The following is a 57671-nucleotide window of genomic DNA, read 5'->3' as shown; positions in this document are numbered from 1 at the left end:
TGAACGCCGTGTGCTAAACAAGCTTCTTTTAGCACTTCTAGTTCAGCTGTTGTGTCTTGAGGAAAGGTATTGATAGCGACAACGGCATTCAATCCGAATACACCTTGGATATTTTCAACATGTTTCAGTAAATTTGGTAAGCCATTTTTTAACGCTTCTATATTCTCTCCGTCTAGCTGACTTTTTTGAACGCCACCATGCATTTTAAGTGCTCTAATGGTTGCAACAATAACGACTGCATCTGGCTCAAGTCCACCCATACGACATTTAATATCCAAAAATTTTTCTGCACCTAAGTCCGCTCCAAATCCAGCTTCTGTGACGACATAGTCTGCGTGTGCTAAAGCCATTTTTGTTGCCAGTAAGCTATTGCACCCGTGTGCGATATTCGCAAAAGGTCCACCGTGAACAAACACGGGTGTCTGCTCTAGCGTTTGCACAAGATTCGGTTTCAATGCATCTTTCAGTAACGCAGCAGCCGCTCCTTCTACACCCAGTTGACCGACTGTAACAGGGCGGTTGTCATAAGTATATCCAACTAAGCAGTTCTTTAACTTTGCTTTCAGTTCGTCAATAGAAGAAGATAAGCAGAGTACTGCCATAATCTCCGAAGCAACGGTAATATCAAATCCATCTTCTCTTGGCATACCATTAGAGCGTGCGCCAATACCACTGATGATTGACCGAAGTTGTCTGTCATTCATATCGATCGCTCTTCTCCAGGTTACACGCCTTGGGTCTATTTCCAGTTCATTCCCTTGGTAAATGTGATTGTCGACCATAGCTGCAACCAGGTTGTTGGCTGCTCCAATCGCATGAATATCTCCAGTGAAGTGAAGATTCAAATCTTCCATCGGAATCACTAGGGCGTATCCGCCACCAGCGGCACCTCCTTTTAATCCAAATACTGGACCTAAGGAAGGTTCACGCAGTGCAATAGCTGCTTTTTTGCCAATCTTTTGTAAGGCATCTCCAAGTCCGACAGAAGTGGTCGTTTTTCCTTCTCCTGCTGGCGTTGGGTTAATTGCCGTAACTAGAATGAGCTTGCCTTTTTGTCTAGATTCAATACTTTCTCCAGACAAAGTAATTTTAGCTTTGTAAGGTCCATACTGTTCAAGATCTTTTTGTTCAATTCCTAATTTTTCGGCGATAAATTCAATAGGTTTCATTTTTGAGGCTTGTGCAATTTCAATGTCAGTATTCAAAAGTTATCCTCCGTTTTTACGAACGAATAAAACCCGCAATCATCATTTTATTCGCTTTAATATTTTTTAATCGCTGTTTCCTTATGTAATTCGATTATAACACAACAATAGACGAACTTTAATCACAAATCCAAGAGGTCTCTCTATTTACTTTTTTTATATTTACACGGTATAATCGCAAAGTAACTTCAATTTATTTATCGACATTATTCAGTATATTTCGTAGAATATAGTTAGTTCGTATAAAAGGAGGCTATACCTTGAAAATATTAGATAGAATTGCATTAGGCATCCTGATACTCGGAGGCATTCATTTACTACTGATCGGATTAATTGGTTTCAATGCTATAGATCTTGTCTTCGGTAGCCCAGAAGAATGGGGAACGCGTATTGTCTATATCGTCATTGGCTTGAGTGCATTATGGTGTTTCAAATACTTTTCATTCACACCAAGAGGCGGCAGCAGACTCAGAGATCGATAGCATCCTTTCCCTACTGAATCTGGCGTCATTAACGATTATTATAAACGCCGATTGTAAAATTAAGCTAGACAACTAAAAAAGTCATTCGTGGTACACTCAAAATGTATTTCCGACCAAAGAAAACATAGGAGTGATCACGAATGACCTACACCCATCTTACCACGGAAGAACTTGTAATGATAGAAGCCTATTTCCACCAGAATATATCTGTCTTGAAGATCTCGACCTACCTCCATCGGTCGCGTCAAACGATTCACAAAGTCATTACTTTCCTAAGGAAAGGATGTACTGCGCTTGATTATTTCAAACAGTACAAAGAAAATAAACAACGGTGCGGGAGACGCTCTATTTGTTTACCGCAAGATCAAAAATCTTACATTCAAAAGATGGTTGCTCAAGGATGGACACCCGATGTCATTATAGGGCGTGCAGAGAAGCCCATCGCTTGCTCTGTACGTACCTTGTATCGACAGTTCAAACAGGGACTTTTTGATCAAGCAACGCTTCCGATGAAAGGAAAGCGCAAACCAAATGGTCATAAGGAAAGACGCGGTAAGCAAGCATTCAAAAGAAACATTTCCGAACGGCTAGATGATTATCCTCATTTTACAAAAGAATTTGGTCACCTAGAAGGTGACACAATCGTTGGGGTTCATCATAAAAGTGCTGTGATCACATTAGTCGAACGATTATCAAAAGTCATTATTACTTTGAAGCCCGACGGGCGCAAGGCACGTGATATCGAAGCTGCGGTAAATAATTGGTTCAAGACTATTCCAAGAAATCTCTTCAAATCTATCACGTTTGATTGTGGAAAAGAATTTTCTAACTGGAAATCCATTAGTAATCAACAGGATATAGCGATTTACTTTGCGGATCCAGGGACACCCTCCCAACGAGCTTTAAATGAACATTCTAACGGTCTACTCCGAAAAGATGGTCTCCCTAAAGAAATGGACTTCAATCAAGTAGATCAATCATTTGTTTCAAATATCGCTTCAAATAGGAACCATATTCCAAGAAAATCTTTGAACTACCATACACCATTAGAAGTATTTTTGAGACACATTGATGGACAAGAACTGTCTAACTTAATTTGACAAATGGAAAAATTAAAAAGTCGAGTTATTATAGTTGAATATAATAACTCGCTTTTTTATGTTCTCTCTATTATTTAATTGAGTCATTTATCTGTAAAAAACGATTCCCGCGAGTACCAGTAGCACTCCAACAATCAAAGATACAACACTTCCGATTACATAGATACTGTTGTACCATAACCAGTATTTCTCTTGTTTCTTATTGGCTGTCTGCTGGTTTCTCTTAAGTTGCTTTGGATATTTCAGAGAAATGCCTCCGTACACGATTAATGCAAGACCTATTATAATTAGTAAACCCATTTTATACCCTTTCTTTCATGCGGTCTTCTCAGACTATTCCTACTAGATCGGCAAGTCTTCTCTGCCTTTACCTCTGAAAAAATCTCTCCACTGATAAAAGTCAGCATCCAACCCTCTTAGTAAAATTTCTGCTGAACCTACGTTAGTTGCTAGTGGAATTTCGTAAACGTCACTTAACCTCAGTAATGCAGAAATATCCGGTTCGTGTGCTTGCGCGGTTAGTGGGTCTCTTATGAAGATCACAAGATCCATTTTATTGTCTGATATGTATGCACCAATTTGTTGGTCCCCACCTAACGGACCTGATTTAAACCGATGAACATCTAACCCTGTTTCTTCTATAATTCGTGTACCAGTTGTTCCTGTCGCAAATAAAGTATGTTTTTCTAATATCGCCTTGTAGGCAGTAGCCAGTTTAATGATGTCTTCTTTCTTTTTATCGTGAGCAATTAGCGCAATATTCATTTCTGTTCACTCCATCCTGTTGGTTTCAGAATCGTCATACTTTTTATCTTCATTCATCATAACATATCTTATCTGCTAGATAATACTATGAGAAACAGCATTTAGTATAAGCATTAGATTTGCACCCTTTCTACATGCGCGATACACTAGGTATAGATAAACTAATAGGAGGAATTTAGACATGGGTAAAAAAGTAGCAACAGTTATAACGAAGTTATTTGAAGATGTAGAATTCACTTCACCAAAAGAAGAATTGGAAAAAGCAGGCCACGAAATCGTAACAATTGGCTTTGAAGCAGGCGAAACTGTTGAAGGTAAAAAAGGGAAAGCTTCTGTCACGATTGACAAAAGTATTGACGATGTTTCACCAGAAGATTTCGACGCTTTACTCATACCTGGTGGATTTTCACCCGACCAATTACGTAAAGACGAGCGATTCTTGAATTTCACACGTGCATTTTCTGAAAATAAAAAACCAATTTTCTCAATTTGCCATGGTCCACAACTATTAATCAATGCTGAAGTTGTAAAAGGAAAAGATATTACTTCAGTCTCTCAAGTAGCAATCGATCTTAAAAATGCTGGCGCAAACTTCCATGACGAAGAAGTCGTTATTGACGATTCCGGTTTAATTTCAAGCCGTACGCCTGAAGATTTACCTGCTTTTAACAAAGCTATGGTGAATGCATTACAATAATTACGGTTAGCTGAGGAAATTATTATTTTTTACAGCTAAAACCTTAACTGATTTTAAGGATAAGTAAAAAAAATATTGTTAAACTATCTATAGTGTCAAATTATAAAACACTTTTCTTTTCTCCCCCTAATATTGAACGTTTTGAAGTGGCCCCCCACTTTATCTTGTTCTTTTGAAAAGAAACTTATTCTATATGAAGCTGAACTTTCTTTCTCCCCTGATTGAATTGTATACACTGCTGAATATAGAAACATAAGAGACTAGATATGTCTCAATTTTAATTGAGGTTGGAATGCTTTCCTCCCTTAAAAAAATCCCATTAGGATTCAGCGAACTTTCGCTTTTTCCTAATGGGATTTTTTTGTCTACTTTTATATTGGCTTCTGGAAGCTTTGTTAGCTGCGTTTTCGGTAAGCCCAGTGATTTGTCGGTCCATGACCGTGACCAACCTGTTCCAGTGGATCAGATATTGCAGCCTGGATGTAAGCTTTAGCTGTCTTGATAGCTTCTATAACTGGATAGCCTTTTGCGATTTCAGCCGCAATACAAGCTGAATACGTACACCCTGTACCATGGGTGTTTTTCGTATCGATTCTAGGTGTAGATAGCCAGACTTCTTCTCCATTTTCAAGCAAAATCAAGTCAGAGGCCTGCGGATCATCTAAAGCATGACCACCTTTAATGATGACAACTTTACTCCCAGCTTCTTTTAACTGATAGGCGGCTTTGAGCATGTCTTTTTTATTTATAATCTCAATCCCTGTCAACGCTTTGGCTTCTGGGATATTGGGTGTGATGACATCTGCAAGAGGAACCAGTCGATTTTTCATGACTTCGATCGCAGTGGATGCCATCAAAGGATGGCCACCTTTTGCAACCATTACCGGATCAATAATCAGTGGGGCTACTTTATTGTCTAAAAGTTTGTTTGCAATGAGCTTCATATACTCCCCATTAACAAGCATACCTGTTTTAATCGCTGACAAGTTGAAGTCACTGAAAATCGCATCCAATTGTGCTTCGACCATTTTAAGCGGCACAGGGTGTACTCCGTGAACCCCAAGCGTATTCTGAGCCGTGACCGCCGTTAATACGGATACCCCAAATACGTTTCTTTCCTGAAAGGTTTTCAAGTCTGCTTGAATCCCTGCTCCACCACCACTGTCACTGCCTGCAATCGTCAATACTTGTTTGGTCGTCATTTTCTCACCTCTCCTTGGGCACCGAAGACTTTTTCAATTGTTATGACCGATAAAAAGGTGTTTTTTTTCATTATTTGTTGCGCTATTGTTTGAAAATTGTTCTGTTTTATCATTTTATTCATCCTACTCTCTAGACATTTTAAGGCACAAAAAAACTCTTCCAAAATTGATAGAAGAGAGTCGGTTCACACTAAATAGGAATACAGATAACTTAATCTGCTATTCATCATGATCACTTCCCTCCGCTAGCATTACCTAGTTCAGGTTAAGGGTCAGGTCTTACCTTTCTCAGCTTTCGCAATCAGTTTGGTTGGAGGTTTTTTGGAAATCCTCGATCTTTACTGAAAGCTCTATGCTCCCCTAGTTCTTTTAATTTAACGGTTTCATTATATCAGTTCTATGCCGGAAATACCATATGCATGAGCGTCGATTATTTGTCGCAATCCTTTCTATTTTTTACGCTTTTTTTCATCGGTTCATCATACCTTCTTCAAATTTATTTTCTATACTATGTTCATACCCACAACAACCAACTTATTTTTCAGGGCGGTTACTCCTCCAAGTAATTGTCCGTCTCCTTTTTAACCACTTGCAACTGCGGGTGGTTTTTTTTGTTGTAGAATCGTACCTTATTAAAAATAATACTGACCATTTGTTTTTCTACCCGCAGTAAAATGGGTCTTGAGTATATTTCGAATCCTTTCCCTTTTCACTTCTCGCCCACACCATTCGTAAATGATTTTGGTTGTTAGTTTATTTTTTGGAAACAAAAAGCGATATTCTTCTATACTACAAAGGATCAATTGTGTTATCGTTTTTTTTTCATGACAATTTTTGCAGTAACTAGTTCTTTGACTAATTTTGAGATTAGATGCCCCGCACGTCTCACATCGAACACCTTTTTCAAGTTGCTTCCACTCATACTCTGGTAGTTGTTTTTGATAAGGTACTGCTTCTTGATGTGCTTCTACCAATCTTTTCGCTAAACGATGATCTTCTTGCAATAGAAATTCGCTTTGATTGTTCATCTTTTTGAGGTTCTTTTTGACTTGCGTAGGTAAGATATATGGGTTGTTTACCTCTGCGTGATATAGAGTAAACTCTGGATGAATAAATACAACTTTAGCTTCTATTGCTTTTTCTACTTTCCATTTCTGAAATAGTGCTGAAAGACTATTCTTCATTTTATTCACTTGAACTTTAGGATCGCTTAGCTCTATCCCATTTATTGTAGTAAAGCCATCTGGTTGATTTATGTAATCTCCTTGATAATTTTTAATTTCATATACGTAAATCATCTCTCTCGTAATTGCCATCGCGTCGATTTGAAATGAATTGCCTCTATTATGTAGTAGCAAATCATTCAAAACAATCACTTCCTTATTGATATATTGAGTAATTTTTTGATCGAATATCGTCTCCCCTTCATATCCTTTGCTCAAATTACTTAACATTTCTTTATCAGAAGGTGCGAGCGACGTTCGTCGATCAAGAAAAGTGAGTGCTTTTAGCAATTTAGGCTGTGTTCTTGGTTTTGCTATAATCATGATATTTACCACCTCAATAATAAAACTGATCTTTTCGGAAAAATATCATTTTTCATTTAAATTTTTGGTGATGATGCCTGAAAAACGATCGAATTTTTTCTTATTCTATGGACTCAACGTCTTTTTCCTTTCGAGATTAATGAATAGAGAGCTTATTCTTGCAGCTCGATTTGTTATTTTTCTGAGTCTCAGTAATATAGTGCTTATTGCTTTAACTCAAGTTTATCTTTTCTACCAGACGCAACAATATCCCGCTTATTCCTAAGACTCAGTTCTTTCTTTGCCTCCAGTTAAAAAAATATATGCTATATTGTTGTAACTGTTTCTATAATCCTTTTGAGTTCATGTAATACAGCAACTTGTCTAAAAATCATCACTTCAAAATGAAAAAACAGCCGCGAGCGGCTGTTTTCCTTTTTTAGGCTATTTGGTTTTTGACGATTTTGCCGTCTTTGATGACGAGTTGGATTATTTCTGCGTTAGATAGGCTGGCAATATCGTCTAGGGGATTCCCTTTGATGACGACTAGATCTGCCAGTTTACCTTTTTCAAGGGTGCCGAGTTCGTTTTCCCAGCCGAGGCATTCTGCGGCTGTCTTAGTGGTCGCAACGATGGCTTCCATCGGTGTCATACCACCTTCTGTCATCAGAACAAGTTCTCGCAGATTGGTTCCGTGAGGCATGACACCTGCGTCGGTTCCCATTGCGATTTTAACGCCTGCTTTATAGGCCTTAGTGAAACTCTTTTTGTGTGCTTCTATGGCATCTCGAGCTTTTTGAACTGCAGAATCCGGCATTCCAGTTTCTTTAGCCAATTCCAAAACCGCTACTGGAGCGAGTAAGGTTGGGACCAAGTAAGTCCCGTGTTCTTTCATCATTTCAATCGCTTCGTCGTCTAGGAAAATTCCGTGCTCAATTGAATGAATCCCAGCTTTGACAGCCTGCTTGATGCCTTCAGCACCTTGAGCGTGTGCCATGACTTTAACCCCTTTTCTAAAAGCGGCTTCTTCCACGATGACTTGAAGTTCTTCTAATGAAAACTGGGTAAATTCTGGATGATCCGTCGCACTAAGCACGCCACCGGTCGCGTGGACCTTGATCACTTCTGCTCCGGCGCGCAACATTTCTCGGGTCTTCTTGCGTACTTCTTCTACGCCGTCTGCTTTTCCGTCTGGCATTCCAGGGTAATTAGCCTGGAGAAGTTCCACGGTTTGCCCTGAGGTTGTGTAGCCATCGCCGTGTCCGCCAGTAATTGTCAACGCATTGATACTGAGCTGCATTCGAGGGCCTTCTAGAATACCTTCTTCTACGGCTTTTTTAACACCGAGGTCTGTTCCTAAAGCGTCGCGAACAGACGTAATTCCTGCATTGAGTGTATTACGCATATAATTGATCGCCTGATAAAACATGTAGGAGAAAGGAGTTTCCAGTCTATTTTGCACGGAAGAATATTCCATCATCAAATGGACATGGGTATCGATAAATCCTGGAGCGATCGTTGCACCATCGACATCAATTGTTTCGTCAACAGTCCCATCAAAATCAGCAGCGTCCCCCACAAACACGATACGGTTCCCGTCAATGACGACCGCGCCTTGTTCCATCGGTTCGCCACCATTACCATCGATCAATAATCCATTCTTAATCATCGTTTTCGTCATGTCATTCTCCCCTTAGCTATTGAATATAGTCTATTCTAACCTAAGGATTTACCGATTACTACATTGTGATGAAAAAAAGATGAAAGTTTTATCATTTAGAATCTTGCATTGCCTTCAATAAATCCTGAACTTGTTCTACATCTTTGTCTCCGCGACCTGAAATCGTCAGGATAATAGAATCTTCCTTATCAAATTCTGGCGCCAGTTTCTTCGCTAGCGCCACTGCATGCGCACTCTCCAAAGCCGGTACAATGCCTTCTTTTGAAGCTAGCAATTGGAAAGCTTCTAGTACTTCTTCTTTAGACACAGTATAGTATTCTGCGCGTCCGCTTTCTTTTAAATAGCTATGTTCCGGCCCAATTCCTGGATAATCTAACCCAGCCGCAATCGAGTACGTTAGTGCTGGGTGGCCATTCTCGTCTTGTAGCACCAGCGTTTTAAAGCCGTGAATTTCCGCTGGCGTTCCATGTGCCATCGTAGCTGCTTCTTCCGGTTCCGCTCCAATCAAACGCACGTCTTCTTCATCGATATAATGAGCGAAAGAGCCAATTGCATTACTGCCGCCACCAACGACCGCGATAACCGCTGCCGGAAGCTTGCCATCTTGCTGGATAATTTGACGCTTCGACTCCTCACTAATCACAGACTGAAAATGTCTGACGATCGATGGGAATGGATGCGGTCCAACAGCCGAGCCCAATAGGTAAAATGTATTCTCATAATTTTCTACAAGATCCGCTAAAGCGACATCTACTGCGTCTTTTAGTCTTCCCTGCCCCTTTTCGACTGGTATGACTTTTGCACCCAACAGTTCCATGCGAAAGACATTTAACGCTTGCCTTTCAGTATCCAGTTTGCCCATGTAGATGGTGCAGTCCATGCCAAACATTGCGCAAGCTGTAGCGGTCGCAACGCCATGTTGGCCGGCGCCGGTTTCTGCGATGATTCGGTGCGCACCCATGCGTTTTGCGAGTAAGATCTGGCCGATCACATTATTGATTTTGTGCGCCCCAGTGTGGTTCAAGTCTTCTCGTTTCAAGTAAATTTTTGGTCCGTCAAAGGCTTCTGTCAGTCTTGAAGCAAAAGTGAGTGGATTCTCTCTTCCGACGTACTCTTTTAAAATCTCTTTGAATTCTCTATTAAAGTCTGCATCGTCTTTGTAGTGCTCAAATTCTTCTGCTAAGTGATTAAGCACTTCACTGAGTGCTGGCGGTACAAAACTTCCACCGTAGTTTCCAAAATATCCTGCTTGATTTGTCGCCATTTGATCCACTCTCCTTTTTATGTTTAAAGTACTGCCGTCAGATTTTCTTCTTCAAATAATCTCAGTAAGTCTTTTAAAGTCATTTTTTCTTTTTCTTTCTCGTTTAAGTCCAATGTGATTTTTCCATCTTTCATAACGATCAGACGATTGCCGTACGCTAACGCATCTTCCATTTGGTGCGTAATCATCATACACGTCAATTGCTTTTCTTTAATGATCTGGTCTGTTAGTTCCATCAGTTTTTTAGAGGTTTTCGGGTCAAGCGCTGCGGTATGCTCATCCAGCAGTAACAAATCTGGTCGCGTCATTGTTGCCATCAGTAAACTCAACGATTGCCGCTGTCCACCCGATAAATTACCAGCAGGTGCGTCGATTTGTTTTTCTAGTCCATTTCCAATGGATGCACACATCTCTACGAAAGACGCTTTATTCTTTTTCAAGCTTCTAGATTTCAGTGTTTTTCTTTCACCACGTAGTTTAGCCAACAATAAATTCTCTGCTACGGTCATTCGCGGTGCCGTCCCCATTTTAGGATCCTGGAACACTCTTGAAATCAATCCTGCTCGTTTTTCTTCTTTCCACTTTGTCAGGTTTTTACCTTTTAATTCGACAGTTCCACCAGTTGTTTCTGTTGAACCGGTAATACTATTGAACAAAGTTGACTTACCGGCGCCATTTCCGCCTAGTACAGTGACAAATTCGCCTTCGTTCAAGGTGAAATCCACACCGTCCAATATTCGGTTATCTTCATCTGCCTGGTTCGTAATGACTTTTGTCAAACCTTTTAGTTTCAATAATGTACTCATGCTTTTTCCCCTTTCCCGATTAATGTACCTAGTCCAAGTGTCCGTCTGATTTGTGGAATCATTAAACAAATTGCTAGGATCGCTGAGCTGAAGATACGGATGTAGGTTGTATCAAAACCAAGCTGGATAACGCCTAGTAATAATAATTGGTACAAGACTGATCCGATTACGATGGTACACAACCGCTCACCTAGTTTCAGATCCTTGAACATCACTTCTCCGATGATTAGTGAAGCCAGACCGATAACGATGACGCCAGCTCCTCCATTAACGTCTGCATATCCGTTGTTTTGCGCGACAAGCGCACCGGCTAAAGCAATGACCCCATTTGAGATGACGAGGCCAAGAATTTTCATATTGTCTGTACGAATGCCAAGGGAACGTGCCATATCTTCGTTATCTCCGGTTGCGATAAAGGCTTGTCCGAGATTAGTATAGAAGAATGCCAGAATCACGCTAATTAGTACAACCAGTACGATGATTCCGATAAAGACGACGTCATAATAATTCGGTAAACCTTGAAAATAATCAAATAGTCGGCTTTGGTTCAGCAAATTTAGGTTTGGTCGCTTCATAATGAAGAGGTTAACCGAATGTAACCCTGACATCACGAGGATCCCTGCTAGAATCACAGGAACTTTTCCTTTTGTATAAAGGAGTCCCGTTGCTAGTCCGGCACACATGCCTGCTAAAATCGCTAAGATGATCGATAAAATAGGTGGAACACCAGATACGATTGCAGTCACGGCAACTGCAGCGCCTAATGGGAATGAGCCTTCTGTTGTCAAATCTGGAAATTTCAAAATACGGTACGTTAAATATAGGCCTATTCCGAGTACTGCCCATAAAAATCCTGATGCGATAGCTGATATAATCATCTTATTGACCTCCCTCTTCTGGTTCGATAATTCTACTGTTTTCTAAAACATCTTCTGGAATCGTTACGCCGATCTTCTCTGCTTTTTCTACGTTGATCAGCTGCTCTCCGCCTTCTACGATGTAAACCGGGAACGTTGCTGTATCTTGACCACCTAACACTTCTGCGGCCATTCTTCCTGAATCAACACCTAGTTGAACTTGACTAATCCCAATCGTTGCCAGTCCACCTTGTGCGATCATCAAATCAACCGTCGGAATGAGTGGCATATTATAACGATCCGCTTCGCTAACAACTGTGTTGAATGCACTAGCGATCGTATTATCTGTCGGCAAGTAAATCACGTCAACTTCTCTGGACATCGTTGCGATCATTTGCTGAATCTCATTTGTGTTTGAAACAGTATACGTTTCTAAGTCTAGTCCAGCATCTTCAATTGCGACTTGCGCGCGCTCTGCTTCTGCTCGGGCATTATCCTCACCAGAACTGTAAAGCATACCAACCGTTTGCACGTCTGGTAAAATGTCTGTCATTAATTTGATCTGCTCTTCAACAGGTGCCTGGTTCTTTACGCCTGTAACGTTTCCACCTGGTTCCTCCTCAGAAGTCACTAGGCCTGAACCGATCGGGTCTGAGACAGCAGCCATTATGACAGGAATTTCACTTGTTGCATTTGTCAGCGCCTGACTAGCGGGTGTTCCGATACCAATCACAATATCTGCGCCATCACTCACAATGGAACTTGCCATGGTATTCATCAAGTTCTGATCCCCTTGTGCATTCTGGAAGTTGATTGTTAGGTTTTCGCCTTCAACGTAGCCATTATCCGCTAACCCTTGAATCGTTCCTTCACGAATTTCATCTAGCGACGGGTGACTTGTCGTTTGTAGTAAGCCGACCGTGAATTGCTCTTCAGGTGTTTCTGTTGCTGTTTCACTATTATTTGAAGCTGTTCGGTTAGTGCTTTGTCCACTCGGGAAAAAGAATCCTATAATTAATACTGCAAATATTAGTGCAAACGTTACGAGCATGCCTCTTCTTTTCATTTTTACGTTTCCTCTCTCGTTCATCATTTTTAGGTTCGTTTACTGTTCAGCCCGTTCTTTTCCATTCCCAGTCAGATATCATCTGCATCAGCTCCTTATATACTTATGTATGCTTTTAATTAGACAGTGCTTTCACAGATAAGCCACAAAAAAAGGCAATCTCCACACTTTGGTTCAGTAGTGGAAATTGCCTTTTAAAAAAACAAAACCACATAGATATCGTGATATCTATGTGGTTACTTATCTAGAATTTCTCGAGAAATAAGTCGCATAGATACAAAATTTAGAATGAGTTCTAAACGTTGTATCTATGAGACTACTCATATCTACAACGATCTACGCCAGCTTTGCCAGTTCATATTCAATTGTACTGTCTGCTTAGAATCGAAGTTCATGAGTGTCTCTCCTTTGTCATCTCTAATGTGATTTTTATCTTACAGTGTTCCTCAGAAGTTGTCAACAAAAATCTTCTCCTTCTCTGAGAAGCTTGTTCGTGCAGTCTATAAACCATTTGCAAACCTATTCATTTTTTAGTTTCCCTGTTCCTTTGATCTTTAAAAATGGTAAACTGACTAGGTAAAGAAAGAAAAGGAGTTCGTTAAGAACATGACAAAAAAAATCGCTATTGTAGGGGCCGGAGTTGTCGGCGCTTCAGCAGCCTACTATCTAAGCAAAGAAAAAGATGTTGAACTGACGATTTTCGACGAAGGGATCGGTCAAGGAACTTCTGCCGCAGCTGGGATTATCAGTCCCTGGTTATCTAAAAGACGAAACCAGAAGTGGTACCGTATGGTCAAAGCAGGAGCTGCCTTTTATCCAAAATTTTTGAGTGGCGTCATGGACGGCGAACCTATTCCTAAGACCGTTTACAGCAAAGTCGGGACGTTATTGTTTAAATCCAAGTATCTCTACTTGGAAGAACTGCTTGAGATTGGATATAAAAGACGTGAAGAAGCGCCAGAAATCGGTGATCTTCAGATTTTATCCCCCGAAGAAATCAAGCAGAAAGTGCCGATTTATACTGGAGAACTTTCAGCCTTATGGGCATCAGGCGGTGCTAAAGTAGATGGTAAAGAATTGGTATCTTTATTGATTGAGAAAGCCACTCAAAATGGCGCTACCTTTATCCAAGAACGCGTGGAAAACCTAAAACCTGAATCTAGTGAAGTAACGATTTCTACTGCGCAGTCTGCTTATGCTTTCGATAGCGTTGTGCTCGCTGTAGCGGCTTGGCTACCAGCACTACTGGAACCGCTGGGCTATGAGCTAGATTTGCGTCCACAAAAAGGACAACTCGCTATCCTCCAGCTTCAGGATACGCCAACAGCTTCCTGGCCTGTGATTATGCCCGAAGGCGAATCCGATATCATTCCCTTTGAAGATGGTCGGATTGTAATTGGCGCTACACATGAAAATGATAAGGGGTTCGATTTAAAAATCGATTCGTCTCTGCTGGCTTCGATGGTCAAAGATTCTGCGGTACAATTTTCAACTTATTTTGACCAAGCAACTATTGTGGATTACCGTTCAGGGACACGCGCTTATACATCTGACTTTTCTCCTTATTATGGCCCTGTTCCTTCCCTGCCAAATGTATATGCAGCAAGTGGATTGGGTTCAACGGGACTCACCGCTGGTCCCTTAGTTGGTAAAGAACTTGCCCTTTTGGCGATGAATCAAGAAACACAATTGCCCTTATCCGATTACCCAATCGAGCAATACATTATAAAAACAAATCATTTAACAAAACAAGACTAACAAAGAGGTGCTACTATGTCAGCTTCTATTGGAAATATCATTGGTTGGACAGCGACCGTATTATCTTTTATCGGTTTCTTTATCTGGAATATCCCTTTAGGAATCATCGCGATGCTTTTAGGTCTAGCTGGACTGATGAGTGATCAAAAAGGAGTCAACTGGACCGCTATTGGCTTAGGCGCCATTGCAGTAATTATTGGAATTATTTGATAAAAAAGATGATCCCAGAAAAGGGATCATCTTTTTTGCAACTTATTTTTTAGTTTCAGCTTAACGTTTGTAATGATGTCCTTCGATTTTTTCGATCTCTGGTCTCTTTGTAAGAGACAATCCGTAAAGTCCAATACTAAACGTTAACCACATCATCCCAACAGAATATCCACCGACGATATCAGACGGAAAATGCACGCCAAGGTAAATCCGGCTGACGCCAATGGCTAGAATCAACAGGCTTAAGCCAATGGTCCCTACTATACGGAACCAAAGTCGTTCGGACAGTCTTAAAATCAAGAAAATCATTGCGCCATATATAATAATGGAACCCATCGCGTGGCCACTTGGAAAAGAATACCCACCTTGTGTAATCAAATGCTCCACACTACTAGGTCGATCTCTTCTAATGGCATATTTCAATACTTGATTAAGTACGCCTGCGCCTAAAGCAACCGTTAGCAAGTACCAAAGTGAGAGCCATCTATTTTTCAGTTTTAATAAAATGAACAAGCTCGTGACAATCGTAATTAGTATCGTCGGTGGAACATTTCCAAGTAGCGTGATCATTCTAAAAATACTCGTCAAGACGGGGTCTCGTTCGTCAATAATCTCTCTCGCTACATAATCATCGAACATCCCCAGAATGCCCAATTCAAAATAGCCTGCTATGGCTAGAAGTAAGAACGGAATGATCATAATCATTCCTAAATAAAACATCGTTTTTGGTTTCCATAAGTGTCGCTTAACTCTTTTCAATGAATCTGACATAACCGTTTCCCTCCACGGACTCCTAAATGAATCCTTTGATTGTATTTGTAATCATAGCACACGTTTTTAATTTAATCGTGTCTAACTTTTTGCAGTTACCCTACCGATTTCTCTTTTTCTGAAAATCCCCTTTGACTTATGGTGTTTCATTAGGTAAAGTAGTCAAGGGAATCTGAAATACTCCCCTCTAATCTCCGCCTGATTTAATGAGGCGATAGATTAGAAAGTATACCTACTATAGAGGAGTTTATTGTTGTATGAAAGTATTTGATTACGAAGATATTCAATTGATCCCTGCCAAAGCGATTGTATCCAGTCGTTCTGCCTGTGATACTTCAGTGGAACTCGGCGGACGCCGCTTTATGCTTCCTGTTGTTCCAGCGAACATGCAAACAGTAGTTGATGAAGAATTATCGATCTGGCTTGCAAAAAATGGTTATTTTTATGTGATGCATCGCTTCGATGAAGCTGCTCGTGCTGGATTTATTCAAAACATGCATGAACAAGACCTTTACGCTTCTATAAGCTTAGGCGTTAAAGATGAAGAATATGATTTTGTTAAAGAACTAGCTGAACGCAATCTAGTTCCTGAATATGCAACGATTGATGTTGCTCATGGCCATTCTCAAATGGTTATCGACATGATTACACACGTTAAAAAACATTTACCTGAAACTTTCCTGATTGCCGGTAATGTTGGTACTCCAGAAGCGGTTCGTGAACTTGAAAACGCTGGAGCTGACGCAACTAAAGTTGGTATCGGACCTGGTAAAGTTTGTACAACAAAACTAAAAACCGGTTTTGGTACAGGTGGATGGCAATTAGCAGCTGTTTCTCACTGTTCAAAGGCTGCACGTAAGCCAATCATTGCAGATGGAGGCGTCCGTACTCACGGAGATATCGCTAAATCTATGCGATTTGGTGCAACAATGGTTATGATCGGTTCGATGTTTGCTGGACATGATCAATCGCCAGGTAAAATGGTAGAAGTCAACGGCCGTCCTTACAAAGAATATTTTGGTAGTGCTTCATCGCATCAAAAAGGCGAACGCAAAAACGTCGAAGGTAAAAAAATGCTGACACCTTATAAAGGCGATATTGCAGATACACTACTTGAAATGAAACAAGACCTACAATCTTCTATCTCATACGCAGGTGGAGATGATATTGACTCTCTACGTAAAGTAGATTACGTGATCGTTAAAAATTCTATTATGAATGGTGAAAACTACAACGCTAGTGGAATCGATGTTCCAGATAGTTTTGCAACTTCATCAAACTTCCAACCTTAAGAACAATCGAGTAGGAGGTAAATCATTAATTGATTTACCGTCCTCTCACACCACCGTGCGTACGGTTCCGTACACGGCGGTTCAATACCTTGCGTAAGCTGACTCTACCAAGGAGCTTAAAGAGACTAAGCCCCAATGGTGGAGTCTTTTCGTTGTAAGTGCCTGATGAACTTCAGGCGTCATGGATAGCCTCCAGTACTTCTTGCGGGAAAATCCGATTCTTCTAGCACTATCCATATCCAATCCATAGCTGAATAACTTCGTTATTTTCGTTTTGCTTTTCTTCCATCTTTTGAGTATCAGCTGTCTGATTCTATGTTGTAACCATTGTTCTATCCGTTTTATGAACATTTTGATAAATCCAAGACCAAAATAGCCAATCCACCCTCGAGTCACTTGATTGATTTCCTTTATAATAACTTCAAAGGTTCCGGAACGTTTACGACTCGTTAGTCGTTTGAGTGTTCGTTTAAATTTCTGTTTGGCTGATTTTGTAGGGATAAAACGACAGGTTCCATTCACTTTCCTTATCAGACAGCTCAAGAACTTTAAACGAGTAGGAGACCCGACTTTACTCTTATCTTTGTTAACGATTAGTTTCAAATCTTTCTCGATGAATTGTGTCACACTTTGTATCACACGTTCACCTGCTCGTTTAGATTTCACATAGATGACGAAGTCATCCGCGTAACGAACAAATCGATGACCACGACGGTCTAGTTCTTTGTCCAGTTCATGTAAGTAAACATTGCTGAGAAGGGGCGAGAGTACGCCACCTTGCGGTGCGCCTGTTTTACTTTCTACGAATTCGCCAGACAGGTCTATGACACCACTCATCAAAAACTTACGGACAACCTTTAAAATCGCTTTATCTTGAATAAAGGTTTCAAGATGGTACATCAGTTTATCATGACTTAATGTATCGAAACATTGTTTCAAGTCACAATCGACCACGAATTTATATCCTTCTTCGTAATAATCTACACATTGCTTCAATGCTGTATGGGTTCCTTTATTCGGGCGGAATCCATGACTTTGCGGAAGAAAGTGCGGGTCAATCAGTGGTTCAATCACTTGTTTGATAGCTTGTTGTACAACACGGTCACGAACGCAAGGAATACCGAGTTTACGTTTATCTCCGTTTGGCTTAGGAATTTCAACTCGTTTAACGGGTTGAGGTTTATAAGTTTCATTAAGGAGTTTCTGCCTCAATGGCAGATAAATTTCTTCAATATGTTCCTCGACTTCCCATACTGTCATACCGTCTATCCCAGCTGCTCCTTTATTACGTCTAACTTTCGTGGCAGCTGTCGATAGATTCTTTCTACTTACAACGAGCTCCATCAAAGATGGAGACTTACGATACAGTTCTTTCATTTGACCTAGAAGGGTACTCTACACATCTACATACTCTTTCGGTTCCACCTTATCCCTCTGTAGATTGCCAACCATTCGGTTGTTTTCTGCAGTAAACGTCCCTTCTAACCTCCAATCTATACTTTGTATTTGATATTGTTTGGTCCTTCAGTACATTTCCCCTACTATGACCTCGGCTGACTTCTGCCTATTCGTTGTTACTACGACCGAACGGTCGCTAGACAGACCTCCCCGGGTAAGAACGACAACCTTCCGCTCATGTCACTGCTTCATTTACTGTACAGGATTCGTGCAGTATTGGACTTTGCTTAGTTTCGCAAGCTCGTCCGTCCTGATTCAGCCTTGATATGAAGTTTCTGTTCGTCAGTGCGAGCATTTGCGTCCGACTTCCTTCAGATTCCGCCTCACGGCGGACACCCTTGTCTTTCGCTAACAGTTCCTACTGCCAAGCCTGTAGTGGACTTTCACCACCAAGTTGTCGCCCATGCCGGGCGCACTAAACGAAGCACCTGTGAGCTAGCGCTCACGGGTGCTTTTTCGTTTCAATCATACTCAGTCTTTTCTTTTGATTTCTATATAAATAAATAAAGCATAATAAAGAATCACAGCAAACAAAACGATAAAGAAAGTCCAAAAAGGTATATTGAAGAACAAGTACAAAATTAAAAAGAGAATAAAAGAAAATAGAGGGTACCATACAAGCGTTTTAGAATCAATTTCGTGTTGAGACAAGATTATCCTCTCCTAATTCTTTTGATTCAAATGAGAAAGAATTTGATCAACAGTTTCTTGTATAGAAATGTTTTCAATTATGAGATCTGTCTCTTCAGGAGGTGCCAATTCATCATTCGCTTCACTGTGACAAAGCCTCTCATAAATTTTTTCTTCGCTATCTCCCCGTTTACGCATACGTTCAGCCATCATTTCTTTTGAAATATAAATAAACACGACAACTGTTTCTTGTGGAAAGCTTCTTTTCATTGCTTTCGCTCCATGACGATCAAGAGAAACATGAACAACATCATATTCTTTTAAAGCATCGCTAACTTCTTGCTTTGTCAGGCCGTAGACTTTGTTATTATAGATAGTTTGCTCAACAAAGTCCGCCGGATCCAGCTCTTCAACTTTTCTGAAATGATAATCGATGCCTTCTTGTTCTCCAAGGCGCGGTTCTCTAGTGGTTGTCGTAACCAGTTTCGGAATTCCGTTACGCGATAAAGATTCTCCTACGGTTGTTTTCCCACTACCACTTGGTCCTACCAATACAATAATGCACTTATCTCCCATGAATATTCACCTCAGTATACCTCCGTATATTGATAAGGTCTTATTCTTATCCACCTAACGTAACATCAGTTTTCTGATACCAATCAAGTGCATCATATAAATGCTGATTCTTATAATCTGGCCAGTATTCATCGATTACAAAAATATCAGAATAGACAGATTGGATAGGTAAAAACCCACTCAGTCTTCGGCGACCGCCCCATCTTAAGACCATATCCATACGAGAAACATCTTTAGAAGCAATATTGTCAATCAAATCACCTGTTTTTTCTGTTTCCTCATGATTTAGAGCATAATTCAGATCCCAGTTCCATCCATAATTCACTAAAAAGTTTACTTTCATTTTACCTTCACCAAATTGTGTACGGTTCATAGCATACGGAAGTAATTCCTTTGGAAAAACCTTCGAGTCTGTATTACCCAGTACCAGTAAATCGGCATCACGTTTTTTCAGTTCATTTACAGAATCCACGCATGCTTTCTGGAAAGCTTTCGTTTGAAGAGAAGGTCTTTTTACGTTATCCATTGTGAAACCATAAAAAGTCATTTCCTCCACACCTAATTCCAGACACGCTTCATACAATTCTAACCCTGGTCCAATTCCATGCGGATAGCCATCTGTTTTCTGCAAACCTTGTCCGACCGCCCAACGACGATTTCCATCTGGAATAACGCCAATGTGTTTTGGCATACGTTTAAATGTTTTCATACTTTTTATAGGTCTCCTTATATTCTACTGCAAATTTTTAAAAATCATTTAATACATTCTCATATCTTATAATACCGTTTTTGACCCCTACACATCAACTCACATGTACATATTTGTTGAGACAGGTCCAAAGTAAGAAAAAATCATACGCCCCCTTTTACAAACCTGTAACAAAGTGATAGAATAGTAAGTAAGAAAGCGTTATCTTTCTCTAAATCAACCATAAGTCTTGCCCTACATTCAATAAATCATATATAATTTAAATTCTATAAAAATGTCTATTTAAGTTGGTTCACCTAGTCGAGGAGGGGTTAAAGTGTTTAAAACAGAACGAAATAAACGCTTGTTTCATATTTTCAGTAATTTATTTATCGCACTATTCTGGGGTTGGACGCTTTATATCCAGTACGGCATTGAATACCAAAGTTCTTTTGAAATTAGTTTTCAAAGAGTTTATATGCTTGTACTTTGGATCTTTATTGCGACCACGATTGGACGAATTGTATACCATGCATTGAAGCTTAGAAAATATAATAAACGCAAAAAAGAATCTAAAATAACTATGGCTTGACGTCGTCGAACCCCGTTCCTATAAAATTAGGAAGCGGGGTTCTTTATTTAATTAAAGCTTCCCAATCTAATTCTATCCATATTTGTGAAAAATTGTAGACTTTTGAGCTGAAATTATAACTACTTGTTTATGACTAATTTAATCTTTAGAAATAAACAATTTTGTTCTTCTTATTTTTTTGAAATCCTACAACTAATTGATTATTATGTTATTATTCACTAATTAAACTGTAGATAACGCTATTTCATCATAGAATCAAGTAGCAATAAAAACAAATCAGATACTTTTCAGCCTTATTAACGAACATTAAAAATAAATCCATAGTTCGAATGATTACATTCTGTTATTTTATTTTATTCTGATATACTTGATGTAATATCTGAGATACATAAATAATATAATAGCAAATGCTATATAAAGGGGAGGCATTTTGTGAATTCAACTTTCAAAGTCAATGAACTTCAATATTTTTTAAAACACCATCAACCTGTAGATACTAGCAGACTGCTTTCATTTTACAGGAAATTCGACGCTTCTTTAAGCTACAATACACTACGGTGGCGAATTCATGAACTCAAAAAGTTACAAGTGATCTATAGTCCCAAACGTGGGTAGTATGCTTTAAAGGACAAAAAATCCTTTACTCATGAATCAACACCTGAGATGGATCAGATCGTAAGAACGATACAGACATCTATGCCGCAGTCAAAATTCTCGATTTACTCTACTGATTGGTTGACTGATTATTCGGATCATACATATCCATACCATAATATTATGATTGATGTCGAAGCGTCTTCCTTGACTTCTGCCTTTGATCAAATCAAGCAGAGCCATGAAAACGTGTTTCTTTCACCTGAAGAATCTATTTATGAGCACTATATATCCCCTAAGTCACATAATATTATTTTAAATAAACTCTATGTAGACGCACCTGTTAATCATATTGATAGCTTTTACTATACACCTAAGCTAGAAAAACTGTTAGTCGATCTCATCGTGAATGATCCTATTATTTTGATGATCAGCAAACCTGAAATTAAAACAATTGTTTCTAATTTACAAAAAACCTACCCTATCAATTATTCTACTTTGAATCGGTATTCCAAAAAACGATATTTAGGAGAAAGATTTACAAAATACGGTTTACTTCAGGCTTGAAGTAAACGAAAAAGACTACGTGTCCATCTTGTAAAAATGGCCACGTAGTCTTTTATTTAAACTTATTACAACTTGTATTCATCGTTTCATTTAAATCAGTTGTTCACTGACGGATTGACCTTCTTTTAAGAAAGTCTTTTTATTCTCTTCAGGCACCATGGACCCACCAGTTGCCCAAGCGATATGTGTAGCTTGAGACAGTTTATTTGTTAAGTGATGACGCTGAATATAATGTTTCCCTGCTTCTGATCCTAGTAATCTTTGAGGACCTACTAGTCCTGCAACGGCTGCCGGCTCAAGGAATATCGTTTCTTTGTCATATAAATTAAATAACAACTGACGAAAAATATCATCTTTTATGCTATAGCCTGCACTGAAATAATTATGCATTAGTTTAGCGACCAAACCTGAAGTTCTCGGAACGGCTAGCCCGTCTGCAACCGTTAGTCCACCTAGTCCAATTTCTTCAACTGAAATTTCATCGTATAGTCTTGAATCCAGACCGACTAGCATGCTCGGCATTTTGGTCGGTTCTGCGAAAATACAATGTACATGATCTCCAAAAGCTTGTTTCATTCCAAATGTAATCCCACTTGGAGAACCCCCGATTCCGCATGGCAAGTAAACAAACAATGGATGATTTTCGTCGACCTTGATTCCCTTTTTATCTAGCTGCTTTTTCATACGGTATCCACCAACCGTATAACCGAGGAACAACTCTTCTGAGTGTTCATCATCTACAAAGTAACTGTTTGGATTCGCGTTAGATTCTTCTCTTCCCTGTTCAACAGCTTTAGAAAAATTCGTATCATGTTCAATAACTTTTACACCTTTTGAACGTAAGTAGTCTTTCTTCCATTGCTTCGCTTCTACAGACATATGGACAGTTACGTTGAAGCCCAATTTACTTCCCATCGTCCCTACGCTAATACCGAGATTTCCTGTTGTCCCTACTGCGATGTGATGCTGAGCAAAAAATGCCTTGAACTCATCACTAGCGAAAATAGCGTAATCTTCTTCGATGCTATTTAACATGCCTTGTTCTAGTGCGATGGTTTCTGCATGTTTCAGCACTTCATAAATCGCACCTCTGGCTTTGATTGTCCCAGAAATGGGCAGGAGATCATCACGTTTTAACCATAATTTCCCTTGAATGGTTTCTTCATTCACTTCGTTCAACCAATTTCTCATAGATGGTATTTCCATTAATTCGGATTCAATGATACCTTCCATTTTTTGTGTTTCAGGAAAAGCGATTTGAATGTATGACGCAAATCTTTGAAGTCTGGCTTCTACGTCTTCTATATCTTTCATTGAATATTTTGTGTGTCTATTTGCTTCTTCAGCTTTCAAGTATGCAGGATTCTCCCAAAAAACTTCTTTTCCTGCAGATATTTCTTTAATTAAAGGACTTTGTTCTGTAAATTCCCCTACCTGTCCTTCTACCATTGTGTTCAACCCTCTCCGTTGCGTTGTATTCTTTCCATCATTCTACCTATTCAAACTACATCCAGACCATTGTAGCATATTTTTGATTTTGCAAAAGGGATTCTTTGTTTTTGATTAAAAGTAGTGCTTTTAGATAATATTCTAATGTGAATAACGTTCTCACCTTTTTAAATACACCTCTACATACTCGCTTGGCTTTTTCTTTTAAGGATTCTTTTTTGTTCTCTATCGATTTTTGATACTGATATCGTTATACTGAGTTTATTGAATTTTATTGGAAAGAAGGGAATGGCTTGGAAAGTTATCCAGTAGCGGATATTCTGGACGTTTGTGTTGAAGCAGGACAGGTTATGCTCGAAAATGGTGCAGAGACGTATCGAGTAGAAGACACATTGTATCGAATTGCAAAAACCTATGACCTGGTTTACATCAATGTCTTTGTTGTACCAACCGCTTTGATTTTAACGGTTCAAGGAAAAGATAAACAAGACCATACTGAATTACTGCGGGTGAATGAGCGACAAACAAACCTTGAAAAAGTGGCCAAAGTGAATGAACTATCTCGAAACCTCACTCAAACCCTCTTTTCTCCGGACGAAGTAAAAGAAAAACTTCGTGAAATCAAGCAAACGCCTAGAAATTTCAATCAGTGGCAGAGAAATCTAGCGATTGCCTGCGCTTGCGGCTGTTTTCCTTTATTATTTGAAGGAACGTACGAAGATATGCTACCTTCCTTTGTCGCTGGAGGGCTTGGTCACGTTCTCTTTGATATCGTCAACCGTTGGACAAATGTTAGTTTCTTTGCAGAGATGGTCGCTGCTTTCTTTATAGGGCTATGTGCTGTTTTCTTTACTTCTTTGGGTATAGGCAATGACATCAATACCATCATTATCGGTAGTGTGATGTGCCTTGTTCCAGGTATGGCCATCACCAATAGTTTCCGTGATCTGATGGCGGGACATCTGCTAGCTGGGGTCGCTGTGGTGGCAAAAGCTTTACTAACAGCAGGTGCGATTGGAATTGGAATCGCTATGGTTCTGACCTTCCTATAAGTTTGATGGACACTATTTATGAACCCTATTGAGGTTAAGGAGAATGTATTATGATTACACAGTATCTCACTTATTTTCTTGCTGCTTTTGTTGCTACAATTGGTTTTGGTATTTTATATAATGTTCCTAAAAGAACCATTATTACTTCTAGTTTAGCTGGAGCAACGGGCTGGATTGTCTATTACTTTCTATCTTTTCAAATCAATCTGGATCTTTTTGTCGGCGCTGGAGTCGCTGCTTTTCTTGTAGCGAACTGTAGTCAGTGGTTTGCTCGTTACTACCGTATGCCTGTAATCGTCTTTGCAATCCCTGGCATTATTCCTCTCGTTCCTGGAGGTTCTGCTTACAATATGATGCGGGCATTTATAGAAGGCCACTCTGATATGGCCTTTATGTATGCAACTGAAACCTTTCTAGTTTCTGGCGCAATCGCGCTCGGGCTATCTGTGAATAGTGGTTTACTTCAAGTTCTTTCCTCTAAAAAGTTGGGCAAACGAGATAAACGCTATTTACCTTAACGATAGACCAAAAAAGCACCCACCAATGGTGGATGCTTTTTTCTATAATCCAATGTATGTTGCTGGATTAGTGAACTGTCCGTTTACACGAACTTCAAAATGTAAGTGAACGCCGGTTGAAACACCCGTCGTTCCCATTGTTCCAATTCGTTGACCTTGCTGAACCGTTTGTCCTGCTGAAACCAGTAAATTGGGTTGTAAATGTGCATAAAGGGTTTCAATTCCATTACCGTGATTAATCTTGATATAGTAACCATAGCTAGAACTGTAGCTTGAAATGCTGACCGTTCCGCTAGCAGCCGCTATAATCGCACCACTCCCCGCAATATCTATTCCGTTATGCTGCGTGCGGGTTCCAGTGACTGGGTGGATTCTAACACCATACCCAGAAGAAATGTAGCCACTAGCCGGTTTGATCAATTGAAAAGAAGAAATCGGCGATGGTCTAACGTCTTCTTTTTCTTCAATAACGGGCTCTGGTTTAGGTCTCACTTCCGGCTTAGGGTCTACCTCTGTTTTTTGCTTCGGTTTTGTTTCATTTTTTTGCTCAAGTTCTACGTTTTGCTGACTTTCTTCCGCTGTTGCTAGTGATGGATTCGTAGAAGTACTCGGCTTAACTTGAGTATCTTTTTCGTTTTCTAAATCAACTGATTGCGCTTGTACCTTAGATTTTTCTGATGTTTTTTCTTGTTCTGCTTTCTCTTGCGCTTCTTGTCTTGCTAATGCTTCTTGCGTTCTTTGCTCTTGTGCTTCAGCTTCTGCTGCTAGTTGCTCTTCAGCCTGCTTTTCTGCAAGTAGTTGTGCCGCAACGCGTTCTTCTTCAAGTCTTTTCTCTTCTGCTAATTTCTCTTCAACACGTATTCTTTCTGTTTCCGCATTGATTTCCCCATCAACATCCGCTGATTGAAGTGCAAGTGCATACTGCTCTTGTACAAAGGTTTCTTTTTCTTCAGTAGTCATCTGATACAGTTCCACAACTTGGTTGATTTGACGATCAAGCTTTGTTTGTTGTGAAGAAAGCTCAGCTCTTGTCCGTTCCATCTCATAGAGTATGTGAGTCACTTCTTCTTTTTCGAATTGCATCTGTGCTTCTGCTTTGACAACTGCTTGCTGGTCTCTAACTTGATCAGCAAGCATCATTTGGTTTGCAGAAACCAGTGTATTTACAATATTCAAACGTCCAATTACTTCTGCAAGATTTTCAGAAGCTACAATCGTATGTATGATATTCCCTGCGTTCCATTCTGTTTGAGTAGCGCGTGCTTGCGTATCTAATTTCTGATTTCTTTTTTCGATTGCATGATTGAGTACAATCACTTCATCCTGAAGATTCTCGATTTGAATAGTTGTCTCTTCTAAAATGGCGCTTTGTTCTTCAAGCCCTATAGACAGTTCGCCTATACTGATTTGAAGGTTTTGTATGTCGTTTTCCAGGCTTGCTCTTTGTTGATCCAGCTCACTTAACGTTGCATCTTGTTCGTCTATCGTACCTTCTACCTCAGTTGCTCGCTCTTCTATCGACTCTTTTTCTTTCTGTAGTTCATCCAATGAACTTTCGGCAAATACCGAGTGTGTGAATAATACATTGGTATTCAATAATAAGAGCGCAGTTACTGAAGCTGCTAGCCAGTTTCTTTTCAAAAAATCTCCCCCACGTTCACAGTCTTCTATAAGAAGTATAGTGTACTGACTTCTCAATTGGAAATGAATTGGAGCGATTCTTTTATTACAGTTTGATGACTATAACAAATGATATTCCTATACCTTGCTAGTATAGGAACGAGCTATCTTTTACCTTCTTTTCGCCTTGTCTCCAATATCTTTTCGGTAAATGACTTTTTTGGAATTCACTTTATTTAGTTGATTATAAATTTTCTGCTGAGCTTCCGCTATAGATTCACCGTAAGCCTCTAAAAGATAAATACGTCCGCCATTAGAATAAAGGTGACCATCTTTTTCTTTTACACCAGCATAATAAGTAGTTGTATCTTCAGATTCCATCGGTTCAATCAAAATATCCAAGTCGTACTTGTCCGGGTATCCTTTAGCTGCCACAACGACGCCTAAATCTACTCCTGTCGTTTTCCACTTTATTTCTGGATCTTTTTCATCAAGTATATCTGTAATCACTTCTACAAGATCTGATTCCATTCGGTTCAAAACAACTTGTGTTTCTGGATCTCCAAATCTCGCATTGAACTCAATGGTTTTAGGCCCTGATTCTGTAGCAATCACACCGGCATATAAAATCCCTGTAAAAGGGGTTTGACTATCAGCCAACCCTTGCGCAGCTGGCTTTAGAATCCTTTTTATCGCTTCTGCTACGGTTTCCTCAGAAATATGGGGGACTGGAGAATAGGCACCCATCCCGCCAGTATTTGGTCCTTTATCTAATTCCAACAAACGTTTATGGTCTTGAGAAATGGGCATCGGATAAATATTTTTTCCATTAACGAAAGCCATTAATGAAAACTCTTCGCCTACCAGACATTCTTCAATGACGACTTGAGAAGCTGACTCTCCAAATTTATTGTCTTGCATCATTTCTTTCAGTGCTTTTTGCGCTTCTTCCATTGTTTCAGCTACGATAACGCCTTTTCCTGAGGCCAGTCCATCTGCTTTAATCACAATAGGTGCGCCCTGCGCTTGAATATACGCTTTTGCCTTTTCGTATTCATCAAACACTTGATAAGCTGCTGTCGGGATACCTTGATTGACCATTAGCTCTTTCGCAAATGCTTTGGATGCTTCAATTAAGGTCGCGGCTTTGGATGGTCCAAACACGGACAGACCATTTTTATAAAACGCATCTGCTAGTCCATCGAACAAAGGAACTTCTGGTCCGATAATCGTCCATTCAATTTGTTGGTCTACCGCAAAGGCAATCAGCTGATCATGATCGTCTAAAGGAAGGTCTTTTATTTGGATCCCATCTAATTTCATACCCGCGTTACCAGGGATACAGTAGACTGTTTCTGATAATGGACTTTGATTTATTTTTTTTGCAATCGCGTGCTCGCGACCTCCACTTCCAATAACTAGTAGATTCATAATGGATTCCTCATTCCGTGATTTTTATGTAAAAAACGAAAGAGAAGGGAGACTTCTCTTTCGTTTTGAATGGCTTAATGTCTGAAGTGTCGAGTCGATGTTAAGACCATTGCAATGCCATACTCATCTGCTTTGTCAATGGATTCCTGATCCTTGATGCTTCCACCGGGTTGGATGATGGCTTTGATTCCATGTTCAGCTGCATAAGCTACACTATCATCCATTGGGAAGAAGGCATCACTCGCTAGTGCAGCGCCCCATGCCAGGTCACCTGCTTGTTCAATGGCAATTTTGACCGCTCCGACGCGGTTCATCTGACCGGCACCAATCCCTAGCGTACGTTCACTGTTTCCAACAACAATTGCATTACTTTTAACATGCTTAACGACTTTCCAGTTGAACGCTAAAGCCTTCATTTGTTCGTCCGTTGGCTGAGTTTTCGTGGCCACTTTCCATTCTGGCTTATCTGCTTCTTCGATCCAGTCCTGATCTTGAACCAGTAGTCCACCTAAAACAGAAACCAATTCTTTTCCGCCAGAATTTGCTTGTGAAAAATCTAGTTCAAGTAAGCGAATGTTTTTCTTGGAACTTAAAAGGCTCATCGCTTCTTCTGAAAAGCTCGGTGCAATCACAATCTCTAAAAAGATTTTGTGCAGTTTTTCAGCCACTTCCAGAGAAACTTCTCTATTTAATACAACAATCCCACCAAATATTGAAATGCTATCTGCTTCATATGCTCGGTCGAAAGCATCTTCAATGGTTTCACCAATACCGATTCCGCAAGGATTCATATGCTTAACGGCAACGGCTACAGGTTCTGTGAATTCTCTTGCCATGCGAATCGCCGCATCTGCATCTTTGATATTATTATAAGAGAGCTCTTTTCCGTGTAGTTGTTTTGCTTTCGCGATAGAAAAAGGACCGGCCATTGGATCTTCATAAAAGACAGCAGACTGATGACTATTTTCTCCATACCTTAGACTTTGTTTTTTATTATAGGTTACGGTAACGGATTCTGGATCTTTCTCGTTTGATAACTCTGTTAAGTAGTCCGCAATCAATGCATCATAACTCGCTGTGTGACGGAAAACTTTTGCTGCTAGGGCTTGTTTTGTTTCAAGTTTTGTTTCTCCATCTGCTTCTAATTCTTCGATTACTTTAGCGTAGTCCTTTGCGTCTACAACAACGGTTACGGACTCAAAGTTCTTAGCGGCACTTCTTAACATACTCGGTCCACCAATATCGATTTGCTCAATGGCTTCTTCTGCAGTGACATCAGCTTTTGTGATCGTTTCTTTGAAGGGATAAAGATTCACACAGACATAGTCGATTGGCTTGATTTGATGAGCTTCCATTGCCTGCATATGACTTTCTAAATCTCGGCGCCCTAGTAGTCCTCCATGAATCAACGGATGCAAAGTTTTAACCCGTCCATCCATCATTTCTGGAAAATCGGTCACCTCTTCAATCGAAATTGTCGGGATTCCAGCTTCTTCTAAAATTTTTTTTGTGCCTCCCGTAGAAATGATTTCTACGTCATTTTGAATCAGTGACTGTGCAAATTCTACGATATTTGTTTTATCTGATACGCTAATCAGTGCTCGCTTCATGAATTGACCTGCTCCTTCTGCAACTTTTCAATGTACGTTTGAATCACATTCGGATACATCAAATGTTCTAGTTTATGTATTTTTTCTTCCAGCGATTCCAACGTTTCATCTGATTCTACCATGACTTTCTGTTGAGACAAAATGGGGCCCGTATCTACACCCTGATCGACCAGGTGAACGGTTACTCCGGTCTCACTGACACCTGCAGTAAAGGCATCCTCTATCCCACTTTTACCCGGAAATTCCGGTAGCAAAGATGGATGGATATTGATAATGCGTTCGGTGTACTTATCCAACAAAGTTTTACCGATGATGCGCATATAACCCGCCAGTATGATCAGGTCGATTTCGTGATTTTCAAGGTGTTTCAGCAGAACCGTTTCAAACTCTTTCTTCGTTTGATACTGTTTTGGCTGTAAAACGGTCGCGGGTATCGCTTTAGCTTCAGCACGTTTTAAAACGTAAGCTTCTGGCTGATCACAGATCAACAGACTTAGTTCCGCGTTGATAGAACCATTCTGAATAGCTTCCGCAATCACTTCGAAATTCGAGCCATTTCCAGAAGCAAATACGGCGATCTTTAGGTTCTCTTGATTATTCAAAGACAATCGCTCCATCTAAGTGACTTGACTGTTCTACTACTTCACCGATTAAAACAGGTGATTCCCCACTTTGGGTTAATTTTTCCATAACCGAGGCTACATGATCTTCTGATACTGCTAAGACCATTCCAATACCCATATTGAAAATCTCATACATTTCTTCTGGCTTCAGCTGACCTTCTTTTTCAAGCAAAGCAAAGATAGGCAGTATGTTCCAAGTGCCTTTTTTTACTTTGGCGACTAAGCCTTCTGGTAACATTCTTGGTAAATTTTCTACAAATCCCCCGCCTGTTATATGAGAAATACCATGGATTAGTTGCTCTTTGATTAATGGTAAAACAGGTTGAACGTAAATCTTTGTTGGTTCAAGCAGTTCTTGCCCGAGCGTTCTACCATTCAATGATTCAAACTCGGTATCTATTTTGTAATCGTTCTGTTCAAAAAACACTTTTCTAACCAGTGAATAGCCATTGGAATGAATACCGCTTGATGGTAGACCAATCAATTGGTCTCCTGCTTTCACTTTATCTGTAGTGAGTAACTGCGTTTTTTCTGCAACCCCAACACAAAATCCTGCTAGGTCATACGCTTCTTCTTCATACATATCAGGCATTTCAGCAGTTTCTCCCCCGATTAACGCTGCGCCTGCCTGCACGCACCCTTCTGATATTCCAGCAACAATCTGTTCCATTCTTTCTGGAACGTTTTTTCCTGTCGCAATGTAGTCCAAAAAATACAATGGTTCTGCGCCTTGAGCTAAAATATCATTCACACACATCGCTACGCAGTCGATTCCGATTGTGTCATGCTTGTCTTGTTGGATCGCTAGCAACAATTTCGTTCCAACGCCATCTGTTCCAGAAACCAGTACAGGTTCTTTTACGTCTATTGCAGATAAATCAAATGCGCCACCGAAACCTCCTAAAGCACCCATCACACCTAATCGTTCTGTTCGTTTGGCATGTTTCTTGATTCTTTCAACTGTTTCGTAACCGGCTTCTACATCTACGCCAGCGTTCGCATAGGCATTTCCCATCTGAATAAACCTCCTGTTTTTTATCTGTTCGCTTTATTTACTGAACATTGGATCGCGTTCATTGATCTTCTCTAGTGTGTGCAAATAATCCATCTCGTAGTCATATAAAGGTGTTGGGAAATCTCCTGTAAAGTACGACATACATAGACCATTATGTGGTGCATCAAATTTTAGTCCGATTGATTCCACGGTTCCATCAATACTTAAAAAAGATAAACTGTCTGCGCCAATCACTTCTTTGATTTCTTCAACCGTGTGATCCGCTGCAATTAGTTCTTTTTGATTTTGAATATCGATCCCGTAAAAACAAGGATATTTCAGTGGTGGCGATGAAATTCGCACATGCACTTCAGCGGCTCCCGCATCTTTTAAGAGTTGAACGATTCTTTTACTTGTCGTTCCACGAACAATAGAATCATCGACCATGATCACTTTCTTGCCAGCGACTACTCCTCTAACAGCAGACAATTTCATGCGAACACCTTGTTCACGCAGTTCTTGTGTTGGTTGGATAAAGGTTCTTGCTACATATTGATTCTTAACGAGTCCCATTTCATAAGGAATCCCGCTCTCTTCTGCGTAACCACTCGCAGCAGATAAAGAAGAATTGGGCACACCAATAACCATATCAGCATCAATTGGTGATTCTTGTGCTAGTTTCCGTCCCATATTTTTACGTGCTGTATGAACGTTTACACCTGCAATATCAGAGTCTGGACGTGCAAAATAAATATATTCCATCGAACAAATCTGAAGCAAGGTATCTTCTGTGTATTTTTCAATCGTATAGCCTTCATCATTGATAATCACCATCTCGCCCGGTTCTACAGCGCGAACAAAGGTGGCTCCTACAACGTCTAAAGCACACGTTTCACTGGCCAGTACGTAAGCCCCGTTTTCCATCTGACCGATCGATAAGGGTCTGAAGCCATTCGGATCAAGCGCTCCAATCATTTCATTCGGCGTCATCATCAAATAAGCAAAAGCGCCTTTGATGACATTTAAACTTTCTTTGATTCTTTCGAGCAAGGTTTCTTGTTTGCTGCGACGAATCAAGTGCATCAATACTTCTGTATCTGAATTGGAGTGAAAAATGGCGCCTTCTTTTTCTAGTTCTTTTCTAAGTGTCATCGCATTGATCAAATTACCGTTGTGAGCAAGCGCAATTTCTTCGTCATGAAATTTGAATAAAAACGGTTGGATGTTTAAAATACTGTTGCTTCCAGCAGTACTATATCTAACATGCCCAATAGCCGCTTCGCCAACGAGTCTAGCCAGTTCTCTTTCGTCTTTGAAAACGTCTGAAAGGAGACCCAAATCACGATGTCCTTTTAAGCGTCCATGGTTATTTGATACGATACCGGCACCTTCTTGGCCACGGTGTTGTAGGCTATGGAGTCCAAAATAATTCAAACTCGCTGCATCCGGATGTCCCCAGACACCAAAGACGCCACATTCTTCATTTAAGCTTTTGATTTCAGCAACCACGGAATCGCTTCCTCCCATACTGTTTTCAGTTCATTGATGTTCAGTTCGATTAGCTGGTCTTGCGTTTTTAGAGCCGCAACTTTTGAGTCAGTTACTTCTCCGATTTGAGTTGCTTTTCCTTGGAATAATGCCACTACGTTTTCTTCATGTTCGGGTTTAACAGAAAGAATAAAGCGTGATGGTGATTCAGAGAATAACCATTCTTTTGGCATATCTACTGTGATATCTGTTCCTAATGTGTTTTTAAAAGCTGATTCAACGAGCGCTACTGCAAGCCCGCCCTCTGAAAGGTCATGAGCACTTTGGATCCAGCCGTTTCGGATAGCTTCAAGAACTTTATCTTGAATCTGTTTTTCTTTTTGAATATCGAAGTCGAACAACGTTCCTTCGATTCTTCCTAATTGTAATTTCTGTAATTCTGTTCCATTGAAATCTGGCTTCGTTTCTCCAACCAAAATGATTTTATCGCCTGATTGTTTGAAATCAGAGGTCGTTACGTGAGCGAGATCTTTTACGAGTCCAACCATACCGATCATCGGTGTTGGATAAATCGCTTCTCCGTTTGTTTCATTGTAAAGTGATACGTTTCCGGAAATCACTGGTGTTCCAAGCGTTTCACAAGCTGTTGAAATCCCATCAGCGGACGTCCATAGTTCCCAGAACACTTCTGGTTTATCTGGATTTCCGTAGTTCAAACAATCGGTGATCGCTAACGGTTCGCCACCACTGGCTACGATATTTCTAGCGGCTTCCGCGACCGCCATCTGCCCACCAATCTCTGGATTCAGGTATAAATAGCGTGCGTTACAGTCTGTTGTCATTGCTAATGCTTTTTGAGTGCCACGTATGCGAAGAACGGCAGCGTCACTTCCTGGTCCTACAACTGTGTTTGTGCGCACCATAGAGTCATAAGTTTCAAAAATGGATTTCTTTGAAGCAATCGTTGGTTGTTGTAATAATTGTTTCAGGGTTTCTCCAGCATCCGTTACCGTTGGATAAAAATCTTTCATTTCTTTAAAGCGTTGAATTCTTTCTGGTTCCGTATAAGGTTTGTAGTATACAGGCGCTTCTTCCGCTAAAGCATCTACCGGTAAATTGGCTACTTGAACACCGTGGTGAAATAATTGATATTGGCCATCATCTGTCACGTGTCCAATATTCACTGCATCCAGTTCATATTTAGAAAATAATGCTTGTACGCGGTCTTCAGACCCTCTTTTAATACAAATTAGCATACGTTCTTGAGATTCCGATAACATCATTTCGTACGGTGTCATCTGCGTTTCTCGCTGAGGAACGTCATCTAAATTCAAGACCATTCCACTGCCGGCTTTAGAAGCCATTTCAGAACTAGAAGAAACAAGCCCCGCTGCTCCCATATCCTGGATGCCAACTAAAATGTCTTGATGATCTTGAATGAGTTCAAGACAAGCTTCCATCAATAATTTTTCCATAAACGGATCGCCAACTTGTACAGCTGAACGTTCCGATTCTTCTTCATCACTGAACTCAACAGACGCAAATGTCGCACCGTGGATGCCGTCACGACCAGTTTTGGCGCCAACATACATAATGGTATTTCCAACGCCCTTGGCCTGACCTTTTTGAATATCTTTGTGATCAATTAGTCCAACGCACATCGCATTCACTAGCGGATTCCCTTTATAAACAGGATCAAATCCAATTTCACCGCCAACAGTCGGGATACCGATACAGTTACCGTATCCACCAATACCTGCAACAACTTCTTCTAATAAGTATTTTGTTCGTTCATTATCCAGTTCTCCAAATCTTAAAGAATCCAACATGGCAATGGGACGTGCACCCATACTGAAAATATCGCGAATAATCCCACCAACACCCGTTGCTGCACCTTCATAAGGTTCTACTGCGGACGGATGATTATGGCTCTCTGCTTTGAATACAACCGCTTGTCCATCTCCAATATCTACGATACCGGCACCTTCGCCTGGCCCTTGGAGGACTTGAGGTCCACTTGTTGGAAATTTGCGCAAAACAGGTTTTGAATTTTTATAGGAACAATGCTCACTCCACATAACAGAGAATAAACCCGTTTCTGTGTAGTTCGGTAAGCGGCCAAGAATGTCTTCAGATATCGTTTGATATTCCTCGTCAGTTAGCCCCCATTCTGCGTAAATTCTCTGATCTTTAATCATTTCAGCTGTTGGTTCCTGAATTGTTTTCATACGCTAGCGGTCTCCTTTGAGAAATTCTGTACCATAGATTTGAAAAAACGTAGTCCGTCTTCTGAGCCTAAGAGTTCTTCGATGGCACGTTCCGGGTGTGGCATCATGCCTAAAACATTCCCTGCTTTATTAACGAGTCCAGCAATATTCTCTATAGATCCATTTGGATTTTCTGATGCATAAGAGAAAACGATTTGATTGTTATCTTTTAATTCCTGAAGCATTTCAGGATCACAGTAATAACTACCTTCGCCGTGAGCAATTGGAATTGTTAATTTTTCTCCTTGCTCGTAAAGAGAGGTGAAATTTGTTTCGCTGTTCTCAACTTTCAGTTCGACCGTTTTACAAATAAAATGTAGTTGGTTGTTTCTTTGCAAAGCTCCTGGAAGTAAACCGGCTTCTACTAAAATCTGAAATCCGTTACAGGTTCCAAAAACGGGCTTACCTTCTTCAGCAAACCTTTGAACTTCGCTCATAATATTGGAGAATCGAGAAATCGCGCCACTTCTAAGGTAATCTCCATAAGAGAAACCACCTGGGAGTAATACCCCGTCGAAACCTTCAAGACTTGTTTCAGTATGAGCAACATATTCTGCTTCTTCGCCTACACCATCTCTAATGGCATGAAGCAAGTCGACATCACAGTTCGAACCTGGAAATTGAATAACAGCGAATCGCATCCTTACACCGTCTCCTTTACTTCTTCGATTTCATAGCGATACGTTTCCATCACGACATTCGCGAGCAACTTGTCACAAATTGTTTCAATCGTTTCTTCAATATCTCGTTCCTCTTGACTAGAAACTTTGATTTCAAAATATTTGCCAATTCGAATATCATCGATTTCATCAAATCCCATACGGTGAACAGCGCCTCTTACAGCTTCACCTTGAGGGTCAAGAATGGATTCTTTATAGGTTACATAAACCTTTACGTTATACATGTCGTCAGTTCTCCTTTTATAGTTGAGTAAGTCGATTCAATATTTCTTCATATAATGGAATGATATCGCCCAAATCTTTTCTGAAAACATCTTTATCTAATCGTTCGTTCGTGTTTAAGTCCCATAGTCGACAAGTGTCCGGTGAAACTTCATCCGCCAAAAGGATACTTCCATCACTTGTTTTTCCAAATTCCAATTTAAAATCCACTAAGCGTACAGACATCTTTTCAAACATTTCTTGAAGCGCAGCATTGATCTCTAAAGTTTGTTTTTTAATTTCCGCTACTTGGAGGTCTGTTGCTAATTCAAGCACTCGTATATGATCTTCATTGATAATAGGGTCATTTAAAGCATCTTCTTTAAGGTAAAACTCTAGAACTGGAAAAGATAAAGACGTTCCTTCTTCTACGCCTAATCTTTTCGAAAAGCTTCCAGCTGCAACGTTTCTCACGACAACTTCCAGTGCAAACATTTCTACTTTTTGAATCACTTGTTCTGTTTCAGATAATTGTTTAACAAAGTGACTTTCAATGCCTGCTTCTTTTAAATTTTCGAAAATCCGACTAGTAATCTGATTATTTAATCTACCTTTCTCTTCAATCATTTCTTTTTTTGCACCGTTACCCGCTGTTGCCTGGTTTTTATAAGTGACCCATAACAATGTTGAATCATCCGTTTCATACAGTTCTTTTGCCTTACCTTCGTAAAGTAGTATGCCTTTTTCCAAAGAATAACCCCTCCAACTCTAAAGCTAATCACGAACATTTTATTTAAACTACCACTAAATGTTGTCTATTGAGTTCATCATAAGTTTTAAGTTGATCACAGTCAATCTTTTCCGGTATATACATAAAATAATATCACTTATCGTTCGTCTTTTACGCTATGAACTATTTCATAAGTTATAACATCTTCTTTATTAATCATACAAAAACGAACAATAACAATTATCCCTTAGGAATCTGATATTTTAAAGTACATTGTATTTCAACTAAACTATTGGTATAGTATAGTTACTTACTTTTAGGAAGAGAAGTGATTGTTTTTATGAAAATTGAAGTATGGTCAGACTATGTATGTCCATTTTGCTATATAGGAAAAAGAGAACTGGAACAAGCGATAAAAGAGACAGGATTGTCTGGTCAGGTAGAGGTTCAATTCAAAGCTTACGAACTAGACCCGACAACTCCCTTGACTGGTGAAAATCCAATTAAAGAAAGTTTAATGCAGAAAAAAGGCATGAGCGCTTCTCAAATAGATAGAATGTTTGAAGCCGTAACAGAGCGCGCTCAGTCAGTTGGCCTAGATTACGACTTTTCTAAAATGATTAATGCCAATACAAAAAAATCTCATCGATTAGCTAAATACGCTGAAGCTAATGGAAAAGGTTCAGAAATTGATGAAGCTTTACTAAAAGCTCATTTTCTAGATAACCTTGCCTTGAATGTGGATGAAGTTTTACTGGATATCGCTGAAAATGTGGGCTTGTCTCGTGAAGGTGCTCTGGAAGTATTGTCTAGTGATCAGTACGCTGAGGATGTTGCTAGAGATATTCAAGAAGCACAAGCCATTGGAGTTCAAGGTGTGCCTTTCTTTGTACTGGAAAGAAAATACGCCATCTCTGGCGCTCAACCTCAACAACTCTTTCAAGAAACCCTTCAGAAAGTTGCTGATGAGTTAGGTCTTAAACCTGGTCTACAAATCATGGGTAATTCAGATGCAGGACTATGTGCAGATGGTAGCTGTTCGATTTAAATGAATTAAAAAGAAGCCCGACCTTTTTGGTCGGGCTTCTTCCTTTGCTTTCTTATTTCGAGTGGACAAGATAGGGAGCTTGTTCATTGTTGATATCTTTTCCTATTTTATAAACAAACCACCCGAAAAGTAGTAAACTAATTAAAAATCCTGCACTACTAATATTGAGTGCAAAAATTAATTCTCGAGCTGCCTCAGCCATGTTCTCTACTGTAAATTCTGATTCTGGTAAAGCAAGCAATAATACAAGCGCTACATTATTGATGACATGCAGGACTATTGGGTAAATGAGCTTTTTGGTTTTCAAGTAAGCCATTCCGTACAACAATCCACCTAACAACTGCGGAATAACAAATGAGTCAAAGTGAAGAATCCCAAACAATAAAGCACTCCAAAATAAAGCCTTCTTATTGCTCATTTTCATTGTCCACTTGTTTAGTAATATTCCCCTAAAAATCAACTCTTCCACTATGGGTGCTAGAAAAGCTGTCGCAATCAAAGTACCTATTCCAAGTCCTGATGAAGAATCTGATGTATCTAAAAGCAGTTCTGACATGATAGGTTCTGAACCAATAAAAACGATTGCTATACGAATTAGCGAGAAGAGAAACGTGAAAGAAAGTAACAGTTTAATTATAACTCCCCCTATATAAAGTGCCATTTCCTTTGGCTTAACTTGAATTTTACCCGTAATTTCAAATAACCGAATATTGTTTTTATTGAGTTGATTTTTTATAATCCAAATAAAAGCAAGATTCACTGTTAGTTGAATTAGAGAAGGAGCAAGATTTGAATAAGACTCTGGCACAAATTCAATAAGCACCCTGTAACATACAAACACAATTAAAACTGCCATAACACTATGTAAAATAATTTTTATAAGAGAAACTTTTTCAATTTTTTCGTTCAAATGACCACTCCTTTTAAACTATAAATTTTGCCGCATTTCAAATAACGGATGCTTTACCACTAGTACTCGTTGTAAACAAGCCTAGAATAATGTGATTATGACTCTGGCTCCACATCGTTCCTTTTAAAACTCCAAGTAGAATTGAATAAACCACTAGCTTTCGCTTTCCAGTTATTTTTGCTTTTAAAATAAAGTTTTTGAACCATTAAAACCATATACCAAAATATATGTGTCATGAGCAAGGATACTAATATGGTAAAAATATGTGAATAATAACTACTCTCAAACGAAATTCCCATAGCATCTATCAAAAGTGGTGTTAAAAATAAGATTTGTAGAATAGTGATTGAATATAATACGATCGAGTCGATTGATAGATTGCGAACAGAGTAATTCCTTTTGTTATTGATTAGACCGTAAAAAACCAGACCAAAAATCATAGAGGTTGTATATAGAATACCTATAGTCATAACGTTTACTTCGAATACTGTTAATATAAATAGTAAAACAAAGAACGGAACTTCGACTGTCCAGCGATATCGTATGGTTTTATCATTGGAAGACAGATCATTGAATTTTATCATTTCTTTTCACCTCTCTCTAATCTTATTTTAATTTAATCACGTTGTAAAGAGGGTTTTTAGAACGCCTTAATTTATCTTTCCTAATGACGTTACCGTACCAAGCGGAAAGATTAGATTGGTATGTCAACACTTTTTTGAACAAAAATTATAAGGTGTAAATGATGATTGAGTTCACTTTCCTTTTGCCTCTCTAACTGAATGAGAGGCTAGTTTCGACCAGCTGGGGAACAACGGATTTGCAGACTTCCATTTCAGACTGTTCCTGTTCCCAATCTTTTCGATAATCGATAGGAGATTCGTAGTCCAATGATCCATGTGGGCGAAAATGATTCCACCAATGGACGTAGTCCATAAGTTGGACCTGCAGTTCATAGAGTGTATGGAATGTGTTGTCGTAGACAAATTCAAACTTAAATGATTTATACGTGGACTCCGCTACGGCATTGTCGTAAGGATTCCCTTTTCTACTTAACGAGCGCACAATATCAAAGGTATCCAGTAACTCATCAATAGTATGGTTGTCGAATTCTTTTCCCCGGTCAGTATGGAACACGTTGACCGTATGTAAATCACCCTTAACTGTAGCGAGAGCCTGCAGGACTAAGTCAGCTGTCTTATTGGGACCAGCAGAATACCCGATGATCTCGCGGTTAAACAAGTCTAAAATAAAACAAACATAGAACCACTTATTGGCAACTTTGACATAGGTCAAGTCCGTGACGATAGCTTTCATCGGCTCTTTCGGATTGAACTCACGGTTCAATGCGTTTTCAATCTTCGCTTGATTGACTCCACTCTTTTGTGGTTTGTATGATGGTCTATCATACTTGGACACCAGATGAAACTTTTTCATAATGTGTCCAATTCTCCGACGAGATACGATAAACGCACGCTTCTTCAATCTTTTCTTCAGTTTACGCGTGCCATAATTGTTTTTGCTTTTGGCAAACTCTTCAATAATCGCTTGTTCGAGTTCCGCGTCACTTTCTTTCTTTATTACTTCGTAATAATAAGATCCTCTACTGATCTTAAGGGCACGGCACATCGCTGATATAGAATAGTTATGTTTGTTGCGTTTGATTACTTCGACTTTCGCCCGAATATCAGCGCCGCTTGCTTTAAAATATCATTTTCCATCTTAAGCTGGGTATTTGCTTTCCTTAATTCTTTCAATTCTTTCTGTTCAGGTGTTAAGTTATCTCTTTCTTTGAATGAACCGGTTTGACTATGTTGACGTACCCATTTGTCAAAAGCCGATCCTGTAAGATCATATTCTTCTATGATTTCTTTTCTTGATTTTCCTGCTTTGTGTAAATCAACAATTTGTTTCTTAAATTCTTCTGTATAAGTTCGACGTGGACGACGAGTAGACATGATAGATTCCTCCTGTGTATGTTGTGTTTAGTATACACACCTTATCTTTTCTGTCCAACTGAGTGTAACCTATCCAGATACTGACACAAGATCATTAGTTTAAGGTATTTGCTTAATTCATTTATAGCACTTCAAAGATAGGTTTATCATATAAATTTTTTAAGTGAAAAAAGATGACTACTCCGATTTCAATCAGAATGGTCATCTTTATTTCTATTTAAAATTTGTATTTCACTTGGTTTAATGATCATTTGTGTTCATAGAACTCAACAACTATATTCAGCATAACCTCATATTGTCTATATGGTTATCTATTCTGTTACTGACTCACTGTTTTCTGATGAAACTGATTCATCTTTTCCTGATTCTTTTAATGTGTTATTCAGTTCTCGTACTTGTCCACCGACATTTTTTGTTCCAGCATATGATTCAATCAAACTAGTGAGATCTAAACCAACAGCGTCTTTGAAAGCTTCTTGTGATGATGCTAATGTGTTCAAGGCAGTATTGGTTAGAGATGATGCACCTTGCCCGTTGCCACTGTCCACGACAGTTATTTTATCGATATTACCTAGTGGTTCAGATACGGCACGAATCATTTCAGGATACGCTTCAATCATCAAAGTAGCGATGGCTTCTTGTCCGTATTCTTTTAAGGCTTTAGCCAGAGCGGTTTTACTTTCAGCTTCAGCTTTACCGATTTCACGGATACTTTCAGCTTTTGCTTTACCGTTCAGTTCAATTTCTTTTGCACGTGCTTCAGATTCAGCGATAGCTTTTGATTTGTTCGCTTCAGATTCTGTTTCGATGGCATAACGCTCAGCGTCAGCTTTCTTACGAACAGAAGCGTCGTATTCACGTTCTTTTCTGATGGTTTCTTTTTCTTGTAATTCAATTTGTTTCTCACGCTCGATGATTTGAGCGTTACCTTGTTCGATAAGGACTTGTTTTTGTAATTTTGCTTTTTCTAACTCGTAGGCACTTTCAGCTTGTGCTGTGGCTACATTTTCTTGTCGTTTGTATTCTGCAATACGTAAGCTCTTATCTTTTTCAGATTCAGCTGTTTCTGTTTGACGTTGTAATTCAGCTTTTTTAGATTGTTGTTCCGCTAGGGCACGTTCAATACGCGTTTCTTTGTCGGCTCTTGCTGACTGAATATCCGCATCACGTCTAACTTCAGCAATACGTCCTTGACCAAGTGAGTCTAGATAACCGTTTTTGTCTGTTACTTCTTTCAAAGTAAACGAAACAATCGTTAAACCCATTTTAGCTAAATCCACTGAAGCAACTTTTTGTACATCTTGACTGAATCGATCTCTGTTTTGATAGATTTCTTCAACCGTCAACGAACCTAAAATCGAACGTAGATGACCTTCTAAAACTTCGCGTGCTTCGTTCTCTAAGTCTTCTGTCGCTTTACCAAGATATTGTTCAGCAGCAGTAGCGATATCTTCAGTTGTTGAACCAACTTTGATAATAACGGTTCCGTCTGCGGTAACGGGTACCCCTTCTTTGGTGTAAACGTCAGGTGTACTCACTTTTAATTTAGATGATAACAGAGATAAGGTTCTAGCAGATTGTATAACGGGTAGTACGAATGAACCGCCACCACTGACAATCTTCATCTTGTTATTTGTGTTTGGATCTGTGTAGACATTTTTGTTTCCAAGTGCCGTTCCACTGATGATCAGCGCAATATCCGGTGAAGCAATACGGTAACGGCTAATCAGTAAAACGATAACGATCAGTGAGATGGCAACGATGCCGATGATTCCAAAAAGAGTTGCGTCCATGAATAAATCCCTACTTTCGTTTTCTGTTTTTTGTATTTGAGTTCCATGTTGGTTGTTGCTCATTTGTTGCTTGGATTGCATTCGTGTACGGTAAGACGTACAAAATAGAATCTTTGATGTCCATGACTAAGACATTTGTTCCTTGCTCGATAAAGGTTACCGATTTGCTACTGTTTTCGTAAATTTTAGCCATTCTATTGATTTTTGTAAAACCAGTATATACTAGCACTTCTCCGACGCCGTCAGCCGTTATGGAAACCGACACAGTCCCTTCTTTGCCTTCGAGTTGACGAATAGATGTGGCACTCGAATTTTCTGAACGGCTTCGAAAGGGAATAATCACGAAGATATTAAGTAAAACAATTCCAGTCACAACAGTCACAAGTATAAGTATAAATAGCCCAATTGAAATAAAGGCATTACCAGGCATGCTTTCGTTGATCATGTAACCGATGAATACAGCAATCATTAGACTAACAAACAAATCGCTGATATCAAAAAAACCAATCGTTACGATTTCCCTCAAGGGTAACGTAAGCAAGGCTAGGATCAGACAAGCAACGAAAGCCAATTGCATATATGTTTGGTTGGATAAAATCATTTCAATCAAATAAGGTTCACCCCCTTTCAGTTTTTGTTTTTAGATGTTATTCATACATTGTGTATCATATAAATTTTATACTAAAATCTCAGCTTTCTTTTTAATAACTCAAGTTTTTCATTGCCGTTTCTTTACTCGCCAACCGACCTTCATAGTCATTAATTTTCGTGTCTAATTTTTGTAAGACTTGAGCCATTTCTTCTTGTTTCTTCAATAGTATTTTTCGTTCTTCCATCAATATTTCTCTTCTTTTTTCTAGAGCTTCATCTGCGCCCTGTCTAACCAAACTTGTATATTCTTTTAATATTTCAAGTGGTAAACCAACTGTTCGCATGCATTTAATAAAATCGATCCACTTCAAGTCTTGCTCACTAAACACTCGAACGCCAGCTTTATTTCTAGTGATAGGTGGAATCAAATCGATTCTTTCATAATACCGAATAGTTGATGGTGCGATATTCATTTCTTCCGCTACTTTTGAAATATTCATCCAATTCTCCTCACTTCCTAAAATCAGTATATCACTTAAAGTTAACTTTAAGTGAAGTGAATGTGAACGATTCACTCTATTTTCCTAATCTCGTTGAACAACCAATCGATTTCTCTTCTATCTTTAACCGGTGTTTCAAAAATTTCAACTAGTGCCAAGAAGCGAGTTAATTCGGGTGATGCTTCTACCAGTTCTTTGGCTGTCACGCCTCTTAAAAAAGCATAGTCATAGTCAAACAATCGACTATCTGATTCTATGACTCCAACCGTTTTTTCTACCGCTAAAACTATGGTTACGTCATCAAAATAAGGTTGAAACATGCCTTCTCCAAATGCATGGATTTCATCATAGTATAGCTGACTCTTCTCGTTGTTCACAACTTTATAAAGTTGTAGATCTATTTTTCCGCCTAAATACGCCGGTGACTGTTTTGTATTGTATTCCAAAATTTCCAGTTGAGCTTTTACTATATTTTCAAGAGCGTAGTCTTCCAAATCCACTAGTTTTTTAATCACTTCTAAAGGATCTTCTTTTACTTCTACAATATTTAGTCGGTCACGGTATTGAGCCAGAAGCATTGGCGTATTGTTCTCATCTACCGATTCTCCGGGATCTATTATTCCTCTAAATTCATTGTCCACACTCGGTCCTCCTATTTACTTAAAGTTCATCTAGACAACCAACAGAATGCTAATACTCGTTTAATTAGTTTTCTCCCAATCAAAATCAGAAAAATACTTGGATATAATTTTTTCTGACGTCAAACCTTCTTCGATAAAAAACCGACTATATACTTCAGCGCCCTGTTCGAAAGTGACTTTATCTACCATTTCGAAGACATCTACTATTCTAACGACTTTCCAGTAAACCATTTCCCCTGATTCGACCTGGTATGGTTCTTCGGTATTCTCTTTATAAACCATTTGTTTTAATACATTGGGATCAAGTATTTCGTCGAATTGATAAAGCAGTATGCGATGCTCAAAATCGTTTCTTATTGAATGATCACTTGCATTGAATGACCCCATCAGTAAACTAACTGCTCGAACCACTAACATTTTCAAAACTCCTTTGGTTTCTAAAAGCGTTACTGTCTTCGTTTTATTTCAGTATACACATCTACACTAAAAAAAGGGAGAAACGATTGGTTGCCCCCTTTTTTCTAGCGTATTAACGGCTTATTTATTCGGATCTGGTAGGGCACCAACAACATTGTGGGGCACATATAAAGCTTCTAGTTTATCCATTTCGTCTTTCGTTAGTGAAATATCAAGAGCCGCTACTGCATCGTCAATATACTTTTCTTTTGTGGCACCGATGATGGGAGAAACAACTTGTGGTTTGTGCAGTAACCAAGCAAGTGCTAGTTGTGCACGCGGCACGCCTTTTTTCTCGGCCATTTCTGCTAATTGATCAACCACTTCTTTATCTTGCTTTTCTGTTGATCCGTATTTGGATTTTTGAACTTGGTCCGTTTTAGAACGCTCTGTTTGTACAGACCAGTCACGAGCAAGTCTTCCTGAAGCTAATGGACTATAGGGTGTTAACGCAATATTTTGGTCTTCACAAAATGGGATCATATCGCGTTCATCTTCTCTATAGATTAAATTATAATGATTTTGCATCGAAACAAATTTAGTCCAGCCATTTTTCTCCGCAATGTACTGTGCTTTTTGGAATTGCCAAGCATACATTGCAGAAGCCCCAATATACCGTACTTTTCCAGATTTAACGACATCATGCAAGGCTTCCATCGTCTCTTCAATTGGCGTATTGTAGTCCCAGCGGTGGATAATATATAAGTCGATATAATCCATACCTAGTCGACCTAATGTTTGGTCGATCTCATGTAGAATTGCTTTTCTTGATAACCCCTTCGCGTTAGGACCTTCATGAATGTCGAAATAAACTTTAGAGGCAACAACGATTTTTTCTCTATCAGCAAAATCTTTCAGTGCCCGACCTAAAATTCTTTCACTTTCACCTTTTGAATAAATATTAGCTGTATCGAAAAAATTGATTCCTTGGTCAAGTGCATGCTTGATGATGCTACGACTTTCATCTTCTTTCAGCACCCAGTCATGTGTCCATTTTTCTGGATCTCCAAAACTCATTGCGCCTAAACAGATGGGCGTAACGTCCATTCCTGTGTTCCCAAATTTAACGGTTTGCATGATGTTTTGCTCCTTTTTCTTTAAGATAAGGTTATTTTACCACTTAAAGTCGACTTCAAGTCAAGCATAAGTGTTAGATATCCTATACAAAAAAAGCGAAGGAATCATTAAGATTCTTCCGCTGCTTTTATCATTATGCTAAGTCTTCACCATTTGATTCAATGACTTTCTTATACCAGAAAAACGAATCTTTTCTAGAACGGTCTAAAGTTCCGTTACCATGATCGTCTTGATCAACATAGACAAATCCGTAACGTTTAGCCATTTCACTTGTTGAGGCACTCACAAGATCAATACATCCCCAAGCTGTGTAACCCATTAAGTCTATGCCATCTTTAACAGCTTCTCTCATCTGTTCGATGTGTTTTCTCAAATAGTCGATACGGTAATCATCATGGATACTACCATCTTCTTCTACTTCGTCGTAAGCACCTAAGCCGTTTTCTACAATAAATAGAGGTTTTTGGTAACGTGAATACATATCATTCAGAGTATAACGTAATCCGATTGGATCAATCTGCCATCCCCAGTCAGAAGTTTCTAGATAGTTATTCTTCACTCCACCAAACAAGTTTCCACCAACACTATCGTCACTTTCTTTAGAACTAACGGATAGTGACATGTAATAACTAAACGAAATAAAGTCTACTGTATAAGCTTTTAAGATTTCATCGTCTCCACGTTCTTTTTGGATATGGATATTATTTTCTTCAAAGTAACGCTCCATGTAACTTGGATATTCTCCACGAGCATGTACATCTGTGAAGAATAAGTTCATTTGATTTTCGTTCTGTGCTAATAGCACGTCTTCTGGATTATTTGTTTCCGGATAGAATGTTGAACGAGCTAACATACATCCAACTTGAAATTCTGGATTAATCTCGCGAGCTAGTTTAGTTGTTAAGGCACTCGCTACAAATTGATGATGAGCTGCTTGGTAGCTTAGTTGCATTGGGTTTTCAGCACCTTCTGTTAAAACACCCGCGCCTGTATAAGGGCTCATCGTTACAATATTGATTTCGTTGAATGTCAACCAATAAGTAACCTTGTCTTTATAACGTTTGAACACTGCTTCTGCATAATTCAAGAAGAAGTCTACTACTTTTCTATCTGTCCAGCCATTATATTTCAATGTCAAATTAAGTGGCGTTTCATAATGAGATAGTGTGACTAAAGGCTCGATACCATGCTTTTGACATTCATCAAATACTTTATCGTAAAACGCTAGGCCTTCTTCGTTCGGTTCAGTGTCGTCGCCATTCGGGAAGATTCTAGCCCAGTTGATCGATAGACGGAATACTTTGAAGCCCATTTCAGCTAGCAAGGCGATATCTTCTGCGTATCTGTGATAGAAATCTGTACCAAAACGTTTAGGGAATGTAGCATTAGATCGACCATCTAAAATTGCTTGAATCTCTTCTTTCGTTACATCTAAAGAGTGTCCACCTACGCGCTCTTCTTTAGGAACAAATTTAACCATATCAGCGGTTGATAATCCTTTTCCGCCTTCATTATAAGCACCTTCGTACTGATTAGCAGCTGTTGCGCCACCCCATAAAAAGTCTTTCTTAAATCCTTTGACTGACAAAATAACTCCACCTTTCAATTATGATGCAGGTAGCGTTTGTTCGCTACCTGCATTTTTACAATTCTTGTTACTTTTTTATATAACGACTGTCATAAGATAGTCATTCGTTGCTACACCTGTTTTATCTGTTGTTAAAAGATCTAGATAGTGATCTGCGTTTGTAATTAATACTGGAGTTGTTACTGGGTAACCAGCTTTTTTGATTAAATCGATATCAAATTCAATCAATGTTTGACCAACTTCGACACGATCTCCAGCTTTAACGTGAGCAGTAAAGCCTTCGCCGTCTAGTTGAACAGTATCCATACCGATGTGAATCAGTAATTCTACCCCTTCGTCACTTGTGATTCCAATTGCGTGACCTGTAGGGAATAATGCTGTAACTTCACCTTTTACTGGTGAAACCACTTTGCCTTCTATTGGTTCAATCGCTAGTCCTTTACCCATTGCGCCTGAAGAGAATGCTTCGTCTTTGACTTCACTTAGTGGTAATACGGTTCCTGTTAGAGGACTTTCGATCACTTCTTTTTCTACATATGACTCACCATTAGCTTGTACAATTGCGCCTTCAGTTGTTGATGCAGATTTTGTTTCAATTCCTTGATCAGTTGCCACTTCAGCATCACCAAATAATGTGCCGAATCCAACTAGATACGTTACAACAGCTCCGAATACAAGACCAGCTGCAGAAATTCCGATAATGATGAATAAGTTTTGAACACCTGATTGTGCTGGATCTAAGAAGTTTGTATACCCAAATACGCCTAGTCCACCGATAATATAACTTCTAGTTTCGAAAAGAGCTAATGCCGCTCCACCTAGTGCTCCACCAATACAACTGATGATGAATGGTTTTCTAAGTGGTAAAGAGATACCATATATTGCTGGCTCTGTTACACCAAAGAATCCTGAGATGATTGCTGGCACTGCCAATGTTTTAACTTTTGTTTCTTTCGTTCTTAAGAATACACCAATGATTGCGCCTGTTTGTGCAAACGAAGCGATAAATGATAGGGCTAAGATTGGATCAAATCCGTAAACTGACAAGTTGTTAATTGCAACTGGAACAAGTCCCCAGTGTAATCCGAAGATCACAAGGATTTGCCAGAATCCACCAATCAATAGACCCGCGATAATTGGGCTAAAGTTGTAAACTGCTAACGTTCCTGCGCCAATCATATTTGCAGCGATATTCGCAACAGGTCCAATAACGATAAAGGTTACAGGTACAACAATAAGCAATGTAAGGAACGGTACGACGAACAGTTTAACTACATCTGGAACAATTTTTTTCATCAATTTCTCAATTTTAGAAGCAAAGAATACAGCTAAAATAATTGGAATAACGGTAGAACCATATCCACCTTGTGGAAGAATAACTGGAATTTTCAAGAAGTCTAGATACACTGGAGATTCGAATAATGTACCAGCAAATAATGTATACATGATTTCGCCACCAGTAATTCCTGCGATACTTGGATAAACTAACGCTCCACCTATTGCCATAGCAATGAACGGTGCTACTTTGAATTTCTTAGACGCTGTATACGCTAGGAAAATCGGGAAGAAATAAAATAATGCATCGCCAATCGCGTTTAAAATCTGGTATGTTCCAGAAGTTTCTTCTAATACACCAATTGCTAGGAATAATGCATTGAATCCTTTGATCATCCCTGTAGCTGCTAGTACACCCAGTACGGGTTGGAAAATACCTGATACTAAATCGATAAATTGATCTAATGGATTACCTTTAGGTCCTGTATCTTCATCTGTGTCCGAAGCGTTTCCTAAGTTACCCTCTTGTACAACTTGTGCATAAACATCTGGTACGTGGTTACCAATAACAACTTGGTATTGTCCACCACTCTTCATAACTGTTACAACACCATCCATATTTTTAATATGATCTGTGTTTGCTTTACCTTCGTCTTTCAATTTAAAACGTAGTCTTGTAATACAATGCGTTAAGCTATTGACGTTTTCTTTGCCCCCGACGTTGTCTAGGATTTCTTTTGCTAATTCTTCGTAAGCCATTACATTTTCCTTCTTTCTTGTTTTCTTATTTTTTGAATTTGAGTAATAAAAAAACCTAACTTAATAGTCGAGAATACAATTTCCCCTTAAGGAGAATGTATGTCTGACTATCAACTTAGGTTTTGCCTGCATTCGGTCTCCCGAATCAGTAACAATCCATCTGTGATAGATTAATCTTCAGTTGTGACACGTTGAATATGAATCGCTAGATATAACTGCTCATCTGTAGTCAACGCCGCTCCTTGTGTCTTCAGCAGATATTCATTTATCCGCTCCGTACAGTTGAAGGCTTTTTCGTATTTACTTTTCACCTGATCGTATAAAAAGGTGTCCCCTGATTCTTTTCTTTCCTGTTGCAGTAACCGTCTTGCAAAATACAGAAGATGAGTAATGAACCGAGTATATTGAAAAGATTCTTCGTTGAATGTTTTCCCATAATAATAGCTAACAATATTCAATATATCTTGGACCATCTCTGTCATTCGAATGGTTACTTGTAAATCTTGTTCATCTTGTCTTGCATTTACAATGTGCAATGCAACTGCTGCCGCTTCTGACTCTGGTAACTGGATCGATAGGTTTTTTTCAACAAGTTCTAAAGCTTTCAGCCCGATTTCGTGTTCCACTTTGTAAAATCGCTTGATTTCCCAGGTCAATGGATTTTTAATGTCTAGTCCATCTTTTGCTCTGCTAATCGCATAGCTCAAGTGATCTGGTAAGGTTAGATAAATATGATTGCTGAGTCTAGCGTGTAATATACCTTGAGCATATTTAATCACATTTGTCGCAATCTCAAGGATATCTGGGTCAATATCTCTGTACAATGAGAGTAAATGCTCCATGACGTCTTGGCCTTCTGGAATAAACGTTTTCTCGATTTTATCTATCTCGATTTCGTCTCCGGTATGCTTTTGAAAAGCAATGCCTCTTCCCATTACGACCATTTCTTGGTTTGACTCGTTAAATGCGAGCACTACATTATTGTTCAATACTTTCTCAATTTTCATTTCACTCTTATGACACCTCCATTTAGGATTTATTAAAAAAAACCTAAACTCATCCCAAACCTACTATACAGCGAAAATTCGCTAAAGAGTAGCTTTCAGATCAATTTAGGTTTTGCCCATACAATTAAGTCTGGTAACAATCCATTTTATTGAATGACTGCTGTATTTAATTGTTGATGTAACTATAACACGGCTTCAAAATTCTTGCAAGCGTTTTTTTAAATTTATTTCAGAATTCTATATTTCCCTTTATACACCAAATTTTTCACCTTTTACTTGAACTTATCTAGAGAGACTTTTCTTTTAAAGCCTCTCTGAACAGATTAGTATACTTCGTTCTCGCTTGTTTCTGTTTGCAAAATATCTAGAGCACTTCCTAATGAGATATCGACCATATTTTGAACAGCAACTGTTGTGTAAAACCCAATATGAGGTGTGATCAATACATTGTTCATTTTCATCAACGTTTCAAGATCTTGATCTGGTAAGGATTGATTTTTGAAATCGAAATTAAAGAAGTGTTGCTCGTTCGGCAAGGTATCTAAAGCTGCTCCCGCAATCTTTTTCTCTTTCAAAGCTTCTATTAAGGCTTTGATATCGACTATTGGACCTCGAGCGGCATTAATCAAATACGCATCTGATTTCATTTGTGTCAGTGCTTCTGCATCAATTAGCTGAGTCGTTGACTCATCTAATGGTACGTGCAAGCTAACAATATCCGATTTTTCTAAAACAGATTGCTGATCTTTTTCATAAGTAAGGATTTCTTTAAGCACTTCTCTAATAATTGGATCATAAGCTATAACATCCGCGCCTAATGCATTGAATAACCGAGCAGCTGTCCCGCCAATTTTTCCTGCGCCGATAATCCCGACAGTTAAGGTATTGATTTCTTTCGCAATCATTCCGCCCCAACGAAAGTCTCCCTTATTCATCTGATCTTCGACAATTGGATTATTTCGAATCAGTCTCAATGCCTGCATAACCACTAGTTCCGCTACTGATGTTGGAGAATACGCTGGAACATTAGTAATCTTTAAGTGGTATTTTTTTGCTAGGTTTAAATCTATAATATCGTAGCCCGCAGTACGTAAAGCAATTTGTTGAATCCCGAAAGATGCTAATTTTTGGTAGATTGCTTCTTCTGTTAGATCAATCCTCTGCTGCAGGCAAACACCTGCATACCCGTCTACTAGCTCTACTGTTTCGAGCGTCAAAGGATCTGTTACCATTGTGACTTCTACGCCGTTACGCTTTTCCCAAGCCTTTACAGCTGGCTCTTCATCTTCTCTTACGCTAAACATAATCAATTTCATCAATCATTCTCCGCTCTATCCTTAATGAAACCAGTTTAGCATTGGTTTTCGTCTGACTCAACTCAGGTGACTGATTCCTCTACAATTCTAGATTGTAAACTCGTTAGATTTCCTTTTCATCAACTCTATAAATCTACACAAATTATTTCTTGGATACTATAGTACTTGGACTGTCCAAAAACTCGAAACGATATCTATCCTTCTTATGTAAAAAGCCCTCTGTATAGAAAATTGTCCACACAAAAGGCTTATCTTATTATCCTAAACCGACTCTTTCAAATATTTCATCTACATTTTTTAAATGGTAATTGTAATCAAATGCTTCTTCTACTTCTTCACCAAATAGATGAGACATGACCGTTTCATCTTGTTCCACTAAAGTTCTGAACGCTTTCTGCTCATCCCACGCAATTGCTGTTAGTGGCTGAACCAAGTCATATGCTGCTTCACGACTTAAGCCTTTATCGATCAGTTTAAGTAGTACACGTTGACTATAGATTAAGCCTAGTGTTGCATCCATATTGCGTTTCATATTTTCCGGGAAAACAGTTAGATTACGGACAATGTTTGAGAAACGGTTCAACATGTAATTCAGCAATGTTGTACTGTCAGGTAAAATAATCCGTTCCGCTGAAGAATGAGAAATATCTCGTTCGTGCCAAAGCGTGACATTTTCGTAAGCAGTGACCATGTGCCCACGAATAACACGCGCAAGACCGGCCATATTTTCAGACCCAATCGGGTTCCGTTTATGTGGCATTGCTGAAGAGCCTTTTTGTCCTTTAGCAAAACCTTCTTCTACTTCTCTTGTTTCAGATTTTTGAAGCCCTCTAATTTCAGTTGCGAACTTCTCTACACTTGTCGCAATCAAAGCGATGGAACTAACATACTCTGCATGCAAGTCACGCGGGAGGACTTGTGTTGAGATTTCTTGTGGACGCGTTCCTAATTTTTCGCAGACATATTTTTCGACGAATGTCGGGATATTCGCAAATGTTCCAACGGCTCCACTAATTTTCCCTGCTTCTACACCTTCAGCAGCATGTTCAAAGCGTTCAATGTGACGTTTCATTTCTGAATACCAAAGCGCCAACTTCAATCCAAATGTTGTCGGCTCTGCATGAACCCCATGCGTTCTACCCATTGTTACAGTATGCTTGTGCTCTTTCGCTTTTTCTCCAATAACTTCAAGAAGTGTCTGTAGGTCTTTACGTAAGATATCATTGACTTGTTTTAACTGGTATCCGTAAGCTGTATCAACGACATCCGTACTAGTCAAACCGTAGTGAACCCATTTTTTCTCTTCACCAAGGGATTCTGACACTGCACGGGTGAAAGCTACAACATCATGTCTCGTTTCTTTTTCAATTTCTAAAATGCGTTCAATATCAAAAGAAGCGTTCTCGCGGATTTTCTTTACATCTTCTTTAGGGATTTCACCAAGTTCTGCCCAAGCTTCATCTGCTAAGATTTCTACCTCAAGCCAAGTATTATAGCGATTTTCTTCTGACCATAGTTGTTTCATTTCCGGTCTCGTATAACGTTCGATCATATGATTACTCCTCATTTTTCACTCTATAAGTTTAGAATTTCCATATTCCAGTATCTTCAACTTCGTTTAAAGTCTGATTCACGTCATCGGTAAGTATGGTGATATGGCCCATCTTGCGCCCGACTTTTGCCTCTGATTTCCCATAGTCATGGACATGCCAGCTAGGCTGCTGTTCATTCAACTCATGTGCACGCTCTAGATGTTCGCCTAGAATATTAACCATCACTGCTGGTTTCAATAGCTCAACTTCCGGAAGGCTGTACCCACATATTGCTCTTATATGCATATCAAATTGCGAGTCTGTACAAGCTTCGATTGAATAATGACCAGAATTATGCGGTCTAGGTGCCAGTTCGTTTGCGTAAAGTTCTCCCTGCTCTGTTACAAAGAGCTCAATGCCAAGTACGCCTACCAAATTTAATTGATCCGCAATCGTTTCAGCAATCTGCTTAACTTCTTTCTGTAAATCTTTAGATATTCTAGCCGGTACAATACTTTTTAGTAAAATATTATTTTGGTGGATATTTTCAGAAACAGGGAATACAGCAATCGTGCCTCTTTCATTTCTTGTTACCATCACGGAGACTTCCATTTGAAAAGATACCCACTTCTCAAGAATACAGGTCCCTTGTTCAAGCAAAGTTGCGGCTGATTCAATATCCGAAGATTTCTTCAGTACAAACTGACCTTTGCCATCATATCCTCCCTGGATCGTTTTCAGAACTGAAGGATAGCCTATCGTCTCACTTTGATTCTTTAAATCTTCTATAGAATCAATTCTAGCATAGGATGCAACTGGAATGCCCGATTTTTTTAAAAACTCTTTTTCTTTTAATCGATTTTGTGTAATCAATAATAAATCTGTGCCTTGAGGTACATGAACTTGATCCATAACGCGTTCAATCGTACTAGCATCAACGTTTTCGAATTCATAAGTCAGTACGTCACATTGTTTTGCCAGACTTAATAAAGCTTCAGCATCATCGTAATCTGCTTCAATATGCCAGTCCGCTACTTGAGCAGTCGGGCAATTTGGAGTAGGATCTAAAACGCCTACTTGATAACCTCTTTCTTTCGCAGAAAAAGCCATCATACGCCCTAGTTGTCCTCCACCAATAATACCTATCGTACTATGAGGTTTGATCAAATTAGACAAGCGCTTCACTACTTTCTATTACAGTTTGTTTTAACCGTTCTCTACGTGATTCTATTCTATCAGCTATTTTAAGATTCGTTATTCCTAGTATCTGGGCTGCAAGCAAGCCAGCGTTGGTTGCTCCAGCTTTCCCAATCGCTACTGTTGCTACAGGAACACCTCCTGGCATTTGTACAATAGAAAGCAAAGAATCCAGTCCATTCAATGTACGAGACTGCACCGGAACACCAATTACTGGTAGAGTCGTCTTAGCCGCAACCATCCCTGGAAGATGCGCAGCCCCACCTGCGCCAGCGATAATCACTTTGATTCCTTTACTTCTTGCTGACTCCGCGAACTCAAACATTAAATCAGGAGTACGATGGGCGGACACGACGGTCTTGCTGTATCCTATTTCCAGTTCATCCAGTATTTCACAAGTATATTTCATGGTTTCCCAGTCTGATTTACTTCCCATAATAACAGCTACTTCTACAGACATGATGCGCCTCCTACAGATTGATATTTACACTTTTTATAAACCATTCTTCTATATTCTAGCAATAATCCCTTTTTTTAAAAAGCATTAATCGAACTTTAATCGATAAAAACAATAAAATGTTCGTTTTTTAATCAAATTAAAATTAGCATTTTATTTTCACAAGTAGATTTAAAAACTCAAAGATAGGATTTCGAACCTAATTTTTAGCACAAATAGAGCTTTTCAAAGTATAATAATGACAAAGGAGCTGGACAGTATGAGTGATCGAGATAGGCAAAACAAACATGATCGAGACAATAATATTAGTAGTTCCATGTACTCGAGGGTGAACGTTGGTAATAATTTAAACAACAGTAAAAACGGAACGCGCCACACTGAAATTGCAGGTAGCATGAATAATCCGGATGAAAAACTTGAAAACTTGAAAATACCCGTTCAAGTTCTCGTTCATTTCTTTACACTGTATTATTTTTCTGTTAGGTGTTGGTTTTAGTTTCGCTTATATGTATTTATCGGCGTTGTTGTTTAATGATTACTTGACTAGCCTAGAATCAAAAAAACTACTCCCTACAATATTCTCTCTCACTTTACCCTTTGTGTTGGGCTTTTTAAGTGTAAAAGGCTTATTAGCTTTAGTAGCCAAATTTTTCAAACGACCTCTCTAGTTTATTTATTTAAGTAATATAAAAAGAGTTAAGACAACAAGTTTTTAAACGTTGTTGTCTTAACTCTTTTTTCTGTACGATTACCTTTATAAAGTATACTTATTTCAAACGAGACAACCGCTATTTTTTGTGACCGTTAATTTCTCTTGCTTTTGTTATCAGCTGATTAGTTATATGTTCATTGAATTAACGATTAAAAGACACTGTATATTTTTTCAATAACACTAATGCAGTGAATTGCAGTAAAATTACTACAATCCATAGATATTCAAAGTTTGATATCAAGTTAGAACAGAGCGTAGCTAATATAACAAGCATCACACATATCTTTGTAATCATTTGTAACTTCTTTGACTGAAGACATTTGGACTCTAGTTCTAAATACGCAATGAACTTTGAAAACAGGTAAAGCGGGTAAACGAACAGGTAAATATGCACAAACAACAAAGTTGCTGCTAATAAATAAGCGTCTATATAGTTAAAGGTGATATTGTCAATTGAAACTCCAAAGATCCGACAAAACAATAAAACCAAGTTCAGCGTAAGGTAAAACCAAAGTGAATCTTTCATGTATAATTCATCCGCTTCTTCACTGTTTTCAATACCCAAGCGTAAGAAAAGGTACCCAATAAAATTTGTACAAATATAGATTAAACTATAGTCAAACAACGTGAAGTTAAATTTTAGAAAAAGCAACAAAAAACCGGATAAGATTAAATACATAGTCTGTCCTTTCTGGATCATTTTTTCAATTATTATCATTCGTCATCATTGTATCTAATTATGATTATGCACAAACGAAACGAATAGGGGGAGCAACGCTTCGTTGCCCCTCTTAAAACACTTGATATATCAACGTTTTATTGGTTAAGTTTTAAAAACCATTTTCACTAATTCGACTTACTGTGACAACTATTTTACTTTATCAAGGAGTGACCCAGTCTCTTGATTTTGAAGTGAATCGTCAAATAAAACAAAAAGTCATATTTGTTCAATATAAACTGAAAAGAACAGAACAAAGCCTTTCCTTGCATTAATCTATATAGTAAAATAATCAGTAAATAAGGAGGTGATTATGATGGAATTTCCAGAAAGACTCAAACAGTTACGTCTGGATAAAGGCTATTCACAAACGGCGCTTGCAAATGAACTTTATGTCACGCGGCAAGCCATTTCCAAGTGGGAACGTGGACTTGGTAAACCAGATCATGAAACATTAAAACAAATTAGTTGTTTTTTCAATATTTCGATAGATAATTTACTAAGTGATTCAGTCGATTTAGAGCCTAATTTAGAACCGATTTCTACTGGTGTTGTCTTAGAACAAGCTCTGCCTTTGAATACTATAGCTGAGGAAACCTACATAACCGAACCTGTCGAGAAAGAAAGTACTCTTTCTAGTCCGTCTTTAAAAGATCGTTTGAACATTCGCTTAAAATCATTAGATAGTCATTTTATGATGATGAGTTTGATTTCTTTATTTCCTATAGTCATCCATCCATCGACACTTCTATTATCCTTTCCAATTATGTTGTTGGCTTATTTATACAATAAAAAGCGCGTTTATTATGCTTTAGCTATTATTGCTTCTCTCTTATTAGTTTCACTGGAAACTTATGGCTATTTTGGCGCTAAGTTCGGCTGGTTTACCAATTACGAAGTGATTCTTCTAGATGAAGACCTTGAAAATATTCAGACTGATGAACCAAGTGAAGATGAAAACATCTCTAAATGACAACGTCCAAAATAAATGAACTGCTTGTATACTACTGTCTTCCGAACTCTGTGTATAGGTAGTTTTTTTATTTGGAGATAATGAGTTGACTCCCATTGATCGTTGAAACCAACTTTCCACTTTTATCCGAACCGATTAAAGGACTGACTTTAAATTCCAAACGTGCTCTTTTATTGGAACTTTCTCTGATCAGTTTTCTTTGCGATATTTTTCCAGATAATGGCGTAACTTTAGATTCAAATGCTCTAGTAATGAGTCGGTTGTTTACTGTAATCTTATAGCTTGCATCCCAATACAGCGGCAACGAACCTTTTACTAAGTAGGTCTTGTTTTCTAGTTCTAACGATGAACTAACCCTATTAAAAGATTGATTTTGAACGGGTTCATCGATTTCAACTATCGTCACCAATAAATCAATACCTGATTCTGTTTCGATATATGCAGACTGTTCTCCTCCGACATTCATATCATATGAAAAAACTTCGCTGGCTTCTACCGTCTCATTCATCGAAATCGTATTCCAACCCATAGCCCAGATTGATGCTAATAAAATGGTTTTCATTTATACTCCCCCTTTAAATTTCATTATATCTCTCTACTATTTAGAAGAAAGAACTATCTGCTATTCAGGGGGCAACGATTCGTTTCCCCCTTGACACCATGAGGTTTATGGGAGTTACCGGACGATGCTCCATTCAATCATTGTGTTGGAA

55 protein-coding genes, 1 pseudogene and 1 riboswitch (1 of these 57 only partly in view) are annotated in these 57671 nt (G+C 39.0%); of the genes and pseudogenes, 13 read left to right on the top strand and 43 right to left on the bottom strand.

Annotation, left to right across the window (positions count from 1 at the left end; translation table 11 throughout):
* Positions 1-1205, bottom strand: the 5' portion of a protein-coding gene (locus tag LG377_RS02265) for a formate--tetrahydrofolate ligase (protein ID WP_225743105.1). 463 nt of this gene lie to the left of the window's left edge; only the first 1205 of its 1668 coding nucleotides appear in the window; it begins with the start codon at positions 1203-1205; its stop codon lies beyond the left edge, outside the window.
* Positions 1206-1465: 260 nt separating this feature from the next.
* On the opposite strand from LG377_RS02265, the gene LG377_RS02260 reads away from it, so the two are divergent.
* Both LG377_RS02260 and LG377_RS02255 read left to right on the top strand, forming a co-directional pair.
* The gene (locus tag LG377_RS02260) at positions 1466-1687 is read left to right on the top strand and encodes a DUF378 domain-containing protein (RefSeq protein WP_225743104.1); all 222 of its coding nucleotides are present in this window, start codon (positions 1466-1468) and stop codon (positions 1685-1687) included.
* Positions 1688-1827: 140 nt separating this feature from the next.
* Positions 1828-2787: an IS30 family transposase gene (locus LG377_RS02255; RefSeq protein ID WP_225743103.1), complete on the top strand. Its 960-nt coding sequence runs from the start codon at positions 1828-1830 to the stop codon at positions 2785-2787.
* A gap of 87 nt (positions 2788-2874) precedes the next feature.
* On the opposite strand, the gene LG377_RS02250 is transcribed toward LG377_RS02255, so the two are convergent.
* Together LG377_RS02250 and mgsA are read right to left on the bottom strand one after the other, a co-directional pair.
* Positions 2875-3087 carry a hypothetical protein gene (locus tag LG377_RS02250; RefSeq protein WP_225743102.1) on the bottom strand — a complete coding sequence of 71 codons (213 nt, stop codon included), beginning with the start codon at positions 3085-3087 and terminating at the stop codon, positions 2875-2877.
* 42 nt (positions 3088-3129) lie between these two features.
* Entirely contained in the window at positions 3130-3552 is a 423-nt protein-coding gene (gene mgsA, locus LG377_RS02245; protein ID WP_225743101.1) for a methylglyoxal synthase, read from the bottom strand.
* Between the two features lie 181 nt (positions 3553-3733).
* Here mgsA and LG377_RS02240 point away from each other — a divergent pair, with 181 nt between their 5' ends.
* Positions 3734-4249, top strand: a complete 516-nt coding sequence (locus LG377_RS02240) for a type 1 glutamine amidotransferase domain-containing protein (protein WP_225743100.1) — start codon at positions 3734-3736, stop codon at positions 4247-4249.
* Positions 4250-4644: 395 nt separating this feature from the next.
* Here the strand turns inward: LG377_RS02240 and thiD are convergent, their stop codons facing one another.
* The 7 genes from thiD to trpX form a co-directional block, all read right to left on the bottom strand.
* The gene (gene thiD / locus LG377_RS02235; RefSeq protein ID WP_225743099.1) at positions 4645-5451 is read right to left on the bottom strand and encodes a bifunctional hydroxymethylpyrimidine kinase/phosphomethylpyrimidine kinase; all 807 of its coding nucleotides are present in this window, start codon (positions 5449-5451) and stop codon (positions 4645-4647) included.
* A gap of 220 nt (positions 5452-5671) precedes the next feature.
* Positions 5672-5823, bottom strand: a riboswitch (TPP riboswitch).
* Positions 5824-6083: 260 nt separating this feature from the next.
* Positions 6084-6998 (bottom strand): nuclease-related domain-containing protein, encoded by a 915-nt coding sequence (locus LG377_RS02230; RefSeq protein ID WP_225743098.1) that lies wholly within the window; start codon positions 6996-6998, stop codon positions 6084-6086.
* Between the two features lie 418 nt (positions 6999-7416).
* Positions 7417-8658: an amidohydrolase family protein gene (locus LG377_RS02225; RefSeq protein ID WP_225743097.1), complete on the bottom strand. Its 1242-nt coding sequence runs from the start codon at positions 8656-8658 to the stop codon at positions 7417-7419.
* Between the two features lie 91 nt (positions 8659-8749).
* Positions 8750-9922, bottom strand: coding sequence for a tryptophan synthase subunit beta (gene trpB / locus LG377_RS02220; protein ID WP_225743096.1), 1173 nt, complete (start codon positions 9920-9922; stop codon positions 8750-8752).
* A 23-nt stretch (positions 9923-9945) separates the two neighbouring features.
* Positions 9946-10728 (bottom strand): ABC transporter ATP-binding protein, encoded by a 783-nt coding sequence (locus LG377_RS02215; RefSeq protein WP_225743095.1) that lies wholly within the window; start codon positions 10726-10728, stop codon positions 9946-9948.
* On the bottom strand, positions 10725-11606 hold the full coding sequence (locus LG377_RS02210) for an ABC transporter permease (RefSeq protein WP_225743094.1): 882 nt from the start codon (positions 11604-11606) through the stop codon (positions 10725-10727). The genes LG377_RS02215 and LG377_RS02210 overlap by 4 nt, the downstream gene beginning before the upstream one ends.
* A 1-nt stretch (position 11607) precedes the next feature.
* Positions 11608-12651, bottom strand: coding sequence for a tryptophan ABC transporter substrate-binding protein (trpX, locus tag LG377_RS02205; RefSeq protein WP_225743093.1), 1044 nt, complete (start codon positions 12649-12651; stop codon positions 11608-11610).
* 606 nt (positions 12652-13257) lie between these two features.
* On the opposite strand from trpX, the gene LG377_RS02200 reads away from it, so the two are divergent.
* Together LG377_RS02200 and LG377_RS02195 are read left to right on the top strand one after the other, a co-directional pair.
* Complete coding sequence (locus LG377_RS02200) at positions 13258-14409, top strand: FAD-binding oxidoreductase (protein ID WP_225743092.1); 1152 nt, start codon at positions 13258-13260, stop codon at positions 14407-14409.
* Between the two features lie 15 nt (positions 14410-14424).
* Positions 14425-14619 carry a C4-dicarboxylate ABC transporter gene (locus tag LG377_RS02195; RefSeq protein WP_225743091.1) on the top strand — a complete coding sequence of 65 codons (195 nt, stop codon included), beginning with the start codon at positions 14425-14427 and terminating at the stop codon, positions 14617-14619.
* Positions 14620-14679: 60 nt separating this feature from the next.
* On the opposite strand, the gene LG377_RS02190 is transcribed toward LG377_RS02195, so the two are convergent.
* The gene (locus LG377_RS02190; RefSeq protein ID WP_225743090.1) at positions 14680-15390 is read right to left on the bottom strand and encodes a phosphatase PAP2 family protein; all 711 of its coding nucleotides are present in this window, start codon (positions 15388-15390) and stop codon (positions 14680-14682) included.
* Between the two features lie 257 nt (positions 15391-15647).
* Here LG377_RS02190 and guaC point away from each other — a divergent pair, with 257 nt between their 5' ends.
* Positions 15648-16682: a GMP reductase gene (gene guaC / locus LG377_RS02185; protein WP_225743089.1), complete on the top strand. Its 1035-nt coding sequence runs from the start codon at positions 15648-15650 to the stop codon at positions 16680-16682.
* 81 nt (positions 16683-16763) lie between these two features.
* Here the strand turns inward: guaC and ltrA are convergent, their stop codons facing one another.
* From ltrA to LG377_RS02165, 4 genes are all read right to left on the bottom strand, one after another.
* Complete coding sequence (gene ltrA, locus LG377_RS02180) at positions 16764-18059, bottom strand: group II intron reverse transcriptase/maturase (RefSeq protein WP_225743088.1); 1296 nt, start codon at positions 18057-18059, stop codon at positions 16764-16766.
* 552 nt (positions 18060-18611) lie between these two features.
* Positions 18612-18791, bottom strand: a complete 180-nt coding sequence (locus LG377_RS02175; RefSeq protein ID WP_225743087.1) for a hypothetical protein — start codon at positions 18789-18791, stop codon at positions 18612-18614.
* A gap of 12 nt (positions 18792-18803) precedes the next feature.
* Positions 18804-19346, bottom strand: a complete 543-nt coding sequence (locus LG377_RS02170; RefSeq protein ID WP_225743086.1) for a guanylate kinase — start codon at positions 19344-19346, stop codon at positions 18804-18806.
* Between the two features lie 46 nt (positions 19347-19392).
* Positions 19393-20055, bottom strand: coding sequence for an undecaprenyl diphosphate synthase family protein (locus LG377_RS02165; RefSeq protein ID WP_225743085.1), 663 nt, complete (start codon positions 20053-20055; stop codon positions 19393-19395).
* Between the two features lie 316 nt (positions 20056-20371).
* Here LG377_RS02165 and LG377_RS02160 point away from each other — a divergent pair, with 316 nt between their 5' ends.
* Both LG377_RS02160 and LG377_RS02155 read left to right on the top strand, forming a co-directional pair.
* Positions 20372-20626: a hypothetical protein gene (locus LG377_RS02160; protein ID WP_225743084.1), complete on the top strand. Its 255-nt coding sequence runs from the start codon at positions 20372-20374 to the stop codon at positions 20624-20626.
* A 627-nt stretch (positions 20627-21253) separates the two neighbouring features.
* A pseudogene (locus tag LG377_RS02155) lies at positions 21254-21787 on the top strand (DUF6577 family protein); the annotation flags it as partial.
* Between the two features lie 90 nt (positions 21788-21877).
* Here the strand turns inward: LG377_RS02155 and LG377_RS02150 are convergent.
* Positions 21878-23236: a D-serine ammonia-lyase gene (locus tag LG377_RS02150; protein WP_225743082.1), complete on the bottom strand. Its 1359-nt coding sequence runs from the start codon at positions 23234-23236 to the stop codon at positions 21878-21880.
* 293 nt (positions 23237-23529) lie between these two features.
* Here LG377_RS02150 and LG377_RS02145 point away from each other — a divergent pair, with 293 nt between their 5' ends.
* Positions 23530-24288 carry a threonine/serine exporter family protein gene (locus tag LG377_RS02145; RefSeq protein ID WP_225743081.1) on the top strand — a complete coding sequence of 253 codons (759 nt, stop codon included), beginning with the start codon at positions 23530-23532 and terminating at the stop codon, positions 24286-24288.
* 50 nt (positions 24289-24338) lie between these two features.
* Positions 24339-24806 carry a threonine/serine exporter family protein gene (locus LG377_RS02140; RefSeq protein ID WP_225743080.1) on the top strand — a complete coding sequence of 156 codons (468 nt, stop codon included), beginning with the start codon at positions 24339-24341 and terminating at the stop codon, positions 24804-24806.
* A 42-nt stretch (positions 24807-24848) separates the two neighbouring features.
* Here the strand turns inward: LG377_RS02140 and LG377_RS02135 are convergent, their stop codons facing one another.
* From LG377_RS02135 to purC, 10 genes are all read right to left on the bottom strand, one after another.
* A complete protein-coding gene (locus tag LG377_RS02135) occupies positions 24849-26447 on the bottom strand; it encodes a peptidoglycan DD-metalloendopeptidase family protein (protein ID WP_225743079.1) in 1599 nt (532 codons plus the stop codon).
* Positions 26448-26597: 150 nt separating this feature from the next.
* Entirely contained in the window at positions 26598-27857 is a 1260-nt protein-coding gene (gene purD / locus LG377_RS02130; RefSeq protein ID WP_225743078.1) for a phosphoribosylamine--glycine ligase, read from the bottom strand.
* A gap of 74 nt (positions 27858-27931) precedes the next feature.
* Positions 27932-29467 carry a bifunctional phosphoribosylaminoimidazolecarboxamide formyltransferase/IMP cyclohydrolase gene (purH, locus tag LG377_RS02125; protein ID WP_225743077.1) on the bottom strand — a complete coding sequence of 512 codons (1536 nt, stop codon included), beginning with the start codon at positions 29465-29467 and terminating at the stop codon, positions 27932-27934.
* Complete coding sequence (gene purN / locus LG377_RS02120) at positions 29464-30069, bottom strand: phosphoribosylglycinamide formyltransferase (protein WP_225743076.1); 606 nt, start codon at positions 30067-30069, stop codon at positions 29464-29466. The genes purH and purN overlap by 4 nt, the downstream gene beginning before the upstream one ends.
* Positions 30062-31105 (bottom strand): phosphoribosylformylglycinamidine cyclo-ligase, encoded by a 1044-nt coding sequence (gene purM, locus LG377_RS02115; protein WP_225743075.1) that lies wholly within the window; start codon positions 31103-31105, stop codon positions 30062-30064. Before purM ends, purN begins: the two co-directional genes overlap by 8 nt.
* Positions 31106-31138: 33 nt before the next feature.
* Positions 31139-32593, bottom strand: a complete 1455-nt coding sequence (purF, locus tag LG377_RS02110) for an amidophosphoribosyltransferase (protein WP_225743074.1) — start codon at positions 32591-32593, stop codon at positions 31139-31141.
* Positions 32569-34800: a phosphoribosylformylglycinamidine synthase subunit PurL gene (gene purL, locus LG377_RS02105; protein WP_225743073.1), complete on the bottom strand. Its 2232-nt coding sequence runs from the start codon at positions 34798-34800 to the stop codon at positions 32569-32571. The genes purF and purL overlap by 25 nt, the downstream gene beginning before the upstream one ends.
* Positions 34797-35480, bottom strand: coding sequence for a phosphoribosylformylglycinamidine synthase subunit PurQ (gene purQ, locus LG377_RS02100; RefSeq protein ID WP_225743072.1), 684 nt, complete (start codon positions 35478-35480; stop codon positions 34797-34799). The genes purL and purQ overlap by 4 nt, the downstream gene beginning before the upstream one ends.
* 2 nt (positions 35481-35482) lie before the next feature.
* Complete coding sequence (purS, locus tag LG377_RS02095) at positions 35483-35743, bottom strand: phosphoribosylformylglycinamidine synthase subunit PurS (RefSeq protein WP_225743071.1); 261 nt, start codon at positions 35741-35743, stop codon at positions 35483-35485.
* 16 nt (positions 35744-35759) lie between these two features.
* Complete coding sequence (gene purC, locus LG377_RS02090) at positions 35760-36470, bottom strand: phosphoribosylaminoimidazolesuccinocarboxamide synthase (protein ID WP_225743070.1); 711 nt, start codon at positions 36468-36470, stop codon at positions 35760-35762.
* Between the two features lie 320 nt (positions 36471-36790).
* Here purC and LG377_RS02085 point away from each other — a divergent pair, with 320 nt between their 5' ends.
* Positions 36791-37498, top strand: coding sequence for a DsbA family protein (locus LG377_RS02085; protein WP_225743069.1), 708 nt, complete (start codon positions 36791-36793; stop codon positions 37496-37498).
* Between the two features lie 52 nt (positions 37499-37550).
* Here the strand turns inward: LG377_RS02085 and LG377_RS02080 are convergent, their stop codons facing one another.
* The 16 genes from LG377_RS02080 to purE all read right to left on the bottom strand — a co-directional run bounded on the left by LG377_RS02080 (position 37551) and on the right by purE (position 54558).
* A complete protein-coding gene (locus tag LG377_RS02080) occupies positions 37551-38408 on the bottom strand; it encodes a CPBP family intramembrane glutamic endopeptidase (protein WP_225743068.1) in 858 nt (285 codons plus the stop codon).
* 95 nt (positions 38409-38503) lie between these two features.
* Positions 38504-38992, bottom strand: a complete 489-nt coding sequence (locus LG377_RS02075; protein ID WP_225743067.1) for a hypothetical protein — start codon at positions 38990-38992, stop codon at positions 38504-38506.
* Between the two features lie 190 nt (positions 38993-39182).
* Positions 39183-40366 (bottom strand): IS3 family transposase gene (locus tag LG377_RS02070; protein WP_225743066.1). Its coding sequence is split into 2 segments (ribosomal slippage): positions 39183-40081 and positions 40081-40366, totalling 1185 coding nucleotides; the frame shifts between segments, so codons are not numbered across the junction.
* A gap of 311 nt (positions 40367-40677) precedes the next feature.
* On the bottom strand, positions 40678-42159 hold the full coding sequence (locus LG377_RS02065) for a flotillin family protein (protein WP_225743065.1): 1482 nt from the start codon (positions 42157-42159) through the stop codon (positions 40678-40680).
* A gap of 10 nt (positions 42160-42169) precedes the next feature.
* On the bottom strand, positions 42170-42760 hold the full coding sequence (locus tag LG377_RS02060) for a hypothetical protein (protein WP_225744612.1): 591 nt from the start codon (positions 42758-42760) through the stop codon (positions 42170-42172).
* Between the two features lie 100 nt (positions 42761-42860).
* Entirely contained in the window at positions 42861-43250 is a 390-nt protein-coding gene (locus LG377_RS02055) for a MerR family transcriptional regulator (protein ID WP_225743064.1), read from the bottom strand.
* Positions 43251-43321: 71 nt separating this feature from the next.
* Positions 43322-43891: a hypothetical protein gene (locus tag LG377_RS02050; RefSeq protein ID WP_225743063.1), complete on the bottom strand. Its 570-nt coding sequence runs from the start codon at positions 43889-43891 to the stop codon at positions 43322-43324.
* A 60-nt stretch (positions 43892-43951) separates the two neighbouring features.
* Positions 43952-44308, bottom strand: a complete 357-nt coding sequence (locus LG377_RS02045) for a DUF4288 domain-containing protein (protein ID WP_225743062.1) — start codon at positions 44306-44308, stop codon at positions 43952-43954.
* 120 nt (positions 44309-44428) lie between these two features.
* Complete coding sequence (locus tag LG377_RS02040) at positions 44429-45424, bottom strand: aldo/keto reductase (RefSeq protein ID WP_225743061.1); 996 nt, start codon at positions 45422-45424, stop codon at positions 44429-44431.
* 133 nt (positions 45425-45557) lie between these two features.
* Positions 45558-47012, bottom strand: coding sequence for a 6-phospho-beta-glucosidase (gene ascB / locus LG377_RS02035; protein WP_225743060.1), 1455 nt, complete (start codon positions 47010-47012; stop codon positions 45558-45560).
* A gap of 75 nt (positions 47013-47087) precedes the next feature.
* A complete protein-coding gene (locus LG377_RS02030) occupies positions 47088-49046 on the bottom strand; it encodes a beta-glucoside-specific PTS transporter subunit IIABC (protein ID WP_225743059.1) in 1959 nt (652 codons plus the stop codon).
* 170 nt (positions 49047-49216) lie between these two features.
* Positions 49217-50053 (bottom strand): BglG family transcription antiterminator LicT, encoded by an 837-nt coding sequence (gene licT / locus LG377_RS02025; RefSeq protein ID WP_225743058.1) that lies wholly within the window; start codon positions 50051-50053, stop codon positions 49217-49219.
* A gap of 323 nt (positions 50054-50376) precedes the next feature.
* Complete coding sequence (locus tag LG377_RS02020) at positions 50377-51372, bottom strand: D-2-hydroxyacid dehydrogenase (protein ID WP_255612728.1); 996 nt, start codon at positions 51370-51372, stop codon at positions 50377-50379.
* 253 nt (positions 51373-51625) lie between these two features.
* Complete coding sequence (gene purB, locus LG377_RS02015; RefSeq protein WP_225743056.1) at positions 51626-52921, bottom strand: adenylosuccinate lyase; 1296 nt, start codon at positions 52919-52921, stop codon at positions 51626-51628.
* A 31-nt stretch (positions 52922-52952) separates the two neighbouring features.
* Positions 52953-54077 carry a 5-(carboxyamino)imidazole ribonucleotide synthase gene (gene purK / locus LG377_RS02010; protein ID WP_225743055.1) on the bottom strand — a complete coding sequence of 375 codons (1125 nt, stop codon included), beginning with the start codon at positions 54075-54077 and terminating at the stop codon, positions 52953-52955.
* Positions 54070-54558, bottom strand: a complete 489-nt coding sequence (purE, locus tag LG377_RS02005; protein WP_225743054.1) for a 5-(carboxyamino)imidazole ribonucleotide mutase — start codon at positions 54556-54558, stop codon at positions 54070-54072. Before purE ends, purK begins: the two co-directional genes overlap by 8 nt.
* Before the next feature lie 256 nt (positions 54559-54814).
* Between purE and LG377_RS02000 the strand changes: the two genes are divergently transcribed.
* Complete coding sequence (locus LG377_RS02000; protein ID WP_225743053.1) at positions 54815-55051, top strand: hypothetical protein; 237 nt, start codon at positions 54815-54817, stop codon at positions 55049-55051.
* A 1247-nt stretch (positions 55052-56298) separates the two neighbouring features.
* Positions 56299-56958 (top strand): helix-turn-helix domain-containing protein, encoded by a 660-nt coding sequence (locus LG377_RS01995; RefSeq protein ID WP_225743052.1) that lies wholly within the window; start codon positions 56299-56301, stop codon positions 56956-56958.
* Between the two features lie 67 nt (positions 56959-57025).
* On the opposite strand, the gene LG377_RS01990 is transcribed toward LG377_RS01995, so the two are convergent.
* Positions 57026-57520, bottom strand: a complete 495-nt coding sequence (locus LG377_RS01990; protein WP_225743051.1) for a DUF5626 family protein — start codon at positions 57518-57520, stop codon at positions 57026-57028.
* Positions 57521-57671 lie beyond the last annotated feature (151 nt).

This window comes from Marinilactibacillus sp. Marseille-P9653 (assembly GCF_916618885.1).
Lineage (GTDB): Bacteria > Bacillota > Bacilli > Lactobacillales > Carnobacteriaceae_A > Marinilactibacillus.
The sequence above is the reverse complement of the archived record's forward strand: the minus strand, read 5'-3'. Positions and strand labels throughout refer to the sequence as shown.

Coding starts and splice junctions, on each gene's coding strand:
- LG377_RS02210 (WP_225743094.1), bottom strand. CDS start 11,606: ATGATTATATCAGCTATCGCATCAGGATTTTTATGGGCAGTACTCGGA.
- LG377_RS02200 (WP_225743092.1), top strand. CDS start 13,258: ATGACAAAAAAAATCGCTATTGTAGGGGCCGGAGTTGTCGGCGCTTCA.
- purD (WP_225743078.1), bottom strand. CDS start 27,857: ATGAATCTACTAGTTATTGGAAGTGGAGGTCGCGAGCACGCGATTGCA.
- LG377_RS02150 (WP_225743082.1), bottom strand. CDS start 23,236: ATGGTAGAAGGACAGGTAGGGGAATTTACAGAACAAAGTCCTTTAATT.
- LG377_RS02165 (WP_225743085.1), bottom strand. CDS start 20,055: ATGAAAACATTTAAACGTATGCCAAAACACATTGGCGTTATTCCAGAT.
- LG377_RS02225 (WP_225743097.1), bottom strand. CDS start 8,658: ATGACGAAAACGATGATTAAGAATGGATTATTGATCGATGGTAATGGT.
- LG377_RS02075 (WP_225743067.1), bottom strand. CDS start 38,992: ATGATAAAATTCAATGATCTGTCTTCCAATGATAAAACCATACGATAT.
- purQ (WP_225743072.1), bottom strand. CDS start 35,480: ATGCGATTCGCTGTTATTCAATTTCCAGGTTCGAACTGTGATGTCGAC.
- mgsA (WP_225743101.1), bottom strand. CDS start 3,552: ATGAATATTGCGCTAATTGCTCACGATAAAAAGAAAGAAGACATCATT.
- LG377_RS02240 (WP_225743100.1), top strand. CDS start 3,734: ATGGGTAAAAAAGTAGCAACAGTTATAACGAAGTTATTTGAAGATGTA.
- guaC (WP_225743089.1), top strand. CDS start 15,648: ATGAAAGTATTTGATTACGAAGATATTCAATTGATCCCTGCCAAAGCG.
- LG377_RS02085 (WP_225743069.1), top strand. CDS start 36,791: ATGAAAATTGAAGTATGGTCAGACTATGTATGTCCATTTTGCTATATA.
- LG377_RS01995 (WP_225743052.1), top strand. CDS start 56,299: ATGATGGAATTTCCAGAAAGACTCAAACAGTTACGTCTGGATAAAGGC.
- purM (WP_225743075.1), bottom strand. CDS start 31,105: ATGGGAAATGCCTATGCGAACGCTGGCGTAGATGTAGAAGCCGGTTAC.
- LG377_RS02000 (WP_225743053.1), top strand. CDS start 54,815: ATGAGTGATCGAGATAGGCAAAACAAACATGATCGAGACAATAATATT.
- LG377_RS02250 (WP_225743102.1), bottom strand. CDS start 3,087: ATGGGTTTACTAATTATAATAGGTCTTGCATTAATCGTGTACGGAGGC.
- trpB (WP_225743096.1), bottom strand. CDS start 9,922: ATGGCGACAAATCAAGCAGGATATTTTGGAAACTACGGTGGAAGTTTT.
- LG377_RS01990 (WP_225743051.1), bottom strand. CDS start 57,520: ATGAAAACCATTTTATTAGCATCAATCTGGGCTATGGGTTGGAATACG.
- licT (WP_225743058.1), bottom strand. CDS start 50,053: ATGAAAATTGAGAAAGTATTGAACAATAATGTAGTGCTCGCATTTAAC.
- LG377_RS02215 (WP_225743095.1), bottom strand. CDS start 10,728: ATGAGTACATTATTGAAACTAAAAGGTTTGACAAAAGTCATTACGAAC.
- purE (WP_225743054.1), bottom strand. CDS start 54,558: ATGTCTGTAGAAGTAGCTGTTATTATGGGAAGTAAATCAGACTGGGAA.
- LG377_RS02195 (WP_225743091.1), top strand. CDS start 14,425: ATGTCAGCTTCTATTGGAAATATCATTGGTTGGACAGCGACCGTATTA.
- LG377_RS02060 (WP_225744612.1), bottom strand. CDS start 42,760: ATGATTTTATCCAACCAAACATATATGCAATTGGCTTTCGTTGCTTGT.
- LG377_RS02190 (WP_225743090.1), bottom strand. CDS start 15,390: ATGTCAGATTCATTGAAAAGAGTTAAGCGACACTTATGGAAACCAAAA.
- thiD (WP_225743099.1), bottom strand. CDS start 5,451: ATGACGACCAAACAAGTATTGACGATTGCAGGCAGTGACAGTGGTGGT.
- LG377_RS02170 (WP_225743086.1), bottom strand. CDS start 19,346: ATGGGAGATAAGTGCATTATTGTATTGGTAGGACCAAGTGGTAGTGGG.
- LG377_RS02030 (WP_225743059.1), bottom strand. CDS start 49,046: ATGGCTTACGAAGAATTAGCAAAAGAAATCCTAGACAACGTCGGGGGC.
- LG377_RS02065 (WP_225743065.1), bottom strand. CDS start 42,159: ATGGACGCAACTCTTTTTGGAATCATCGGCATCGTTGCCATCTCACTG.
- LG377_RS02045 (WP_225743062.1), bottom strand. CDS start 44,308: ATGTTAGTGGTTCGAGCAGTTAGTTTACTGATGGGGTCATTCAATGCA.
- purB (WP_225743056.1), bottom strand. CDS start 52,921: ATGATCGAACGTTATACGAGACCGGAAATGAAACAACTATGGTCAGAA.
- LG377_RS02055 (WP_225743064.1), bottom strand. CDS start 43,250: ATGAATATTTCAAAAGTAGCGGAAGAAATGAATATCGCACCATCAACT.
- LG377_RS02255 (WP_225743103.1), top strand. CDS start 1,828: ATGACCTACACCCATCTTACCACGGAAGAACTTGTAATGATAGAAGCC.
- ltrA (WP_225743088.1), bottom strand. CDS start 18,059: ATGAAAGAACTGTATCGTAAGTCTCCATCTTTGATGGAGCTCGTTGTA.
- purH (WP_225743077.1), bottom strand. CDS start 29,467: ATGAAGCGAGCACTGATTAGCGTATCAGATAAAACAAATATCGTAGAA.
- purS (WP_225743071.1), bottom strand. CDS start 35,743: ATGTATAACGTAAAGGTTTATGTAACCTATAAAGAATCCATTCTTGAC.
- LG377_RS02140 (WP_225743080.1), top strand. CDS start 24,339: ATGATTACACAGTATCTCACTTATTTTCTTGCTGCTTTTGTTGCTACA.
- LG377_RS02040 (WP_225743061.1), bottom strand. CDS start 45,424: ATGCAAACCGTTAAATTTGGGAACACAGGAATGGACGTTACGCCCATC.
- LG377_RS02230 (WP_225743098.1), bottom strand. CDS start 6,998: ATGATTATAGCAAAACCAAGAACACAGCCTAAATTGCTAAAAGCACTC.
- purL (WP_225743073.1), bottom strand. CDS start 34,800: ATGAAAACAATTCAGGAACCAACAGCTGAAATGATTAAAGATCAGAGA.
- trpX (WP_225743093.1), bottom strand. CDS start 12,651: ATGAAAAGAAGAGGCATGCTCGTAACGTTTGCACTAATATTTGCAGTA.